Here is a 57,671-nt window from a genome sequence, read left to right on the forward strand (position 1 = left end):
GTCTTATTGTTCATTTTAATTGAAACTAAATCTATAAATACAAAAACAACGATTAAAATACCTTTTTTTAATTCTCTGTTTTATAAAACGAAAAGACGCCATGCCAACAACTTGGGAAAAATGCCTTGAAACTTTGAAAGATACCATTCCAGTAGGGCAATTTAGCGTCTGGATTCAGCCATTAAAAGCAACAGAAAAAGGCAATATCCTGACCATAGTAGCGCCTAACACCTCAACAGTAGATTACCTCAAAACAAATTTAAAACAAAAAATTAAAGATGCTGTTGCCCGACACAACAAAGATCTTAAAATCAACATTGGCACCGAAATCCAACAAGCCAAAAAGAACACAAAACACTCAACCCCGTTATTTCCAGAATACACTTTTGACAATTTGGTAATGGGGAATGCCAATCAAATCGCTTATGGTGCGATTCGACAAATTGCAGAAGACCTTAAAAAATCACCTTACAATCCTTGCATTATTTACGGCGATTCAGGGCTGGGGAAAACACATTTAATGCAAGCAGCGGGACATTTGGTAAAACAACAAAACCCAAAAACAAAAATTATTTACGCACCAGTAATGGATTTTGTCAGAAATATTACCACCAGTTTGCGCCACAAAACTATTGAAAACATTAAATCTTATTACCAATCTGCTGACTTATTATTGGTTGATGACATTCACTTGATTGCTGGTAAAGAAAAATCTCAAGAAGAGTTTTTTCATATTTTTAACTTTTTATTTACTACCAAAAAACAAATCATATTCACATGCGACCAACCTCCAACAAACATTAAATCTTTGGAAAATCGTCTAAAAACAAGATTTGCACAGGGATTAAATTTGTCTCTCACACCACCTGAATTAGAAATGCGCGCTGCCATTTTGCTCAAAAAATCAGAAAGTCCAGCCATAAACATTACCTTTAGTGCCGATATTGCATTGTATATTGCAAGCAACATTACCTCAAATGTACGAGATTTAGAAGGGGCTTTACTTAAATTAAAAGCCTTTGTCGATTTTTCCAAACTAGACGATCATATTATTACCAAAGAAATTATTGATATTGCCTTAGGTGATTTAATCAAACCAAAGGCTAAAAATATTGACATTAACGATATACAAAAAGAAAGCGCTAAACACTATGGGGTTACCATATCAGACCTTAGTTCAAAAAATCGCAAACAATCAATTGTTTTGGCGCGACAAATGGCTATTTTTATTGCACATGAAATGACCAGCCTGTCTTTATCCAAAATTGGAAAACATTTTGGAAATCGAGATCATTCCACAGTTTTACATGCCATTAAAAGAATCAAAGAAAGAACAGAAAAAGAGCCTGAAATCAAGGATGAATACGAATTACTCAAACTTAAATTGGCCAACTTATAAACACTATACACAAAATCTTTTCCAATGAATTGTGGATAACTTTAATAACTTAGCAAATAATAAAAATTTATGAACATTTACCCTCATTTTTTACATAAAATAAGAGATAATTATCAACAATTTAATTCATTGTTTTTTAAAGAAAATAATAAGTTTTCAACAAAAAAAACCATGGCTAATAATAACAATAAATTTTAATTAAAAGAATTTTTTATGAACATACAACTTACCGTTAAAGAATTACTAGAACCTTTACAAACTGTAATTGGTGTTGTTGAAAAAAAAGCAACACTACCTATTCTGTCACATGTACTTATTCAGCTCAAAAATGGGGAATTAACATTAACCACAACAGATATGGAAATTGAACTGCGTACCTTAAAAAAAATTCAAGCACAAGAAGAGGTAAGTTTTACAATATACGCAAAAGATTTAATTGATATTATTAACAAACTTAAAGAAGATACTGTTATTGAATTTATTATTGAAGATGCAAAAATCTATATTAAAGCCAACAAAAACTCATTTGAACTTAATGCTTTTAATGCTCAAGATTTCCCTTCTTTACCAAAAATTAAAGACAGCGAAATTATTCACATTAAACGACTTGCTTTAAAAGAACTGATTGAAAAAACTTCTTTTTCAATGGGTAATCAAGATATTCGTGCTTATTTAAATGGTTTGTATTTTGAAGTAGACAAGGACAATATTGTTGTGGTTGCAACTGATGGCCATCGTTTAGCCATTGGCGAAATTCAACAACCCAATGATTTATCTAGTAAAAAAACAGTTATTTTGCCCAAAAAAGCAATATTGGAACTTATTAAAATTCTAAATAAAGATGTAAATGCAGAAGTAGATATTCATCTTTCAGAAAACTATTTTCACTTAACCAGTGATACCACCACTATTATTAGTCGTCTTATTGATGGTAATTTCCCTAACTACACACAAGTTATTCCAACCGATTATGAAAATACAATTGAAATTAATCGTCAAAACTTTTTAGACAGTTTAAAACAAGCCTTAATTTTTGTTGAAGAACGCACCAAAGGTGTTAAATTGGCTTTTAAAGACAATCAAATTAATATTTTTTCACATTCAGAGCGTGGTCAAGCAAAAACTAAAATCGATATTGATAATTTTGATAAAGAAATAGAAGTTACTTTTAATGTTCATTATCTTATCGATATTTTAGAAAAACTGACCACTGACAATATCAATATGACCATACCTAATGGTGAAAACCAATCTTGCTTATTAAGCGGCATTGGTGATGATATTTTTCAATATGTTGTTATGCCAATGCGGGTTTAATGCGTTAGCATTTAAGACTGTTTTCTAAATATGAATTATCAAAAATCTATTTTTTACCCGTTTGTTACTTTTTTAAACTTGGTCTTAACCCTGTTAAAGCCAAGTTTGAAGAAATTTCTAATAAAACAACAATTGAATTTTGTTCATCATTCGTATATATACAAAAACCTTACTTAAGTCTCTATGGCTATTATTAGTAAGTTATCTATTCATCAATTTCGAAACTTAATCTCTCAATATATTACACCTGATAAAAATATCAATTTGTTTATTAGTGATAATGCTCAAGGTAAAACCAATTTAATTGAGGCAATTTATTATCTTGGTCATAACCGCTCATTTAAAACAAAAACCCTTAAAGAAATTATTAATTCCGACGCTGATACTTTTCAATTAAGTGTTGAAGTTGATGCAAACAAAATAAAACTAGAAAAAACAAAAAACAAAACCAAAGTTACAATTAATCAATCAAAAATAGACAACGCTTCCCAACTAAGTTGCTTGTTACCCATTCAAATTATCACACCAGACAAAGGATTTATCGTTAATGGCACCCCTAAAAATAAACGCTCTTATTTAGATTGGGGAGTGTTTCACGTGAAACCAGAAACCATTAAAGCCTTTAAAAATTATCATAAAATATTAAAAAATATTAATACTTTACTTGGTAATAACCAAACCAACGAATTGGATTTTTGGTTTTTAGAGTTAGCAAAACACAGTGCCATTATTAATAAAAATCGATTGGATTATTTGCAACAACTTAGAGAAACTTTGTTATCTGATAAAACTGAAACCTTAGGTAAACTGATTGATTCGTTAGACAAATTTAATTATGAATTTTCATCTGGTTGGCCTAAAGAAGTAGATCAAATTAATGAACAAAGTATTTATCAATATCTAAAGAAAAACACCACTTCCTTATTAAGGATTAAATATTTAAATTACGGCTCTCATAAGGCAAATATTAATTTCACCTTTGATAATAGAAGCGAATGTTTTTTTTCAAGAGGTGAGCAAAAAACTTTGTCTATTATTTTTTGGTTAACACAAGTTGTATTGTTAATTAATCTTGGGGTTAAGCCTATTGTTTTAATTGATGATTTATCCTCTGAATTAGACCATGCTAAAGTTAATATTATCTTACAATATTTAAAAACCCTTGATGTGCAAACCTTTATGACTGATATTAACCATAACCTATCAACGATTCAACAAATAAACCCCACTATTTTTCAAATTAACAAGGGTGTGATTACACAGCAAAAATAAACTTCTATCGTGGTATAATAAATCCATTCAATTTATAAGTAAATTTAGGTATTTATGTCTGAACAACAATCGCAAGCATACGAAGCATCAAGCATTAAAGTTTTAAAAGGTCTTGACGCTGTTAGAAAACGCCCAGGAATGTATATTGGTGATACCGATGATGGTACAGGTTTACACCACATGGTATTTGAAGTTGTTGATAATGCAATTGACGAAGCATTAGCTGGACATTGCTCTAAAATCAACATCACTATCCATGAAGACCAATCCGTTTCTGTTACTGATGATGGCCGAGGTATTCCAACCGATATTCATCCTGAAGAAGGTATTAGTGCAGCAGAAGTTATTATGACTATTTTGCATGCTGGTGGTAAATTTGATGATAATTCATATAAGGTTTCTGGTGGTTTACACGGTGTAGGTGTTTCCGTGGTAAATGCGCTTTCTGAAACTGTGCATTTAACTGTGTATCGGAATGGTGAAATTCATCAACAAAGTTATACATTAGGGGTGCCAGATGCGCCAATGAAAGTTACTGGAAAAACCGATCAAACTGGGACAAAAATTCACTTTAAACCAAGCCCCGAAATTTTTGCAATTACTGAATTTAAATACGATACTTTAGCCAATCGTGTGCGTGAATTGTCTTTCTTAAACTCAGGTGTTCATATTGAAATTATGGAACTGGCAACAGATCGTAAGGATGTGTTTGAGTACGAGGGCGGTATTGAAGCTTTTGTTGAGCATTTAAATAAAGCAAAAACCCCTATTCACAATAATATTATTTCAATCTCAGCAGAGCGTGATGATATTGTTATTGATGTTGCCTTACAATGGAGTGATTCTTACCAAGAAAGCATTTATTGTTTTACTAATAACATTCCTCAACGAGATGGTGGTGCGCATTTGGCAGGTTTTAGAGGTGCATTAACACGAACATTGAATAATTATATTGATAATTCAGGTTTGGCAAAAAAAGAAAAATCCTCCATTACTGGTGAAGACACACGAGAAGGTTTAACCGCCATTATTTCAGTTAAAGTGCCAGACCCTAAATTTTCATCACAAACCAAAGACAAATTAGTATCATCCGAAGTTCGTGCACCAGTTGAATCAGCACTTAATGAAAAACTGGGTGATTATTTACTAGAAAACCCAACAGAAGCCAAAATTATCGTGGGTAAGATTTTAGACGCTTCGAGAGCTCGCGATGCGGCACGAAAAGCCAGAGAGATGACCCGTCGTAAGGGTGCACTTGATATCGCTGGCTTACCGGGAAAATTGAGCGATTGTCAAACCAAAGACCCTGCCGAATCAGAAATATTCTTAGTTGAGGGTGATTCTGCCGGTGGTTCTGCCAAACAAGGTCGTGATCGACGCACACAAGCAATTCTACCTCTTAAAGGTAAAATCTTAAATGTGGAAAAAGCCCGTTTTGAAAAAATGCTGGGTTCTGTCGAAGTTGGTACTTTAATTACAGCTTTAGGTTGTGGTATTGGTAAAGAAGAATATAACATTGAAAAATTACGCTATCACAAAATTGTTATTATGACGGATGCTGATGTCGATGGTGCACACATTCGCACCTTGTTATTAACCTTCTTCTATCGCTATTTGCCTGAATTGGTTGAAAAAGGCTATCTTTATATCGCCCAACCGCCTTTGTATAAAATCAAAAAAGGTAAGCAAGAACGCTACCTTAAAGACGACCAAGAATTAAGCGATTACTTATTGCAAGAAGCCGTAAATGAAGCACGATTATTCACCAATACACAAGCACCAGCAATTTCAGGCATAGCTTTAGAAACCGCCATGAAAGATTATTATCAAATTGATACTATTATTGAACGACTATCAAAGAAAATTAATCCAATTTTGTTGCGTGCAATCGCCAAATTAAATCCATTAAAAGATTTAAAAGATATAACAAAAGTATCTGCTTGGGTGAAACAATTAGAAGAAATTTTAGCGCAAAATTTATCACCTGCACAAAAACACACTGTTATTTTTAATGCCAATGAAATTGAACACACCTTGTCAATGTATGGTGTGGAAACAGATGTTGATCATCTTGGTGAATCATTTTTTAATTCAGCAGATTATATGGCCATTAGAAAATTTTCTGAAGAAATTGAAAGTGTTATAACCGAAGATTCTTATATTGAGAAAAAAGACAAAAGCATTAAAGTCAAAAACTTTGCTGAAGTGGTTGATTTTTTAATGAATGACGCTAAAAAAGGTCAAAGTTTCCAACGCTATAAAGGTTTGGGTGAAATGAATCCAGACCAACTGTGGGAAACAACCATGGATCCAGAAAATAGAATTTTATTAAAGGTAAAAGTTGAAGATGCCATTGTTGCAGATGAAGTTTTTTCTACTTTAATGGGTGATGAAGTGGAGCCGCGTAGAAACTTTATTGAAGACAATGCATTGTCTGTCGATAACTTAGATTTTTAAACTTATTTAAATACGGAGAAAATTATGTCAAAAGAACATCCTGTTATTGTAGTAACTGGCTCGTCGGGTGCGGGCACTACTTTTGTAAAGCGTGCATTTGAGCACATTTTTGATAAAGAAAACATTAAGCCACTTATTGTTGAAGGTGATAGCTTTCATAAATACGATCGTGTTGCTATGAAACAAGCAGTACAAGAGCAAAAAGAACAGGGTAATAACTTCTTTTCACACTTTGGCCCTGACACCAATTTATTCAAAAAAATTGAACAAGCTTTTAAAGATTATGGCACCACAGGTGAATGTGATCGCCGTTACTATATCCATTCTGATAGTGAAGCACTTGAACATAATACCAACTTAGGTACAAACCTGAACCCCGGTGAATTCACCCCATGGGAAAAAGTCGGCAAAGGCACAGACTTGTTATTTTATGAAGGTTTACACGGTGCTGTTGTTGCTGATGATGTAGATATGGCACAATATGGCGATTTAAAAGTCGGCGTTGTTCCTAGTATTAACCTTGAATGGATTCAGAAAATTCATCGTGATAATGCCGAACGCGGCTACTCTGCAGAAGAGACAGTAGATACAATTTTAAGCAGAATGCCTGATTATATTAACTATATCACCCCGCAATTCTCACAAACGGATATCAACTTTCAGCGTATTGCCACTGTAGATACCTCCAATCCATTTATTGCTCGTGACATTCCTACACCTGACGAATCATTGGTTGTTATTCATTTTAACGATTTGGAAAAAACACCTGTTGACTTTACTCAAGTGAAGACCATTATTGAAGGCTCATTTATGTCCAGACGCAATACTATTGTTGTTCCTGGTAATAAAATGGGATTAGCGATGGAAGTGATTTTATATCCAATCATTCATAGTTTGATTGCCAATAAATAAGCAATCAATCTCTTAAAACCCCAGTCTTTGACTGGGGTTTTTTGTATTAAGCGAACCTAAAAAAAATGAACTTAACTCACCCCCCTACAAAACCCAGTTTTTTCCAATTCTTTATTTACTGGTTAAAACTAGGTTTCATTAGTTTCGGCGGCCCAGCAGGTCAAATATCAATGATGCACCAAGCACTGGTTGAAGACAAACGCTGGATTTCAGAACATCGTTTCTTGCACGCCCTAAATTTCACTATGGTACTCCCTGGCCCAGAAGCCCAACAACTCGCCACCTACATCGGTTGGCTTATGTTCGGCATACGAGGTGGACTGGTTGCTGGTGTGTTATTCGTCTTACCTTCCCTGTTTATTTTAAGCACACTCACTTGGATTTATTTAACTTACGGCACACTTAATGAAGTCGCTGGCATCCTATACGGCATCAAACCCGCCGTTACTGCCATTGTCCTATTTGCCGCTTATCGCATTGGCTCCAAAGCCTTGTCAAACCCCGTGTTAAAAGTATTGGCAGTATTAGCATTTATCGCCATTTACCAATTTCATATCCCCTTCCCTTATATCGTAGTAATCGCCGCATCTATTGGCTTTTTAGGCGCAAAATTATCCCCCAACACCTTCACCGTAGGCGCACATCATGGCGGCAGTAAAAACAGTTATGGCGTAGCATTAATTGATGACCACACCCCCATTCCCGACCATGCGAAATTTAAATGGTCTAATTTCTTCAGTTTCTTAATCATTGGCGTCGTACTTGGCAGCGTTGTTTTAAGTTTATTAGACAATAAAGTGTTACACGATATGGGCGAATTTTTTACCAAAGCCGCCCTTGTTACTTTTGGCGGCGCTTACGCAGTATTACCTTACATCTATCAAGGTGGCGTTGAACAATACCACTGGCTAAGTGCCACACAAATGATGGATGGCCTAGCACTCGGTGAAACCACCCCCGGCCCACTCATTATGGTAGTAGCATTTGTCGGTTTTGTCGGCGCAACCGTCAAAGAAATTTTCGGCGCAGAATCAATGCTACTAGCAGGTTTTGCTGGCGCATCAGTTGCCACTTTTTTCACCTTCCTACCCTCCTTTCTATTCATCTTCTTAGGCGCCCCAGGCATCGAAGCCACACGAGGCGACCTAAAATTCAGCGCACCCCTCTCAGCAGTAACAGCCGCCGTAGTAGGCGTAATTGTTAACCTAGCAGTATTCTTCGCACTTGCCACACTATATCACAATCAACAAATAGACTGGATAGCCACCGCCATCACCATAGTTGCATTTATTGCGCTATTTCGCTTTAAAATTGGCATTATGAGCGTGATTGCTGTGAGTGGGTTAATAGGCTTAGGTGTTTCTATTTTACAAACTATTTAATGGATTGCTTACACACAAGTCTTATTAATATTTTTGACTTGCAGACGCAAAAGTTCGTTTATTCTCAAATCACAACCATACAAAGGCTTTAACTTTATTTTTGGTTAAATCTACAGAAACATGAACTTTTTCTTTGATGCGAATGGCAGATATTTTTTTAATTGAAATTTCCAGTATTTTTTCATACAAAAACAACAAGGTATTAAACGCTTGATTTTGGGTGTCAAATGACACATTGAGATTAACAACTAAATTAGTTAAAAATACTTCAACCTTGCTTAACTTTTGAGGGGTGAAAGAATGTAGTTTTTATTTAACCAATATAAGTTTCTTTGGTTTTAAAACTATAATGTTCAAGGCGAATTTTATCTCGCACAATTTTTAATAATTTTCTATCTGTAAAGTTTTTTACATCATAATAAATGGTATTGTTTAAAATTTTACATAAAATACTTTTTTTAATAAAATGATTATTGTGTATATAATAATCTTAATGAGTAGTTATATTTTTCAAAGGGGGTAGAGTTGTTAAAAGTTGTTTTAAAGGGTTATATTCTTGCCTCCGATTCCGATCTTGCAATTGTAAAGAAAGAACTTGAGAACCATATTCAATTAACTCGACAGGAGGAAGGTTGCTTAGTTTTCGAAGTATCTCAAGACAATAAGAATATAAACCAATTCAATGTATATGAAGAATTTGTATCTAAAGATGCATTTAAGTTACATCAGCAACGCCTTAGTGGCACTGAATGGGGCAGGGTTTCATCAAGGTTAGAGAAACATTATAAGACTAATGGTGATAACTAACATAGGTGTGTTGATACATAATAAAACGCTCAAGCAAACATTAAGGTTATTAATTTAACGTGCAAACTTATACTGCTTTTATGTCTTGCCCTCAAGTTGTGTTTAGGTGTATATTTAAACCACTTTCGCTATAATAGCGTTACGCAACATAAATAGCTCTATGTTGCATTTTAATAATGGACTATTTCAAGGAGAAAAAATGGCTTACACTTCAATTATATTTGAAAATCCTAATACAGGTGCAATTAAAGAGGTGCCAGTGGGGTTTTCATGGACAGTTTTTTTGTTTAGTTTCTTTCCAGCATTGTTTAGGGGCGATTGGAAATGGGCGATAATAATATTGGTGCTTGCTTTGATGACTTTTGGATTAAGTAGTTTTGTATTTGCATTTATTTACAATAAACTTTATATTAAAGATTTGATTGGTTTTGGATTTAAGGCAAAATCAATTGCAAGTGGAGATATGGATTCTGCAGCTAGTAAATTAGGTATACAAATTCCAAAATTAGATTCTTGATGATTATTCATATTTATGGCAAAGGCCTCATTCTGTATAATGAATCGTTCTAGTTGATTGTTGATGCGTTGACTAAATTCAAGCATTATGCTTAATAAATAAAGGGGTTTTTAATGGTTAATTTTGGATACACAATCAATTATGTTGATGAAGTAGATAAAGCGCTGTCTTTTTTTGAAAAGGCATTTGATATAAAGCGTCGTTTTTTAACGGATGAGAAGGATTACGGGGAATTGGATACTGGTGCAACAGTATTGGCTTTTGCGTCACATAAATTAGGGCAATCAAATTTTTCTGGTGGATATGTCAGTGCCACGGATTCTAAAAAACCGCTTGGCACTGAAATAGTGCTTGTTACAAATGAAGTGCAATTAATTCATGAAAATGCTATTAAAAATGGTGCTGTTGAGTTAAAGGCACCTGAAGTAAAACCTTGGGGGCAAACAGTTTCTTATATTCGTTGTCCTTCAGGAATTTTGATAGAATTATGTACGCCAATTACACAATAAATCACTTCAATTGCATTGGTTGAATTTCAAGTGTTGGGCGTAATACCATTTTCAAAAAATAAACCAAACGAACCTAGTGCGCATTCTTATCCTAAGTGTTAGCGGCATATTATTCATATTTATGCAAAGGTCTCTTAAGGTATGGGCTTAAATAGTTCAGTGACGCTCTCTAGATATCAGCAAGCAAAGCGTTATTTTTTTACTTAACAACGACATTAACCAATTTATTTGGCACAACAATGACTTTAACGATGGTTTTTCCGTCGGTAAATTTGACAACATTTTCATCTGCTAGCGCTTGTGCTTCAACTTGCGCTTTGTCGGCATTGGCGTTGATCATTAGTTTGGCACGAAGTTTGCCGTTGACTTGAACGATGATTTGTACCTCTTCTTGGCTGAGCGCTGCTTCATCAATGCTTGGCCATGGCTCGTTGATAATTGCCTCTGTATTGCCTAATTCTTGCCATAGGTGGTGGCAGAGGTGTGGGGCGATTGGGCTTAGGGTTTTGAGTAGGATGTTGATGGATTCTTGGCGGATAGCCATGGCGGTGTCGCTGGTGTCGTTAAATTTGGTAAGGGTGTTACTCAGTTCCATGAGTGCGGCAATGACTGTATTAAATAGGTGTCTGCGTTGCATGTCATCGGTGATTTTGTTGAGTGTTTGATGCGTTTTAAAGCGAATGTCTTTTTGTTGCTTATTAAGGTTGTCTAAGGCGCCAATGGTGTTGTTTGCTTTGTCTTTTATAAAACTTCCAACTAGGCGATAGACCTTGTTAACAAAACGGTGTGCACCCTCTAATCCAGAGTCGCTCCATTCTAGATCTTGCGTTGGTGGGGCGGCAAATAAGATAAATAGGCGCACTGTGTCTGCGCCATATTTGGCTATCATTTCTTGTGGGTCAACGGTATTGCCTTTGGATTTGCTCATTTTGGCGCCATCTTTTAAGACCATGCCTTGGGTAAGTAGGTTTTTAAAGGGCTCGTCGTTTTTAATTAAGCCTTCGTCACGCAGGAGTTTGTTAAAAAAGCGGGCGTAAAGTAGATGTAAAATTGCATGTTCAATGCCACCAACATATTGATCCACGCCACCGTTTGCAAGCCAATAGTTGCTTCGTTCATCTAACATTTTGTCGCTATTGTCTTTGCAAGTGTAACGGGCAAAATACCAAGAGGATTCAAAAAAGGTATCAAAAGTATCGGTTTCTCGTTGCGCTGCTTCGCCACATTTGGGGCAAGTGGTTTGATAAAACTCAGGCATTTTTTTAATCGGCGAGCCAACGCCATCAAAACTTACTTCTTCAGGCAAAATAATGGGCAAGTCAGACTCAGGTACAGCCACTGAGCCGCAACTTGGGCAGTTGACAATGGGGATGGGGCAACCCCAATAGCGTTGGCGTGACACGCCCCAATCTCGTAAGCGGTAGTTGGTTTTTTTACTACCTAAGTTATTGTCCTCAAGGGTTTTGGCAATTGCTTCAAAGGCTTGGTCGAAATCCAAGCCATCAAACTTGCCAGAATTAAATAACAATCCTTTGTGGGTAATGGCGCCTTCATTGGTATCTTCGTCTTTATTGATAACCTGTTTAATATCGATGTGGTATTTTTTGGCAAATTCATAATCTCGTTCATCGTGTGCGGGCACACTCATCACAGCACCTGTGCCGTAACCCATTAGGACAAAGTTGGCAATCCAAATCGGCACTTCAGCGCCTGTGATTGGATGTGTGCATTTGAGTCCTGAATCAACGCCCTTTTTTTCCATGGTTTCCATAGCGGCTTCAGAGGTCTCCATGGCTTTGCATTCATCAATAAAGGCTTGCACAGTGGCGTTGTCTTTGCCTGCGTTGAGTGCCAAAGGATGTTCAGCGGCAATGGCTAAATAGGTAACGCCCATTAGTGTGTCTGGGCGGGTGGTATAAACGCTTAGTGCGTCAAAGCCTTTTCTGTTGAAGTCTATTTCTAAGCCGATGGATTTGCCAATCCAGTTTCTTTGCATGGTTTTAACAGCATCAGGCCAGCCATCTAATTTGTCTAAATCGTTTAACAACTCATCAGCATAATCTGTGATACGCATAAACCATTGTGAAATTTCTTTTTTCTCAATCAGTGCATCAGAGCGCCAACCTCGTCCATCAATCACTTGCTCGTTGGCCAGCACAGTTTGATCCACGGGATCCCAATTGACAATGGCATTTTTCTTATAAACCAAGCCTTTTTTAAATAATTTCACAAACAGCCATTGCTCCCAGCGATAATAATCCGGGTGGCAAGTGGCAATTTCACGCGACCAGTCATAGCCAAAACCTAACTGGGTTAACTGGGTTTTCATGTAATCAATATTTTCGTAAGTCCATTTAGCAGGTGCTACTTTGTTTTTTAATGCGGCATTTTCAGCGGGCAAGCCAAATCCATCCCAGCCAATTGGTTGCATCACATTTTTGCCCTGCATTTTTTGATAGCGAGAGATGACATCGCCAATACTGTAATTGCGCACATGTCCCATATGCAAACGCCCAGAGGGATAGGGAAACATACTTAGGCAGTAATATTTTTCCTTTGTATCGTCTTCAACAACCTCAAACGATTTGTTTTCTTGCCAATAGTTCTGTACTTGTGCTTCAATGTCTTGAGCGTTATATTCTGTATTCATATTTTTTATTTTGGGTTACAAGGTGAATTGAAAGTGTTAACTTCCAAGGTGCCGATTAATTTATCGATATTATCCAGTTTGTTGTCTATTAAGTATTGGGCAATGCCTTCGTTGATTTTATGGCAGATTAATGGGTTGTAAAACAGTGCTGTGCCAATGCCAACAGTGGATGCACCAGCAATGATAAACTCTATTGCATCATTGGCTGTCATAATGCCACCTTGTCCAATAATTGGCACATTGTGGTGTTTGCTCACTTGGTAAACTTGGTGGACTTTTAACAGTGCAATGGGCTTAATGGCAGGGCCTGATAACCCCCCTTGGTTGTTGCCAATAATTGGCTTTTTGGTTTTGGTGTCAATTGCCATGCCCATCAGTGTGTTAATGACTGCCAAGCCATCGGTGCCTGCATCAATACAGCGTTGAGCGCTGAAAGCAATATCAGTTTGATTGGGTGATAATTTGGTGATAATCGGCTTTGTGGTATTTTTTCTGCAAATATCAACCACACGATAAGACATATCAGGGTCGTTGCCAAAGGCGACACCACCTTCTTTGACATTGGGACAGGAGATATTGATTTCTATTGCGTCAATATCGGTGTCGTCAAATCGTTTGGTAATTTCGCCATATTCTTCTACTGATGAGCCTGAAATATTGATAATAAACCGAGTTTCAGTTTTATCTAAATTTGGCATAATATCGTTAATGACGACATCTGTGCCAGGATTTTGTAAACCGATGGCGTTAATCATACCACTGGGTGTTTCGGTTACTCGATGAGGGGCATTGCCAAGGCGTGGTTCCAAGGTTGTTCCTTTTAGACAAATTGCACCCACATCAGCGTTAGAAAACCCATCAATGCGTGTGTATTCTTCGCCAAAACCAACGCAGCCTGACAAAAGAACAATGGGCGAATTTAACGAAAGTCCGCAGAATTTCGTTTTTAAAATATCGCTAATATGTGCTTTCGAGGCTTGCTCTTCATTCATTTTATAGTTACCTAATTGCTTTTACTGTATTTGTAGTTATTTGCTTACTAAATTTGTATGGGTGTTATTATACCTTTTAATCCAAATATGGAGGTGTTGACCTTGTGGCTGCTATCTTTGGATTATAGGAGAAGGGTTTTACTGTTAAAATCACAGACTATGAAAGGATTGTTTATTAGCGGTAGCGGCACCAATGTGGGAAAAACCTTGATTGCCAGTTATATCATTAAAGCACTGAGTGTGAAATACACGGTTGTGGCAAGAAAACCCATTGAAAGCGATTGCATAAAAACCGCTGATGGTTTAATGCCCAAAGATGCGGTATTACTGAACAATTTGTGTGCAAATCCAGAGCCGATCAGTGCTGTGTGCAAATTTCGATTTGAAGCCTGTGTGAGTGGTGAGAAAGCCAGTGCAGAGCAAGGTATTATTGTTAAATTACAAGATTTAGTTGATGCGGTGCAACCCATAAATGATGATGATTTTGTTGTGGTTGAGGGTGCAGGTGGCATTTATTCCCCCATTGCACAACAAGCATTAAACAGTGACTTAGCATTGGCACTAAAACTACCAGTGGTAATCGTGGTCAAAGATGAACTGGGTGCCATCAATCAAGCATTATTGAGCATCAATGCTGCCAAAAAACACAAATTGAATATTGTTATGTTGGTGCTTAACCAAATTACACCTAATGACTTAGGTAACGAAGAAGCGTTGAAGGCTTATACAGATATTGAAGTGGTAACTTTCAATCAAAACAAAATAGGCAACTTTAACACCAAGGTGATGGCGTTAATCTAATATAGTTAAAGTTGGCTTTTTTTGCTCTTTTTTTGGCGGCACTTGATCTTTTTCAAAAAACATACCTTCACCATTTTCACCCGCATAAATAGTTAAAACCGCATTGATGGGTGCGAAAATATCATGGGATTTCCCCTCAAAGCGTGCTTTGAAGGATATCGATTCATTATCTATAACCAAGGCATTGGTTGCATGATTGGCGATATTGAGTACAATTTTCCCTTGCTGAATAAAAGGTTTTGGTACCACAACATTTGATTCTGAACAATCAACCAAAATGTGTGGCGTTAGCCCAGAATCTTCCATCCATTGATGATAAGCTCTAACAAGATAAGGCGCTACAGAAGTCATAAGTTACCTGCCATTAGTTAAATGATGTTTAGTTGTATTCTTTTTCGCAATCGGTCAAACTTTCTTTAAAACTGCTTCTTGTAAATAGATGATTTGCATACTCAGTAACAGCCTTTCCGGGCGCACCTAAGTCAATATCAAGTTTTTTCAAACGCCATAATAATGTCGCTAAACAAGCATCAACAATTGTCATGTCATCGCTCTTAAAGAAAGTTTTGTATTCAAATAAAGGCACCAATTCAATCAAGCTATTTTTAAGCAGTTTTCTGGCTGCATTGGCTTCTTTTTCATTGCCAGTTTCAATAATTTTAACCTGCTTAAACCAACTGTCAGAAGCCCTTGTAAATCTAAAAATAAGTAAGCGTTTTTCTGATTTTTCAATCGGGTCAACTGGCAACAATGGTGGGAAAGGAAAGCGTTCATCTAGGTATTCCATAATTACCGAAAGATCGTATAAAACGATACCACGGTCAAATAAAGTAGGTAGTGTTTGACCGGGGCTACGCTCTAAAATTTCTTCAGGCATTTTTTCGACTTCTAAAACCACCACTTCTCTTTCGATGTTTTTTTCTGCCATAATAAAACGCACTGTATGTGATTCTATTTCATCGTTAGAAGAATAAAGAATGGTTGAAGATGGATTTGGTTTGCTTATCATAATATTTGTCCTTGGAAATAAAAAAAAACAGTATTTCTTATTGAAACACTGTTTTGTATTAAAAAATGAGATTAATTAGTCCTTGGCCTTCCATTTACCGTATTTAACATCTCTCCAATATTCTTTTTTCAATAAATAAGAAAGAATAAAGAGGATGAATAAAAAGCCTAATACTTTATAACCTAAGTCAACGCGTATCAATTTTGCAGGTTCGCCAACATAGTCTAAAAAGTTAGTAATGTCACGCACATCTTGGTTAAATTCTGGTGTTGATTTGCTCTGCTTAAGATACCATAAGACATCTGGCATAGAGACATTGGCCAAAACTTTATTGTTCACGCCAAAGGGACGAGTGTCGTCTTTGTAAAAACTACGCAAATAGGTGTAAATCCAATCGGTACCTTTAGAGCGAGCAACCAGAGACAAGTCGGGCGGCGTTGAACCGAACCAAATTTTCGCCCCCTTTTCCGATATTGCCGCAACTACTGGAGAGCCAACTTTTTCTGTGTTAAATATAAGGTCTTTTTCAACTATTTTGTCGGTTGCCTTACTTAAGTTCTCTTCAATTTGACTAGCGGAAAGCTTGTCAAGTAATGTTTTTGCTTGTTTAGCATCTTTCACAGGGTTGTCAACTGCATTTGCAAGTGCTTGTAAATCAGCAACACTTAATGGTTTTTTGTCTAACAAATTTGCTTTTGCTTGCTCATAAGCCTTGACTGTGTCGCTTAAAAATAAATCTTTACCAATGCGGTTGTAACGCATAAAAGAAATTGAGTGGCAACCTGAGCAATAATTCATAAACAATTTCGCACCATTTTGCAGTGATTTTTGATCGCTGATATCTGTATCAGCGTGGTCAAGATGTATTTCACTATTTGCTAAAAGATTGAAAGAGATGGTTAAGCCCGCTAAGACAGACGCTGTCGTTGTTAATAATTTTTTCATTTTATTTCCCCGTTACTCTTTTAGGCACTTCTTTGGTTTTTCCAATAGAAGTAAACCATGGCATTAAGATAAAGAAGCCAAAGTAGGTTGCAGTGAAAACTTGCGCTAACAAGGCATTCATTGGCGTTACTGACTGCATACCTAAATAACCTAAGCAAACAAAACTAATTACAAAGATACCTAAGGCATACTTATATGGTGCTGAGCGATATCTAATTGATTTCACTTTAGAGCGATCCAGCCACGGTAGAGCCAATAAAATTAATAACGCTGCAAACATACCAACAACACCTGGGAATTGCGATCCAAACATGGGTGGAATGGCTCTTAATACGGAATAGAAAGGTGTTAAATACCAAAGTGGCGCAATGTGGCTAGGGGTTTGCAATGGATTGGCTTCAATAAAGTTGGCATGCTCTAAGAAGTAACCGTTCATTGCGGGTGCAAAAAATACCACAGCAGAGAAAATCATCAAAAATCCTACCACACCAACAATGTCTTTAACGCTGTAGTATGGGTGGAATGGAATGCCGTCTTTTGGAATGCCGTTTTTGTCTTTATTCTTTTTAATTTCAACACCATCTGGGTTGTTTGAGCCAACTGCATGTAATGCTACAATGTGCAAAAATACCAATACAACTAAGATAAGCGGCAAGGCAATCACATGTAATGAAAAGAAGCGATTTAGCGCTGGGTCACCAACAGCATAGTCGCCTAAAATCCACACCAACAAGTCGGGGCCAATAAAGGGAACGGAGCCAAATAGTGAGATAATTACTTGTGCACCCCAATAGGACATTTGACCCCATGGCAGAACATAGCCCATAAATGCTTCAGCCATTAGTGCAATGTATAAAATCATACCTAAAATCCAAATCAACTCTCGTGGCGATTTGTATGAGCCGTAAAGCAACCCACGATACATGTGCAGATAAATGACAACAAAGAACGCTGATGCACCTGTTGAGTGTAGATAACGAATTAACCAACCCCAGTTTACATCACGCATAATGTATTCAACCGAAGCAAAAGCATGTAGTTCATCAGGCTTGAAGTGCATGGTTAAAAAGATACCAGTAACAATTTGCATTACCAGTACCAACATGGCTAACGAGCCAAAGAAGTACCAAAAATTAAAATTTCTTGGCGTGTAATATTCTGCCAAATGTTCATTCCAAACTTTAGTTAACGGAAATCTTTGATCAATCCAGTTTTTATTATTGTCCATTATTTGCTCCTATGCTTTTGGGTCAACACCAATTTGAATTAACGAATCAGATACAAAATGATAAGGTGGAATCACCAAATTAGTCGGTGCCGGAACGCCTGCATAAACACGACCTGCCAAGTCAAACTTAGAGCCATGACATGGGCAGTAAAACCCACCCTTCCAAGCATCACCACCAAGGTCGGCTGCACCAAGTTCTGGACGGTAAGTTGGTGAACAACCAAGGTGAGTGCAAACACCAACAATCACGGCAACCTCAGGGTTTATTGAACGATGAATATTTTTAGCGTATTCTGGCTGTTGAGAGGTTTCTGAACTGCTTGGGTCGGTTAATATACCGTCTAAAGTGCTTAAATTTGAAAGTGTGGTTTTGTCGCGTCTAAAAATCCAAACAGGTTTTTTGCGCCATAATACGCGAACCAATTGCCCTTCTTTAAGTTTTTTGATGTTAACCTCAACGGGTGCGCCAGCAGCTTTGGCTCTAGCAGAAGGATTCCAAGTGGATAAAAACGGCCATGCCACAAAGCCAACACCAACTGCACCAACTACACTTGTAGCTTGGGTTAGAAAGCGTCTTTTCTTAAGGTCTATTGTTTGTTCTGACATAAGATTACTATTTCCTGTATGAATAAGTGTTATTTTATTTTTGAAATAAAAACCCAATAATTATAATGTATATTAACTTTAAATAATATAAATATTTTAATATTCATGCAAATCAATTTTAACAATCACTTTTTCTATTTTTGTATGTAGTGCCACCTGTTTGAGTGCATTTAGCAAAACATCAGGTTGTTTTTGCACACGAAAAGCCAGCGCTTGATTGTGGGTAACAAAGGTGGCGGTATTGTTGTCAATAGTACATAAAGACAGCGATTTAAAGGCTTCTGGCAGGTACGCTGAGAGTTGCTGATTAAGTTCGTTCAGCGCTCTAGCTCGTGCAAACATTTGTCCCAACGCACCTTGTGGGGTAAAACCTGCTAAATTTGTTATTTTTTTAGACATTTATACCTTAAAAATCAAAAAAGAATGCTAATGCATTAAAGAATGGTGTATATCATAACATCTGCGAGTAAAATGGAGCCACTTTTAAAATCATATTTCAATAAATTTAATGAATATTATAAATAAATTGGCAGCCAAGGTTGTTGGCTCTCGCAATGACCGATTGGTAAAAAAACTGACTAAAACAGTTGCAAGCGTTAATGCATTTGAGCCCGCATTGCAAGCACTAGATGACAAAATGCTCAGTGCCAAAACACAAGAATTCAAACAAAAAGTTGAAAACCAAGAAACATTAGATTCTTTATTGCCAGAAGCCTTTGCAGTTGTGCGTGAGGCCAGCGTTAGAGTTTTAGAACTTAGGCATCATGATGTGCAAATGATTGGTGGCATGGTATTACACAACGGCAACATTGCAGAAATGGGTACAGGTGAAGGTAAAACTTTGGTGGCAACACTTCCGGCTTATCTCAATGCATTAACCGGTAAAGGTGTTCATATTGTTACTGTGAATGATTATTTAGCAGTGCGTGATGCTCAGTGGATGGGCAAAGTATTTGAGTTTTTAGGGTTGAGCGTTGGTATTGTTACTTCAAATATGCCACCAGAAGACAAAAAAGATGCTTACAACTGCGACATTGTTTATGCCACTAATAACGAGTTAGGTTTTGATTATTTAAGAGACAATATGGCGTTTACCACTGAGCAAAAAGTGCAACGCAGCCCTAACTTTGCTATTATTGACGAAGTTGACTCTATTTTGATTGATGAGGCGAGAACGCCGCTCATTATTTCTGGGCCAGCAGATGATTATGCTGAGATTTATCAAGCAACCAACCAAATGATTCCAAGTTTTACTGAGCAAATCGAAACTGGCGAAGGCAAAGAAGTGGTGGTTGAAAAGGCTGGCGATTACACAATTGACGAGAAAAACAAGCAAGTGTTTTTAACCGACGATGGACACAATAAGGCAGAAGAACTGCTAATCAATGCGGGCGTTTTGCCAGAAGGTGCGAGTTTGTATGATGCCAGCAATATTTTATTGATGCAACATATTAATTCGGCGTTGCGTGCCCATATGTTGTTTCATAAAGACGATCATTATATTGTGAATGACGATGAAGTTGTTATTGTTGATGAATTTACAGGGAGAACCATGCCGGGGCGTCGCTGGTCTGAAGGTTTGCATCAGGCGATTGAAGCCAAAGAAGGTGTGAGCATTAAAAAAGAAAACCAAACACTGGCATCCATTACTTTCCAAAATTATTTTAGATTGTATGGCAAACTCTCAGGTATGACCGGTACAGCAGATACTGAGGCGGTTGAATTTCAAGCAATTTATAATTTAGAAACCACAGTTGTCCCGTCAAATAAGCCCTCTGCACGAAACGATATGTCCGACCAAATTTATTTAACTTTGGGTGAAAAATTAGAAGCAATCGCCAAAGATGTAGAAAATTGTCAAAAGATAGGACAACCCGTTTTAGTCGGCACCAGTAGCATTGAAAACTCTGAGGCAATCTCAGAATTACTCACCAGTAAAAAAATTAAACACGAAGTTTTGAACGCTAAACAGCATGAGCGTGAAGCGCAAATTATTGCCAATGCAGGTAGTATTGGCGCAGTGACTATTGCCACCAATATGGCAGGACGAGGCACAGATATTGTACTGGGCGGTAAGTTAGAAGGAGAAACAACAGATAAGCAAAAAGCCGATTGGCAAGTGCAACATGATGAAGTTATTAAAGCAGGCGGATTGCATATTGTCGGCACCGAACGCAATGAATCACGCCGTGTAGATAATCAATTACGCGGTCGCTCAGGCCGTCAAGGTGATGTCGGCTCAACCCGTTTTTACCTGTCGTTAGAAGATGATTTAATGCGTATTTTTGCCAGTGAAAAAATGGCAACAATGATGCAACGACTGGGCATGGAAAAAGGCGAAGCAATTGAACATAAAATGGTCAATCGTGCCATTGAAAACGCACAGAAAAAAGTCGAAGGTATGCATTATGATTCCCGCAAACATCTCTTAGAATATGATGATGTATCCAATGACCAGCGTAAAGTTGTGTATGGATTGCGTGATGAACTGATGAGCGTTGACAATGTGCAAGATAGATTTATTGCCATGCGCAAAACCGTTATCAGCAACTTGTTCAGCAATTATATTTCGACTGCACAAACCGAAGAAGACTGGGATATTGAAGGCTTACACCACGCCCTACAATCAGATTATGCCGCAGATTTCCCTATACAAGAATGGTTGGATGAAGGCGTAGATGTAGATGAATTAGAATCCAGAGTTGAGCAAGGCTTGACACAGATTTTTACTTACAAGGAAGGAATTATTGGCAGCAAACAGATGCGTGATTTTGAAAAAGCAGTCATGCTACAAACTTTAGATCACTTCTGGAAGGAGCATTTAGCCGCCATGGATTACTTACGCCAAAGCATCAATTTGCGTGGCTACGCACAAAAAAATCCAACTCAAGAATACAAGCGCGAATCCTTCATCATGTTCACAGCACTCCTAGACACCATTGACCTTGAAATTGTTAAAGCACTTTCAAGCGTTACCCTGAATGCAGAAAGTAGCGCCGACGACATCGAGCAACAAAATAACGAAGAAGCCTCAGCAACCCACGACACCCTCCTAGAAGAGCCCATCCAGCCCCAAGAAGTCATCACTACAAACAACGAAACCGACGACAACCACCCACAAACCTATCAACGCATTGGCGCAAAAGTAGGCCGCAACGACCCATGTCCTTGTGGCTCTGGCAAAAAATACAAAAATTGCCATGGCTAACCCCCCCAATTATTATATTGGACTTATGTCAGGCACCAGCATGGACGGTGTTGATGGCGTTATTGTTGATGAATTGGGTAAAAAAATATTGACCCAATCGCATTTGCCCTATCCCGATAAGTTAAAACAAAACCTGTTAAAACTTACCCAAAATTCAACTACTTCATTGGCAAATCTTGCCCAGATTGATATTGAAGTGGCACACTGTTTTGCCAATGTGGCAAATACTTTGTTACAACAATTAAAACTTAGCGCTACAAGCGTTCAAGCAATTGGCTCACATGGGCAAACTATTTTCCACCAAGGCGGCGTTTACTCAATGCAAATTGGACACGGCGCTTTGATTGCTGAGCAAACAGGTATTACCACAGTGGCTGATTTTCGCATGCAAGATGTGGCTGCCGGCGGGCAAGGTGCGCCACTTACGCCGTTTTATCATCAACATTTGTTAGATGAAAAAGACGGCGTTGTCATTAATTTAGGTGGTATCGCCAATACCACCATTGTCAAAAACAATCAAGTTATCGGATTTGACACAGGTCCTGCCAACACCCTGCTAGACAACTGGATAAAACAGCATAAAAATCTAGATTACGACCGTGATGGACTTTGGTCACGCACTGGCTCGGTGGACAAAACTTTATTAACTGCAATGCTTGCTGATGATTATTTTCAACAATCACACCCAAAAAGCACAGGTCCAGAATATTTTAATTTAAACTGGTTATCACGCTACCTAGATGGCGACGAAGCCCCCGAAGATGTGCAAAGAACACTCATGGAGCTAACCGTAATAAGCATTTCCGCAAGCATCCCCATAGGCGCTAATGTGTATTTATGTGGTGGCGGTGTGCATAATTTGTTTTTATTTGAACGCCTAGTGGAACAAAACCCCAACAACAAAGTAACATCAACCAATGATTTAGGCGTATCCGCAGACTATGTAGAAGCCGCCGCATTCGGTTTTTTTGCCCAAAAAACCTTAGCAGGCTCACCCTCAAACCTACCCTCAGTAACAGGCGCTCGCAACACACGCATTTTAGGCGGTATTTATCAACACAAAGGTGAAGTATGCTAAATACATTAAAAACGCTACTTCGCACTAATGCAGAAACTGAAATACTGGAGTTTAAGACTGCTGGGCAAAATTTTGATAAAAACAAATTGGGTAAATATTTTTCCGCATTAAGTAATGAAGCAAATCTTGCTAATAAAGAGTGTGCATGGTTGATTCTTGGCATTGATGATGAACACCATATTTCTGGCACAAAAATTACGGATAGCACTTTAAATGAATATAAGCAGGAGATTGCAAATAACACCTCTCCAACATCCAATTTTATAAACACCCGTCGTGTTAATATCGAGGGAAAACAGGTGTTAATGTTGCAAATTCCTCCTGCACCAAAAGGTATGCCAGTTGATTGGAAGGGGCATTGTTATGGTAGAGATGGCTCAAGTTTAAGTGCATTAAACAACCAAGAAAGGGAGCGCATTAGGCTGCAAAATTATGTGCCTGATTGGGGTGAAGAAGTTGTTGAGCGCGCTACAATTGACGACCTTTCTGTTGAGGCAATCAGCGAAGCAAGAAAACAATTTAAGGTTAAAAACCCAACGCTGGAAATAGAAAAATGGGACGACATAAAGTTTTTAAACAAAGCCAAAATCACCTCCCAAGGAAAAATCACCAACACGGCTATATTGTTACTTGGAAAGCCAGAATCTGAACACCTTATTAGCCCTGCCGTAGGAAAAATCACTTGGATACTAAAAGATAGAGACAACATTGAAAAAGATTATGGGCATTTTGGCTGTCCGTTATTACTAAGCGTTAATCAAGTTTATGCCAAAATCAGAAATCTAAAATACCGCTATTTACCCGAAGGTACCTTATTTCCTGATGAAGTAGATCAGTTTGATCCCTTTATCATTCGTGAGGCACTAAATAATTGTATTGCACACCAAGACTACACACTAGGTGGGAAAATCAATTTGGTGGAGCGTGAGGACGGTATTTTGACTTTTGTTAATTCGGGCGCTTTTATTCCCGGATATGTGGAAAAGGTAGTGGCAGCAGATGCACCAGAAACATATTATCGCAATCCATTTTTAACAAGCGCTATGGTTGGTTTAGGTATGATTGACACCATTGGCAGTGGTATTAAAAAAATGTTTGTTTTGCAAAAAAACAAGTTTTTCCCTTTGCCAAGTTATGATTTAGACAACAATCAAGTTAAGGTTAAAATTATTGGCAAAGTAGTTGATGTTGGCTATGCACGCAGACTTGCACAATCGAAAAATGAGCTAACTTTGCAAGACATTATTTTGTTGGATAAAGTGGCAAAAGGCACACCTTTGCTGAATGCTGAAATTAAAATGCTAAGGAGTAAGAAACTGATTGAAGGGCGCAAACCCAATTTCCATATTTCATCTTTTATTGCAGAATCAATAGGAGAAAAACCTTCTTATATTAAGCACAAGGGCATTGATAATGAATATTGTCAAAAAATGATACTTGATTTTTTAAGGAAATTTGGAAGCGGAAATCGGAAAGATTTTGAAGAGATGCTTTTGGATAAGTTGCCTGATGTATTAAATCCGCAGCAGAAAAGGAACAAGGTCCGAAACAACTTACAAAGTTTGAAAAAGCAAAAGAAGATAAGTCCTTTTGGCAAACTATGGAAGATGTCTAACTCTAAAAATTAGACATTTTTTAGACATTTTTTAGACATTTTTTAGACATTATTTTATTAAAAACATAACTAAAACAATAACTTAAGAAAATATCTAAAGAATAAAAATAAATTTAATCACACAGGTTTTAAGTAAAAAATGCAAAAACACATAACTCAAATTACCCTCATTAAACCAGACGACTGGCACCTGCATGTACGCTCAGGCGCAGCATTAAAATCAATCGTCGGTATGACGGCAGCTCAAATGGGCAGAGCCATCATCATGCCCAATCTAAACCCACCCGTATCCAATGCCACCCAAGCACACGCTTATCGACAGGAAATCTTATCCGCCTTGCCAAAAGACAGCGAATTTAACCCGCTAATGGTTCTATATTTAACCGACAACACCACACCTAAAGACATTCAAGAGGCACTCGATAATAATGTTGTAGCCGCCAAGTTATACCCCGCAGGCGCAACGACTAATTCGGACAATGGCGTAACCAATATCACCAAACTTTACCCAACACTGGTATACATGCAAAAACTTGGTATGCCCCTTTTGCTACATGGTGAAGTAACCCGAAGCGATGTAGATATTTTTGACCGTGAAGCCGTATTTATTGATGAAATATTAAGCCAAGTGGTACACGATTTTCCTGAATTAAAAATCGTTTTCGAGCACATTACCACCAAAGAAGCCGTTGATTTTGTCCTAGCCAGTCATGACAAAATCGCCGCAACCATCACCCCCCATCATTTATTAGCCAATAGAAACGATATGCTAGTAGGCGGTATTAAGCCCCATTATTTTTGCCTGCCCATTCTAAAGCGCAAAAATCCACACCAATCCGCACTATTAGCCGCTGCCACCAGCGGCAATGCTAAATTTTTCCTTGGCACTGATTCCGCACCACACGCCACAACTGACAAAGAATCCGCTTGTGGTTGCGCTGGCATTTTTACCGCCCATTGCGCCATTGAGTTATATGCCACAGTTTTTGAACGCCAAAATGCCCTACATAAATTAGAAAACTTCGCCTCTAAATTCGGCGCAGACTTCTATAACCTGCCTCATAACACACAAACCATCACACTCCACAAGCAAGACTGGGTCATACCCGCCAATTACCCCTTCGCCAACAGCACTATCGTACCATTTATGGCAACCAAAACACTCAGTTGGAAGCAACTAGATTAGAGGCGTAACCCCAGTAAAAACAATCCTAAGGCACCAATATACCACACATCGAAATTTAACAAATTCAAACCACCCCTTCCATTTCTTTGCCCTAATTGTGAGACCCTGCTTTAAGCACGGGTGTTGAATAAAAGTTGGCCTTTGGTTAATATTTATGTCTAAATGTAGGGCTTTAATTATCACCATGTTTTTATTGCTCAATTTATCCGTCCCACGCACAGCGTAGAGATGACAGGCAGAAACTGTGTTAAGAAAATTAAATAACAAAAGAAAGGCACGGTCATTAATTTTTATGACATAATTGCTCACTTAAGTTGAAATACGGTTACAAGTTAAGACTTTTGCATAAATATGGATTCTTGATGATTATTTATGTTTATGCAAGGGTCTCAAATTATAAAATATTCATGAACACAATTATACTTTACACCACATCATGCCGCAATTTAGAAACATCTGGATTTAATTCAAACCGAACAAACCCTCATTTCTTTGTCTTAACTATCAGTCTCGTTAACCGAGGTTTTTTTGCTTTTTTTACAATTGTTGAAAAAAATATTTTCACATTTATTTTCACCTCTTCACTATATATCGAAAACTTTTCCCATGCATTGCAAAAATTCTTCTATGCATCAAATTTTTTTATACATACCAAAAAAAATTCCAAACATTTGTCTCTTGCTATCAATTCATCCTCGACCAAACAGGCTAATTCTGCCACATTACCACTCGCTACGACGCCACTTTTATTCGCCATTATTTAGCAACAAAAATAACAAAAAATAACCACAAATCATCAAATTAGGAATTTATTATGAACACACTTAATCGCTTTATTATTGCCACTTTATTGGTTTTATTTGCCTCACAAGCCTTTGCCGATCGACCCAAGGTTCTCAATATTGAGAGAACAGCTTTAAAGACGCTTACCATTATGCATGACCAGCCCGTTAAGGATTTTACTTCGATGTCTCAGTATTACTTACACATGGAAGCCAATGAAAAAGTTTATGTAGGCTATGTGCCAGGCAAAGGCCCCGTTCCATATCGAACGGTAACCGCTGTCAATCCAGATGAGAACGGTTTTTCCGCTATTTGGAATATGGATGTAGAGGAATTTGTTGATATGGATAATGCCGATATATTGACTGCCGATATAATGACTGTATATAGTTCGTACTGGGGTAATAGTGCGAGAGAGTATATAAGCGATCTTTTTGTAGATTATGGTCGTTATCATTTTCCTGATTTTTCTCTTTGTCATCAAAATTGCATTAGAATGCTATCCTATGGTGAGTTTAATGTCGACGAAGGCGCCGACCTTGTTCACACCCTTGTCGCCAATAATATCAACGCTACTTTTAGTATTGTCGAAAATACCAATAACAGCAGTTTATTCACCCTCAACAACAACACCCTAACCTTCGATGGCTCTGGCATAGATTATGAAACTGACGCAAAATCCTACTCCGTTCAAATCAAAGCCACCATAGGCAATGCAAGCAACAAAAATGTCAAGCAAACCATTACCGTTACCATTGACAATGTTTTTGAAAACACCATTGTTATTGCTGACCAAACCCGATTTATTAGCGAAAACATGCCTATAGGCGACACAATCGGTAACCCCCTAATCGTTGGAGGTGAAATAACATCTTTTGTCGTTGGCGCTTTCAGAGAAAAGAACAGTTCTAAGAAAATAGACCGGGTAAAAAACTTAGACATCTCTAAATTTGCAATTAGCAACGGAGGGCAACTTCGAGTAGCAAAAGCAATAGACTATGATAATATGCAACCTTTTATAGTAGTTACAGAAAATTCTGACAAAAAGTATGTTATTCCAGTCAGTGTTAGAGGCCCTGATGCAGAAGACAAGACCGCTCAAATTACTATTTTCGTCAAGAATATTTTTGAAAACACTATTGGCATCAACAACCAAACCCGATCTGTTGACGAAAACTCAGTCGTAGACACCAAAATCGGCAACACCCTGCAAACCACAGGAGAAGTAACATTCTTCAGTATTGTCGCTGGTAACACAGGCGATGTATTTAAAATCGACAACAGTGGACAAATTCGAGTAGCAAAAGCAGAACTAGACTACGAAACTCTATCAAGTTACAGTCTCACAATCGAAATTACTGGCAATGATGCAGCAAGCAAAACCGCCAAAATTACCATTAATATTGGCGATGTTGACGATATCAGCATCTATAACCAAGCCCGAATCGTCGACGAAAACGCAATTGTTGGCACCCCAATCGGCGACCCCCTAGTTGCCTCGGGCGCAATAACAAACTTCAACATCGTTGGAGGCGACAGCAACTTCTTTAAAATTGACAACACAGGGCAAATCCGAGTCAAAAACCTAGGCCTAGACTACGAAACTGCACAAGATTACACCCTCATTGTCGAAATTAGAGGTACTAATACAGACAATAAAACCGCTCAAATAGCCATCACCATTGTTGATCTTGATGATACTGCCCCTACCAACATCTCCCTAAGCAATAAATCTATTGTACTCGGTGCGCCCATTGGTACCGTTATAGGCACTTTGTCCGCAACCGACATAGACTCAGATAATGACAGCCTAGTCTTTAGTGTTGTTGATAGTGATTTTGAAATTACTGGTAATAAACTAAAAATCAACAAAGTTACCAGTGAGGCGCATGAACTCTCAGTTGACATCACTGCCACAGACAGCGCTAAAAACGCCGATACAAAAACATTCGTTATTGCTACAACTACCAACACCACTAGTGTCAGCATCACTAGTGCCGACATCACTAATACCAACATCAGTGTTGATGAAAATATGACTGGCACAGTCCTTGCCATTACCACCAATGTTACTGACCAAACGCAAAGCCTAACTTACGAAATCTCAGGTAATGACCAAGACAAGTTCAACCTTAATGGCAACATCCTTACCTTTAAAAGTCCACCCAATTACGAAGATAGAGCTTCTTACAGCCTAATTTTGAAAGTCAGTAACACCAATTTTTCCACCGAAAAAAACATCACTATCGCCATCAATAACATCAACGAAAACAACCTCATTATCAACGATCAAAACATTGGCATCAATAAAGATATATCTGTAGATGCCGACATTATCAATGTAGGTGCCACTGCCACAAGACAAATAACCTATTCTATTGCTGAAGGTAATGACGACGGCTTCTTTAAAATCAATAACGAAGGGGCGATCCAACTAGCAAAAAGCTTGGCACAGGGGCTCACCTCAATCTACACCCTCGTAGTCACAGCCACAATCACTGGTGACGACGCAGAAGAAAAAACTGCCACAATTACTATTGCTATCAACAATGATAATGCCTCAATCGCTATTTCTTTAACCAACAGTAGCATTGCAATCGGTGTGGCTATTGGCGATGTTGTTGGCACCTTGTCTGCAACCAATATAGATGGCAATTTAACCTACAGCATCGAAAAAAATGACTATTTTAAAATTTCTGGCAACAAGTTAAAAATCAACTTTAATAGCGACACTGTAAGCGAATACCCCATTAATATCACCGTCAATAATGGCACTATAAGCCAAGTCAAAAGTTTTAGAATTATGGTTATCAGCGCACCAATTATTAGTCAATTCACCGTAACCCAAGGTGGTAACAAAGGTCAGTTAATTAGTAAAAATGGCGGTAATGTTACCGTCAGCGCTATAATAAGCGTAGGGACTTATGCTTGGAGCAGTTCCAGTTTTTTTAATATAAATACTAACGATAGCGCGACTTTTGTTTTTAACCCCAGTTTTCTGGATGTTGGTACCAAAACCATTAAATTAAAGATTACAGATGGTAATTTGTCATCAACAAGAGTTTTGAAACTTAAACTAGTTGAAAGTCATCCTGTCGATTGGGCTGATGAAAATAGCAACGGTGTTTCTGATAACAAAGAATCAGAAAGCAGCAACAACCAACTGCCCGCAGGAACAAATAAAAAAATCACCAGCCTAGCAGGCACCAGACTATTATTAGGCATCATGGGTAAAGATTCTGGGCACTTAACCTTTGCTCAAATGGAACAGTATAGAGCAGATAATGGCATGAGCGATATCACCAAAGATACACCAGCCACTGGCGATATTTACGACTATGTCGTCGAAGGCTTAAACGCCACTGGTAGCTCCGCTAAAGTGATTATCGAACTTGCTAATCCTCTCCCCGCAGGTGCAGAGTTGCGCAAATATTCGTTAACAACCAATAGTTGGTCTAGTTTTGTGGTTAACGCCAGCAATGTAATTGCATCCAAAAAAAGCACAACTTGCACTGATAATGTCGTTTGGCAAACCAAGTTAACCCGAGGTGCAACCTGCCTTAAACTCACCATCAAAGACGGCGGTGAAAACGACACCGACGGCGATCAATTCAACAACACCGGCCAAGCCAACGGCGTCATTGAAAGCACCATTGCAATAGCAACCTCTGTTGTCAATAATGTCGATGACAGTAGTGCCGATAATAACAGTGGCGGCGGTTGTGTTTACAACCCCAATGCACCCGCTAGATTTGATATAGGCTTTATTTTATTGATGATATTAGGTACTTATTATCTGATCAGAAGAAAACGCCGTTTTATTCGTTAAGTTTTTAACGGGTAAATAAAAAAAAGTCGTTATCTTAGTGGCCTTTTTGTTTGGGCTCTGGTTTATTTTTTTTTGCTAAATTTACAGGTGCTATTGCTCATATCGCCAGCAAAATCTTAATAACTATTTGATTTGTATTGTTATGTTTGGTTTGTCGCTAATCTTCGGTTGTTTTAAAGATAGACTCTACGATAGCCCTGCATGTATTTTATAGTTTCGACTTTTTTTAAACAAACATTCCTATGGTATAGAAATAAGGGGTATCGTGGGGATAATTTGGATATGTTGCCCAATGTGGACTATCTAAACAATTTGGGAATGAAGAAAGGCGAACTTAAATTTTTCCTTTTAAACCTGTAACCTCTTCTAAAAAATCTAGTAAATTTTTAGTTGGCGGACTCCCATGTGCAAATTTATTTCTTAGTTTCCTTACATCGTTAAGTTTTTTATCTAAGTTGCCACCAAACGCTAATTTATATGATTGAATTTTCTTTTGAAAAGTAGAATTTTCTATGTCTTTTAACGACTTGTTGTTTAATTTTGAAGCAATGCTTGCAAAATTTTTTTGTATTTTTTCATAAATTAAGTTTTCAACTTCAATGGCTTCACGGATAATGACATTTCTTAATATTTCTTGATGGGCTTGTTTCGTTATCTCTACTGCATTTTCATGTAAAAGCGAAGTTTTGTCTTTATCTTTTGCCTCCTTTTTAATTGTCGGGTTATTTTTAAAATCAAGATATCTAAAAAAAGTATTTTCGTCAAATTCATCTGGAAAGCTGGTGTTGGCAATAATAGTAATATCTTTGCCGTCATCAATGAAACTTTCAATGATAGATGCTAGCGTTGATAATGCAGTTTTATTATTTTTTATTGTGATTATCCCCAAGTTCTCTAAATGCAAATCCAAAGAGATGTATTTAAGGTTTTTGAATGGCAGTTTTTCTTTAGCATCACCTCTAGTAGGTAAAAAATTTTCACCATCAGAATAAAAACAACGAACATGCTGATTTTGGAAATCTGAGTAAGTCTCTTTTATTTCCTCAAATTTATCATCTATAAATAAAATATCATACATTGTACTATTTCCTAAATATCAATTTAACAATTGCACCATCTTTAAATTCTTTTGGCAAATCTCCTGCTTCAAGGTTGCCTTCAGTCAGTAGCCCCTCATGTGCTTCCATTATTTTATCTGCCAAATGCAAACCGATACCCATAGAGCTATCGTCATTCCTTCCAGTTATAAAAGCAGTGATTGCAATGTCAAAATCAATAGTAAAGCCCTTTCCGTTATCTGCCACCAGCAAATGAATTTGCTTGTCTTTTTCATAACTCTTGATTAATATTTTTTTATTTTGGATGCGCTGGTAGTCTAGCCAATAAATTGCATTATCAAATAGGTTATTCAGCACGCCAATGATCAAATTTCTCTTAACTGGAACGCTTAGGTCTTCTGTTAAATCGGTGATTACTTCTATTTTATGAAACGCAAATCTAGCGCTAACATTAAAAATTGACTTATTTACAATTTCATCAATACCAACAATTGAGGTTTTTTTATCCACCCTCAAAGTATCTTTATAAGCGTCAAGTGTTGTTTGTAAGTACTTTGCAATTTCTGGAACTTTAGCCCAGTTTTTATCTTTGATGTTTGAATTTAGATTACTAATTACTTTGTCTAATTCGTGAACAACAATTGACAAACTAACACCTGCATTTGCAGCATTCATAAAAATATTTTTTGCCTCGGAAAAGTCTTTTGAAAACTTTTGAAGTTTATTTGTAATTTTTTCTTTTGCCTCTTCGCTTAAATTTGAATTGACAATAGTTTGCCTCATGTCTTCTACCTTCCCTTCGATACTCACCCTATCTTCAGGTTTAGACAAATATGTTTTTATAATTTTTTGCTTATCATTTTCACGAAAAATATTAACAACCCTTAATATTTCATTTAACGCATTGTTCAGTCCGTCAAGGGCTGCATTGTTAACAAACCCCTCTCTGTTTGTTTTTTCAATAAGTCCAGTACTCTCTTTCCTGCTTAGTCTAATTGAAGCTAATATTTGATTAGAACTAATTTGTCCACTTGTTCTTTGAACTCTTCTCGCATCTAGATTTAAAATATCATGCCCAGGTTCGCCATAATTAAAAACTCTGAAATTATCTCTATACACTCTAATTCCGCCATTAAATTTAATATAATTTTTTGTACTTATCTTTTCTTTGGTATTTAATTGCTCTTGCACTCCCCATAAAATGTTATCAAAATCATAAATTAATCCTGAAAAATTTATCTCCCCAATGTTTAGGCCTTCGTAAATCTCTAATTCGTTATCAAAATCAAGTACTTTTTGTTTTTTACCTAAGGTGTTTTTTAAGAGATTAATATCATCGGGCAAACTTATCTTTCTTGCGTCAACTTTATCCAACCCTAGCCAAGGTTTGAATTGATAATTAAATTTAGAAATAAAGCCATTGTTAATTGTTATGTTGAAATTAAAAAGAGCATTTTGTTTAATTTTTTCTGCTTGTTCTTTTAAATCATTGTGAAACAACTCATTGTCTTTTTTTAAGATAATATTAAAGTTATTTTGACTGGAGAAAGGTGCGATTAAGTTGGTTAAGTCGCAAGATAACTGTTCTATGTCTTTATCTGCCCACTTCTCCTTTAATTGCTCAATGATAATCTTTGTACCTGATTTACCTTGAATTTCATTTGTTTTGTTTTCCAAAACATCTATTGGTGGCATATCAGATAAAGAAGCAGATTTCTCCAATTCATTCCAATCAATATGCAAATATATCTCCTGATTGTCTGATTTTGTATACAGTGTGATTAAACTTCCTAGCTTATGCGATCCTAGGCGCCCAACGCCTTTTTCACCAATCGGCATCCTATTATATTTCGGCGTCAAAACACCTGTTTGAATATTTTTTTTTGAACTAATGCCCGGTTTAAGCCATACATTTTTAATAGTATTTATGTCCATACCGGAGCCATCGTCTTCAATAGTTATTTGGTCATTTATCACTTCAATTTCTACTTTACTGGCATCGGCATCATAAGCATTTTTAACAAGCTCTGAAACAGCTATTTTTTTATCATGAATAAGCTGCTCCCCCAATAAGGCAATGAGATTGGGAGAAAATTCAAAGTTAAATGCTTTTGGCTTCATAATATTATTGTAATTGTTGCTTAATTTTTAATGCGATTTCTTTTGCCATTAAAGGAGGGACGGCATTTCCAATTTGTTTAAAGGCGGCGGTTCTACCACCTTCAAAATAATAATCATCTGGGAACGATTGTATTCTTGCTGCTTCTCTAACCGAAAGGGAGCGAATTTGTTTTAAATCTGGATAAATATAATGATGTCCGTCTTTTGAAATATGTGCAACCATTGTATGCGACAAACCATTTAAGTCAACAACTTTAAATCTATCTAAAAACGACTTCTCATTTTTGTGTGTTTTGAGGTATTTGGGTAAATCTGGATATTTCAATCTTTCATTTTTATTTAGCCATTTTTTGATTGCAATTTTATAAATCTCTAAATCCCTTTTATTGTGATTTCTAGCAACATGTTGAGAAACAAAATCAATGCCATTTCTAATTTTAAATTGATCTAAGTAGTTATTACCATTGTTAATATAATTAGTGATATTATTTTGCTCACCTGGCTTTAGTCTTTTTAAATCTGACAATATATCTTTAAGTGTATGGTTATGTCGACTAACCTCAAATTCAGGATATTTAAAATTTAGACCTTTTCTCCAGCCAATTAATATAATTCTTTTTCTTGTTTGAAGAACGCCAAAATCCTCAGAATTTTGAATTGTGTAATTCAGTTCATAGCCAATTCTTTTAAAATACGCTTGCATGTTTTTAAAATAACCCCCTTTTCCAGCAGTTACAAGTCCCATAACATTTTCAAAAACAAATACCTTTGGCTGATAATGTTTTAAAAATTTTGCATATTCTTTGTATAAAAAGTTTCTCGGGTCATTGGACATATTGTTTTTATCTCTAGACCTGCCAACTAACGAGTAGGCTTGGCACGGAGGCCCGCCAATAATTAGATCCACTTCTTGGGACTTTAACAATCCATCAATTTTTTTAAAAATTTCTAAATTATTAATAATGTCTGCATTAATAACTGTTTGAGAATGATTTTTATTGTCATGTTTTTTAATAAAACTATTTCGATCTATTTTTCCTAAAATATAATCATTATAGAATTTCATACCGCTGTTTTTTTTGAGCTGATGGTACACAAGTCTTGTCTCTATCGTTTTGCAGGCGTGTGCGTCAATTTCAACATGTGCAATTGGATTGAAGCCAGAGCCAATAAAGCCTTCGGACAGACCTCCAGCCCCCGAGAATAAATCAATAAAATTCATAACGCTTGATTTTACCTTAGTCGCAATATGGTGAAAGGACAATTGAAAACAACATTTTTTACTAGTCTAAAATCTCTTAAATTTTTTGATTTAATTTTATGTTTTCTTGGTGCGCAACCATTGGTCTTGATAATCTAGTATTTCATAGAATTTTCAATTTCGCTTTTGGCAATCCCTGCGTTGATTAGGAGGCTTTCAGTTTTGTAAGAATCTTGCATGAATAATTAACAAAATTTATATTTTTGAATAGCAATTAAAGCTTCACACCACTATTTTTGTCGCTAAAAACGATACGACAAACCCAATGAAACAATAGGATACAATTTAATTTTGCCTGCTTCTTCCTCTAAATCTGCCTTTGCTTTTGCCAAACTGGGGTCAAATAAATGGCAAGCAAGTTCTTTGGTGGGGTTTGCTTCACAAGTTCCTGTTAATTGCACTTTAATAGGGCTTTGCATAACGCCGATGTCAATATCAAGAGACAAAGTATTGTCGCCAATTGGTTCGGAGCCATAGCCGATACCAATATAAGGCGAAAATTTCTTAAAACTTAATTCACCGTTGATGGCAATATCTGCATTGGTAAACTCTGTGCTAGCAATAGTGAGGGTTCCAGTGGATGAATCGGCACTTAAGTTGATTTTATTATCGTTGTAATAAGTGCCAGCACGCAGGCGGAAACCATTGCTAAAGGGGTGGTAGTTGGTAATAATGGAGGCGCTTTTAAAATCAACATCGGCATTGTAATGAACATTATGCTTGGTTAGGGTTTTGTTCGCACTAAATTTATTAACACCAATGCCAATGCTTAGGACTGAGGTAACGGGATAATTGTATTCAATGCCAAAGCCCATTGTTGATGCTTTGGCTGTAATGTGTCCATCGCCTGTTTTTTCTTCTGCCGCCGCAGTGTTAAGTGACAATACTATGGTGACAATGTAGAGGCATGTTTGAATTATTTTTTTCATTTTTATTCCCCAATAAATAGTGCGATGTGAAAGATTATTGTTTAATTGAGGTGTTATTTTTACTTAAGCGCTTAGTGTAATTTATCATGCGCTAATTTTCATTTTGAAACTGTTTAAATGAAAAATGGCAAAACACCTTTTTTTACTTTGAATTGGATATTAAATTAATATTCTACTCGTTTTTTTACCTTGACAGACTTTTTTAAATAGGGGTATTACTTGACACATCAACATAATTTGATTTATAAGGGTGAATGCAGGGTGGTTGCGCTATTTTCTTTGTGTTTTTCCTAGGTTGGCAACGGTCTTTTGGTAAGATTTAAATATCAAAAAAACGCAAAATAAGTGTTATTTTGCCAAACTGTCTAGTTTTCTCTCAATGCGTTTTAGGCGTTCATGCACGCCCTCTTCGTCGCTTTCGTGCTCTTGTTGCATTTTGTCAATGACAATGCCAATCATCATATTTAAAAACACAAAAGCATTAAAGAAAATAAACGACAAATAATACACCCATGACCACGGATGCACAATCATGGTTTCATACATCACATCGGTCCAGTCTTCAAAAGTAACGACTCTGAATAGGGTGAGCATAGAGATGGAAATATCACCCCATAGGACAGGGTTAATGGATTCGAAGATAAAACTGCCGACAGCGGCATACATATAGAATAGGATAAACATCAAGAGTAGTACATAGCCCATTGACGGCAGGGCTTTGAGCAATGCGTTGACCAGTAGGCGTAGTTCGGGAATGGCACTGACTAGGCGCAGGACACGGAAAATGCGGATTAGGCGGGCTAATAGTGCGTATTCGCTTTGATCAATGGGGATTAGGCTAATGGTAACGATGAGGGTGTCGAATATATTCCAAGCGTTGTGAAAAAAGCGTTTTTTGTTGGGGGTGGTGATGAATCTAAGCAAAATTTCGATTAAGAAGAAGACGGTTACGCCCATGTCTAGCACTTCTAATACGAACAAATAATTTGGGTTAAGGTCGTAAGTTTTAACGCCAATGAGTAGGGATGAAAAAATGATAACGCCAATTACGCTAAATTCAAATAATTTGTTATTGTGTAGTTTTAAGAGTGTTTTTTGTAGAGTGTTGAGCATTAGAATCTAACCTTTTTTCGAGTTTGTTTAATTTTTGAGCGTTGTATTTTTTGTTTAATTTGTTTGGCAAGGGCTGCTTTAGAAATTTTGGTTGGTTTTCTGATTTTTGGCACTTTGAATGTTTTGGTTAATAGTAAATTTAAACGCTTTAGTGCTTCTAAGCGGTTTTTTTCTTGCGTGCGAAAATTGTCGGCTTTAATGACGATTATGCCTTCTTTAGACAGGCGTATATCGTTTAATTTAAGTAATTTTTCTTTGTTTTCACTGGTCAAGCTTGAGGCTTTTATGTCAAAGCGCAGATGAATGCCAGTGTTGACTTTGTTGACATTTTGCCCGCCTTTGCCGCGGGAGCGAATGGCGTGTATGGCGACATCATTAGGCTTAAATAAAGTATTTTTTGGCATGACTAACATCAATTTTAATTTGTTTTTTTAAGGTGGCAAAGTCGTCGAAATCTTCCTCTTCTCTGATTTTGTGCTGAAAGGTGGTTTTGACTTTAAGTCCGTAAACTTCACGATTAAAATCAAATAAGAAGACTTCTAGCAGTGTTTTTTTACCGCCGATGATGGGGCGATTGCCAATGCTACATACGCCTTGATAAGAAGTGCCGTCAAGTTCTACTGTTACAGCAAAGATGCCATGGACGGGGCTGATTTTGCGTTTAATAGGGATATTGATGGTTGGGAAGCCAATGGTGCGTCCATTTTTTAACCCATGTGCAACGGTGCCAGTAATGGAGAATGCACGACCGAGCATTGTGGCGGCGGATTGGAGATTGCCTTGTGCTAATAGTGAGCGGATTTCTGAGCTGCTGATACGGGTATTGTTGTGGCAGATGCTGGGTGTGTTTGCCAGGGTAAATCCTTTGGTTTTGGACAGGGTTTGTAAGAGTGCAAAATCGCCTTGCCTGTCTTTGCCAAAATGAAAGTCATCGCCAATTAGGCAATGTTGCATATTGAGTTTATCAAGTAGAATTTTTTGCACAAAATCTAATGCGGTCAATTGAGAAAATGTTTGATTAAAATGCACGATTAGGTGGACATCTAGGCCTAATTCGGATAACAAATGTTGTTTTTCTTTAAAGCTACTGAGTGTTGCTTTTTCGTGACCAAAGAATCGTTGTGGTGTGGGTGAAAATGAAATAAGCACGGCGGGTAAATTCAATTGTTTGGATTTCTTAATCAATTGTGCGAGGATGTTTTGATGGCCAAGATGCACGCCATCGAAGTTGCCGATGGTAACGACAGAGCCTTGGTATTGAGTTAAGTTTTGTAAGCCACGAATAATCTTCATGCGTTTATTTTAACCGATTTATGAGGGTTTTAACGGGCGCAGGGAGCCCGAGTGTCAGTTGTTCAAGGGGGTGGAATGTTTGCTTATTATCAGGGCAATGAATCAATATTGGGTAAATTAATAAGTGATAGTGGGTAAAACTGTGTTTGATGACGGCTAAGTTTGCTTTTATGTGTGCGTTGGGGTCAAATTCTTTGAGGGTTTGGAGGATGGTTTTTTCCTTGTTTTCACACTCTACTAGGCTCCACAGTCCGCCCCAAATACCTTTTTTTGGTCGTTTTTCTAGGTAAATTTCTCCTGCGGTGTTTTGATAAATTAGCATGGCAGTGGTGCGGGTGGGCTTGTTTTTTTTCGGCTTTGGGCTGGGGTATTGGTCTTGCGTATTGGTTTGTTGTGCCAAGCACTGAGATTGGATGGGGCAGCGTGTGCAATTCGGCTTGCTGCGGGTGCATAAGGTGGCGCCTAAATCCATAATGGCTTGCGTGTATTCGGCGTTACGCTGATTGGGTGTGTGGTATTTTGCTAAATGCCATAATTGCTTAAGTGTTGCACTTTGTCCATAATGTCCTTGAACTTGGTGGTATCTTGCAAGAACTCGTTTTACATTGCCATCAAGTATGGCGTGGTTTTGGTGAAAACTGATGGATAAAATAGCGCCTGCTGTGGATTCACCCACACCGGGTAAATCTAGCACTTGTTTAAATTCAGTGGGAAAATTGCCTTGGTATTGGCGCATGATAAGGTGGGCGGTGGTGTGCAGATTTCTTGCTCTGGCGTAATAGCCTAAGCCTGCCCATTGTGCCAAAACAGCATCTTCGCTGGCATCAGCAAGCGCTTCTATGGTGGGAAAATGCTGAATAAAATTATTAAAATAGCCGATGACTGTGGTTACCTGAGTTTGTTGTAACATAATTTCACTGAGCCAAACATGGTAAGGGTTAGCAGGTTTACTCTGCCAAGGCAGTGTTTTGCGGCCAAATTGGTCAAACCACTTGAGCAGTGGCTTTGAGATTGGGTTCACTGTTTTAAATTCAGTGGGTCATTCGGATTAATGCCGTCCATAAAGGGCTTATTGATGTCCTTATGGGTTACTTGGTACACGCAACCAATCCAGTTGTTGATAATCACATTGGTGGCGTTGCCCCAAGTGTTGTTTAGGGTTTTGCTAATGAGTTGTTCGGGGAAATCTGCTAGGGTGAATGTTTGCGCCAATAATTTGGTTTTATACTCGTTGAGAATGGCTTGGTTTTGCTGGGTTAAGTAGTGTTCAGGGAAAGGGGGGTAATCGTCCCGTGTGTTTTGCAGATAGGCGATAATATCGCGTTTGTATTCTTTGAGTAGGCTGATGGTGTCGTATTCTGGGTGTCCTTGGAAAAAGACAATTCTGAGTAAATCTGCGCTTACACCTAGATGGGCACCGATTTTGCTATCAACTAAAATTTTAACGCCAGCGGCATCAAATTGTGCTTTTGAAATTTCATTAAAACGAGAATGTGGCACATCAAAACGGGTATTTACGCCGTTCATTAACGGGTGTTGTCGATCCAGCACTTGGTGTGGGAATACGCCCCAACATTTTTTGCCAATTGGTTGGCGTTTTTGTCCATATAAAAATTCAAGCACAGCGTGCGTTGCCAAGCATGAGCAGAGTGTTGAGGTAACATGCGCATACGACCATTCAATCACTTCCTTAAGTTGTTCATAAAAGGGTGCTTTTTCTAAATCGGCATCTTCGATATGTGCGCCCGTGATAATTAACGCATCCAGTCCTTGGGTTTTAATATCGTCAAAACTTTGGTAGTGTTGATCAACATGGGCTTGTGCTTTTTCACTGCGTTTAATAGAGGATAGGGTAAAGGGGTGTAGGTAGAATTGTGCAATTTGGTTAGAGTGTCCGATTAGGCGGAAAAATTGACGCTCTGTTGCTTCAAGCGCTAGGTCGGGCATCATATTTAACAGCCCGATGTGCAGTTCACGAATTTCTTGGGTGTTGGCACGCTCTTTTGATAGAATATTTTCTCCCTCTTGTTGGAGGCGTTGAAAAGAAGGTAGGTTTGAATGGGCAATAAGTGGCATTAGTGAAGCGCCTCAGAAATAAATTTAATGATATCGTCAGCATTTTGACATTGATATAAGTCTTGACTGTCAATGGTGCAACCATATTGGTTAGCAATGGCGGCATATTTTGGCTTTCGATGTTTAAGTAAGCGTGGAAAAATCCAGCGTACGAATGCGTTTGGATCGATTTGTGCGATATAAATTAGGTGATTTTCTTGTAAGTAGATGTCCAGTTGTTGCTTAAGGAAATCGGCTTGATAATATAAAGGTTTTGGGTGTGTTTGTGCGCGTTCAATGAGCGTGGATTCGTTGGCTTCATTTGCCTTAATGTAGATAATAAGTGTGTGTTTAAATAGTGTTTTATGCACTTCGTCGTCAAGTTCACACAAAGACCCGCCTGCATCATTAATAAAATGGCTATATCCTTGCGCTTGAGATTTTTCAATAAACTTAGGCACATCCTGCATGGCTTTGATTTCGGCTTCTCGGTGTAACAATTGTCGCCTGCAAAATTCATCAATCGGTAGCCCCCCTTGTTCGGGATTGCCAACTTTGCCTAAAAAATCTGATGCTGAAGAGAGATTGTCAAGAGTAACATGATTTTTAATGCTGAAAGCGTTGTTGTCTAATAATTTGGCTAAATCGTCATTTTGAGAAATTTTTTGTTTAATATTGTCAACAATAGCATCATTAAGATATTTGGTGCCAATGCGATAATCGCCAGAATAATGATAACATTTGCCTTGTGTGCCGAGCAACTTAGCAAGGTGCGTTTTGCCCACGCCTGACATACCGAGTAGCGTCCAGTGTCCCCGCAGGAGAAGTTTATAAGCCTTAGCGTAATTCATCTTGTTTAAACATTTCTTTAATACCACGAATGGCTTGCCGGGTGCGGTGTTCATTTTCAATCAACCCGAAGCGCACATATTTATCGCCATAATCACCAAAACCGATACCGGGCGATACGCCAACTTTTGCCACTTTAAGCAGTTTTTTGGTAAATTCTAACGAGCCCAATGCTTGGTAAAATTCAGGGATTTTTGCCCAAACAAACATTGTAGCTTTGGGTGGGGTAACTGTCCAGCCAATAGAGTTTAGCCCTTCGCATAACACATCTCGCCTGTCTTGATACATATTTGAGATTTCTCGCACACAACTTTGATCCCCCTCTAATGCCTCAATGGCGGCGACTTGAATAGGGGTAAACATACCATAATCTAGGTAAGATTTAATTTTAGCAAGCGCACCCACTAAAGTTGGGTTGCCGACCATAAAGCCAACACGCCAACCGGGCATATTGTAACTTTTTGACAGTGAGAAAAACTCAACAGCAATTTCTTTGGCACCCTCCACTTGTAAAATACTTGGTGCCACATAGCCGTCAAAGACAATATCTGCATAAGCCAAGTCTTGAATGACCCAGATTTTATGGGCTTTGGCAATTTTAATGACTTTTTCAAAAAACTCTAACTCTACGCACTCAGTGGTTGGGTTAGAGGGGTAATTTAGCACCAACATTTTTGGCTTTGGAAAAGTGTTTTTAATTGAGCGTTCTAATTCTGCAAAAAAATCATCCTCAGGCCCACAAGGCACATGCTGAATATCCGCCCCTGCAATCACAAATCCATACGGATGAATAGGATAAGCAGGATTTGGCACCAACACCGTATCGCCATTGCCAACCACTGCTTGCGCCAAATTTGCCAACCCTTCTTTAGAGCCAATAGTAACGATTGCCTCGGTTTCTGGGTCAATATCAACCTCAAAGCGCCTTTGATACCAATCGGCAATCGCTTTGCGCAATCGTGGAATGCCACGAGAAGCAGAATAACGATGCGTATCCTTGCGCCGTGCCGCTTCCACCAATTTTTCAACAATATGGTCAGGCGTTGGCTGGTCAGGATTGCCCATCCCAAAATCAATAATATCCTCGCCACGAGCGCGAGCCTTGGCTTTTAACTCATTGGTTACTGCAAAAACATAAGCAGGCAATCTTTTTATTCGTGGGAAATCGTCATTCATAAGAGTAACTTTTTGATTGTATTAAACTGGGTTTTATTTTAACCTGCTCGTTAGTGGTAAAAGTATTTTTTGATGTGTAAACTTCTTAGCCATTTAATGTAAGTTTTTATGTAAAAATAATCCTATAGAAACGCAATAGGAGGGTAATGAATAATAGAGAAAACAGAATAGCGCCTATCGTTGAAAAATTCAATGTATACCAACAAAATAGCAAATTATATGTCGTTATGGAATTTAATACCCAATTACTGGCATTCAATAGTTGGGATGTGGGGGTGATTGTAGAGGCTGCAACAAATACAGGAGATTACCTATCAGGTACTGGGTTTGTTTGGAATAAAGGTGCTTTAGGTGCCAACAGTGTCGTTCTTGAATTAGACACTTCAGGTATAGATGATGGCACTTATATGCATGTAGATAAGTACGAATTAACTCAATTTTTACTGGGTAGTGTAATATCAGCAGATAGTAAGAGTGTTATGAGGGAAACCTGGTCAGATACTGCCAAAAGCCAATTCGAAGACCGCTCAAGAAATATCCCAGTGGATAGTAAACTGGATAATTTACCAGCTAGATACATAGATACCCAAATGGCTACCAAAGTAGATGCTCAAGACTATATTTCCAGTGCTGATGAATATGACATGCTTAGAATTATTGACTTTAGCCTACATCAGAATAGCACAGCAATTAAACTTACTTTTACTGCAAATCAGAAAATTGACCCAATTGACCCTTGGGACTGCGGAGAATCATTGGCAGATTCCGAAGGCAATGTAATCCCTGGGGTTATATACACAGAAGGCAATCAATCTACTGATACAATCATAATGGTCTTTGATACTACTAATTACACAGGACTGGTATTTTTAAATACCTGGGAAATAGCTGGAACTTTGTACGATGAAGTCCAAAATGATATGGGACAGTTTATTTCAGTTATGCTTCCTGATACTGTTACCAGTAAGATGGATGACTATTATGAGGGTTTAGTGATACCTCAAGGTAGTTTAGTTGTTGATATGAGCGCTCCAGACACTGATGGGGATAACGGAGGACTTTACCCAATTATTACAGACACTAAGTCAGAGCAAGTAGATAAAACAAGTGTTGATTCTGAAAACCCAAAAGCAACTAATTTTGAATTTCAACAAACTGAAAATACTATCCAAGAAGAGCGGTCAGATACCGTCAAAAAACACTTTAAAGAAGCCGAATGGCGTATAACAACTGCCCCTGAGGATAAAAATTTTATTCCTGCTACAACTTTACCTGATAATGTTACTTCAAATACTGAAACAAATGAAAGTTTAAATATATTGGATTTGTTCCCTTTAGGTAAACCATTCAACGGCACTGCAATTCGTCATCAAAGTATTGACGAAGTTGCAGTAAAAGCCATTGAAATAGTGCCTGTAGTTGTGGCAACAACTGCAACTATAGATACTCTCGGAGATATTTTTGATGGGAGCACTCTATGAGAATAATAACAATGCGTAGAGATAACTTACAAATGTTATGTAATCCGTGTGGCATTTAATTTTTATGGAAATACATTGCCATTTGTGTCAATCAGGCTTAATTTATCAGGGATAAATGAGGCTCAGGTATTTTGCGTATTTAAATCCAGCAAAAATAAAGGCTTAACCAAGGTTTTAAAGCAAGATGAAACTATGGGCACAGGAAATATGTGTTCAACCACATATTATATTAAAGGCGAATGGGTAGAAGGCATTCAGAGAGAGCATAGGTGTGAATAATTCTGGTTATTTGCTTGACACTCTTTGCGGATAAAGCGACAATACAGTAACTTATTACTTAATAGCCAATAATGTAATTTCAAAAATTGTGGTAGCACTTGGTGGGATGGCACCTGAGCCAAATTCGCCGTAAGCCAGTTTTGAGGGGATGGTGAGTTTGCGTTTTTCATTGACTTTCATGCCTTCAATGCCCTGATCCCAGCCGGGAATAACTACGCCTGTGCCGAGTGTAAAGTCAAATGGGCTGCCACAATCTAGGCTTGAGTCGAATTTTTTACCATTTGTGAGCCAACCTGTATAGTGCACAGAAATTTTATCTCGTGCTTTGCACATTTTGCCTTTACCTGTTTCTAGTGTTTCAATTTGCAATGCTGCCATTTGTCTTTCTCTAGTAAGTTAATGTAAGGTTATATGAACTAAATTTTCTGATGTTAAGAACGCCCGTGTCTAATAATAAATATTGCCCCTTAATGCCTTGTAAAACGCCAGAAATTTCAGGCGTTTTGTCAAAATTTAATGAATTAATTTTGTTTGGGTATTCTATGACAGGGTAATTGATCTTTATGACTTCGTTGTTTAAGGTTATTGCGCCTAAGTTTGTTGTTAAGTCGGATACTTCTGCAAGTAGTTGCTGTTTTTTTGCGATAAGATCGGTGGCATCTACTTCATTTTTAAGCATTTTTCGCCAGTTGGTTTTGTCGTTGACAAATGCTTTTAAGGCGATTTCAATTTGTCCAGATTTTAGTCGTGTATCAACCTCAAGTATGGGTAAGGCTTGCACTGCACCTTGGTCAATCCAGCGGCTGGGCATATTGCTTTTGCGAGTAATGCCGACTTTAACACCTGATGAGTTTGCTAGGTAAATAATATGTGGGGCAAAGCAATTATCTAGCCCCCATAGCGGTTCACGACAAGTGCCAAGATGGTGGTGGCAAGTTTCAGGCTTCATAATGCACAAATCACACCGTGCTAAATCTCGACAACAAGGAAAACAATAGCCTTGAGAGTAACTTTTTCGAGTCGTTGTGCCACAGTTTGAGCAGGTGATTTCGCCGTTGAATGTGAGGGATATTTCTTGCCCGATTAATTCGTTCATTGGCACCAAATTATTGCCAATTGGCATTTGGTAGATTGCATTATCACCTGTAAGTGAGGTGTGCATTTTTTGTATGCCGCCTGTTGTTATCATTGTATTGGTAATTGTTGTACGGTTTTTTTGTCACTCATCATTGTTTTTTGTTGGTAAATTTTATTAAGTCATATTGAGGCCTTTGCATAAATATAAATAATCATCAAGAATCCACTTTTCACCCACTTGGTAATTTTTTAAACCCAGCCTTAACTCTGCTAGGACAAGATTTAAGAAAATTACCAATTGGGCAAAAATTGAATTTTGCTAATCACCCATATTATATGCAAAGGTCTCAAGTTGATAAGTTTTGTGTTTGGATTATTATAGTTGATAAATAAAACTTTTTACGAATATATGGTGTTTTATTGGGTTGTTTTTTAGACCTTTGCTCTCAACAATCCCATTTTTAAGTGCAAATCTTTATAAGATTAACCAATGTATAAATGTATAATTACATAAAAATAATTATGTATGCAGGAAAGAAACATGAAAAAATCCCAAATCACAACACAACAAAATAAAGCCCAAAAAATCACCAACCAACTTAACAAAGAAGTGCTTACCCTCACCAAAGGCACCCACCACATCCAACCACAAACTGGCATCGCCTACCAACTAAACCCCAAAGATTTTAATACTAAAAAAACCAGCCTAGTCGCCAAAAGAGTAAACGATGATTTAGAAGTCACATTTGCAGAAAGCGTCCTCATCTTTGACAACTATTTCACCCTGTGCAAAACCGACTTATCTTGCCTAGTTTCCCTCCCCACCGAAGACGGTGGTCTTTACCATGTGGTTGCCGACACTTTCTTTACTTTAGAAGACGGCACTCAAGTCGTTTATTTTTATGGCGAACAATCCATTGTTGCTACAGAATCTAGTGCAACAAGCACAGGCGGCAATCAAAGTTTCTCTGATGTTATTGCCTCAAACATAGGCATCGTGGCTGCCGTTGTGGTTGCAGCCGTTGTGGTAGCCAGTAGCGGCAGTGGTAGTGATGGCGATGGCGATGTCAATGGCGATGATGACGATACAACACAGCCTATCGTAATCGCTTTAACGAATGACGCAGGTTCATCAAATAGCGATGGGATTAGCAAAAATGGCGAAATTACGATTAAGCATTTAAAAAGTGGTGACACTTGGGAGTATTCCACTAACGGCGGTAATAGTTTTATCAGTGGCACAGGCAATAGTTTTGTGCTGGCTAGTGGCACTTATGGGGCAAACGATATTCAGATTAAAGTGAGTGGCAGCGCCACAATTATCAAGTACACCTCCTCTATTACTATAGACACCTTAGCCCCTTCCTTCACCAGTGCAGCAACTGCCGAGGTTGAAGCAAATACCGAAGCATCGACAACAATATATACAGCAGCAACAGACGACAACACGGTAACTTATACTTTAAAAGCGGGAGAGCAACAAGACAAATTTACCATTAGTAATACTGGCGAATTAAAATACAAACAAGCGCAAACGCAAGCAGGCACCCACACAGTGACTATCATTGCCACCGATATTGCAGGCAATACAGCGGAAAAAACTGTTAGCGTATCGGTCGTAGATATCGGTTTGTCAACCTCAATTACTTGGAGCAATATCGGCACTGACAATATCATCAATACTGCTGAGATGGCAACGGCTACTTTGAGTGGCACAGTGAGCGTTATTGGCACAGTGAGTTCAATAAGTGTTAGTAGCATTGTTTTTAAACAAGGTGATACTACTGTTCATGTGATTACTACCAATCTTCCAGCTATTGTTAACAATACTTGGACTTTAGCCAATAACAGCGCTTGGACTTCAAAACTTACTCAGGGCGATTACACAGTTACTATTAACCTTGCTGGCAAAAACAGTGACAACCAAGATGTTACGGGTGTAGATTCAACAACAATAAAGGTTGACATGGCTCTACCAGTCCAACCCACATTTATTTTAGCAGATGACACAGGGGCATTAGATGACGATAAGGTTACTAAGATTGGCACAATAACAGTTGCTAGTTTGGAAGAAGGTGCAACTTGGCAATATTCCACAAATGGTGGCACTAACTGGACTAACGGCACAGGCACCAGTTTTACGCTGGCTGAAGGCACCCATGCTATTGATGCCATTCAGGTTAAGCAAACCAATGTAGCGGGTAATGTCTCAAGCGTTGTTAAGAATGCTGGCGCTATTGTTGTGGACACCTCAGATCCTTTGTTTGCTGGTGCGTCCACTGCTAATGTAGGGATAAATGCTGCTATCACTACAATTGTTTATGATGCTCAAGCCAGTAATCTTAATGGTGGCAATGCAGATGATGGTGTTACTTATAGCATAAAAAATGCAAGCACCAGTAAGTTTGCAATTACTACTGATACTGGCATCGTTACTTATAAAGCAATACAAACGACAGTGCATAGTGACACAGTAACTATTGTTGCCACTGATGTTGCAGGTAATGCAACAGAGCAGACGGTTACTGTGTCGGTGAGAATCACTGATATTGCACAAGGTTTTGTTATGAATGGTGAGAGCGCTGGGGACGAGAGTGGTTATTCAGTCTCCTCCGCAGGCGATGTCAACGGCGATGGCTTGGATGATTTGATTGTTGGTGCTCCTCAAGCAGACCCTGCTAGTAAAGACAGCGCAGGTAAATCTTATATTGTGTTTGGTAAAACTGATGGAGCTACTGTTGATTTATCAGCCATAGCCTCAGGTATAGGTGGTTTTGTTATCAATGGTGAGGATGCTAATGACGAGAGTGGCTATTCAGTCTCCTCAGCAGGCGATGTCAATGGCGATGGCTTGGATGATTTGATTGTTGGTGCTTATTATGCAACCCCCGCTAGTAAAAACAGCGCAGGTAAATCTTATGTCGTGCTTGGCAAGGTTGATGGGACCGCTGTTAATTTATCAGTCGTAGTCTCGGGCACGGGTGGCTTTGTTATCAATGGTGAGAGTGCTGGGGACGAGAGTGGCTATTCAGTCTCCTCAGCAGGCGATGTCAATGGCGATGGCTTGGATGATTTGATTGTTGGTGCTTTTTGGGCAGACCCTAGTGGTAAAAGCAGAGCAGGTAAAACCTATGTCGTACTTGGAACAAAAGACAAAACCGCTGTTGATTTATCAGTCATAGCCTCAGGCTCAAGCATGGGTGGCTTTGTTATTAATGGTGAGAATGGTAATGATTGGAGTGGCATCTCAGTCTCCTCAGCAGGCGATGTCAATGGCGATGGCTTGGATGATTTGATTGTTGGTGCTTTTTATGCAGACCCTAATAATAAAAGCGATGCAGGTAAATCTTATGTTGTATTTGGCAAAACTGATAAAGACGCTGTTGATTTATCAGTTATAGCCGCTGGCACGGGTGGCTTTGTTATTAATGGTGAGAGTGCTGAAGGTAGAAGTGGCTTCTCAGTCTCCTCAGCAGGCGATGTCAATGGTGATGGCTTGGATGATTTGATTGTTGGTGCTCATAATATAGGCAAATCCTATATTGTATTCGGTAAAATCAATAAAAGTGCTGTTGATTTATCAGTTATAGTCGCTGGCAAGGGTGGCTTTGTTATTAATGGTGAGAATACCGGGGACAAGAGTAGTTTCTCAGTCTCCTCAGCAGGCGATGTCAATGGTGATGGCTTAGATGATTTGATTGTTGGTGCCCCTCATGCAGGCTTCAATAGTAAAGACAAAGCAGGCAAATCCTATATTGTATTTGGTAAAACCAATGGCAGCGCTATTAATTTATCAGCCATAGCCTCTGGCGCAGGTGGCTTTGTTATTAATGGTGAGGATACTAATGATCAGAATGGCCACTCAGTCTCCTCAGCAGGCGATGTCAATGGTGATGGCTTGGATGATTTGATTGTTGGTGCTTTTAATGCAGGCCCTAATAATAAAAGCGATGCAGGTAAATCTTATGTTGTATTTGGTAAAACCGATACAAAAGCCGTTGATTTAGCAGATGTTAGTGCTGGTAATGGTGTTGTTACTCATGCTATTGATTTTCAAGGTAATGGCGAGAGCAACGCACTTACAGGCACCTCTGCCGATGAGTTGTTTGTCGCTGGTTTAGGCGATGATACTTTAATAGGTAACGGAGGCACCGATGTCTTTAATGCAGGAGCTGGTAACGATACTATTGTTATTAATGCGGACAACCTTGCTAAACTCTCCAGCAAGGTGTTGAGTAATCATTTACTCGCTCGTGTTGACGGGGGTGGTAATACCGATACGCTGAAATTAGCAGGTGCGGATCTAAATCTAGATCTCACACAAATAGACAATGGTCGCATTCAAGACATTGAAATCATTGATTTAACAGGGTCAGGTAACAATACTTTGAAACTCAATCTGAATGATTTGCTGGATATTTCTACTTCAACCAATGTTCTTAAAGTTATAGGTGATACGGGTGATAAAGTTGATATAGAACTTAGTAACAATGCTTTTGCTAAAGATTTTACAAAAACAGAGGACGGCATTACTTATGATATTTATAACAATGTTAACGCTGCTGACACTGTAGAATTATGGGTAGAACAAGATTTAGCGGTGTTTTAGATAATTTTTTTAAAGTTTTTTATTATTTAACCTTGGTGCAATGAAACAATATTTCGACTAAATCTTTGTTGTTTGCATTAGCAATTGTTGCACTTGGCGGTATTGTTGTGCAGTTTTTTGGGTGATATTATCTGGCAGGCTTGGTGCAGGTGGGGTTTTGTCCCAGTCTAGTGTTTCTAAATAATCACGCACAATTTGCTTGTCAAAACTTTTTGGACTGGTGCCGATGTGGTAGTCAGATTTTGACCAAAAGCGTGATGAATCGGGGGTTAGAACTTCGTCCATTAGGGTTAAGCAATTGTTTTCATCCAGTCCAAATTCAAATTTGGTGTCAGCGATAATAATGTCTTTTTTCAGGGCGTAGTCGCTGGCGAAATTGTAGCGTGTATTGACACCAAATTATTGCCAATTGGTAGATTGCATTATCACCTATAAGAGACCTTTGCATAAATATGGGTGATTAGCAAAATTCAATTTTTGCCCAATTGGTAATTTTCTTAAATCTTGTCCTAGCAGGGCTAAGGCTGGGTTTAAAAAATTACCAAGTGGGTGAAAAGTGGATTTTTGATGATAATTCATATTTATGCAAAGGTCTCTATAAGTAAGGCGTGCATTTTTGTATGTTGCCTGTTGTTATCATTGTACGGTTTTTTTGTAATTCATCATTGTTTTTTATTGGGTTGTTTTTTAGACTTCTGTTCCCAACAATTTCATCTTTAAGCGCAAATTTTTTAAGATTAACCAATGTATAATTATATAAAATAATTATTATGTAGGAAAGAAACATGAAAAAATCCCAAATCACAACACAACAAAATAAAGCCCAAAAAATCACCAACCAACTTAACAAAGAAGTGCTTTCCCTCACCAAAGGCACCCACCACATCCAACCACAAACTGGCATCGCCTACCAACTAAACCCCAAAGATTTTAACGCTAAAAAAACCAGCCTAATCGCCAAAAGAGTAAACGATGATTTAGAAGTCACATTTGCAGAAAGCGTCCTCATCTTTGACAACTATTTCACCCTTTGTAAAGCCGACTTATCTTGCCTAGTTTCCCTCCCCACCGAAGACGGTGGTCTTTACCATGTGGTTGCCGATACCTTCTTTACTTTAGAAGACGGCACTCAAGTCGTTTATTTTTATGGCGAACAATCCATTGTTGCCACAGAATCTAGTGCAACAAGCACAGACGGCAACCAAAGTTTCTCTGATGTTATTGCCTCAAACATAGGCATCGTGGCTGCCGTTGTGGTTGCAGCCGTTGTGGTAGCCAGTAGTGGCAGTGATGGCGATGGTGACGATACAACACAGCCACTCGCAATCGCTTTAACGAATGACGCAGGTTCGTTAAATAGCGATGGGATTAGCAAAAATGGCGAAATTACGATTAAGCATTTAAAAAGTGGTGACACTTGGGAGTATTCCACTGACGGCGGTAATAGTTTTATCAGCGGCACAGGCAATAGTTTTGTGCTGGCTAGTGGCACTTACGGGGCAAACGATATTCAGATTAAAGTGAGTGGTAGCGCCACAATTATCAAGTACGCCTCCTCTATTACTATAGACACCTTAGCCCCTTCCTTCACCAGTGCAGCAACTGCCGAGGTTGAAGCAAATACCGAAGCATCGACAACAATATATACAGCAGCAACAGACGACAACACGGTAACTTATACTTTAAAAGCGGGAGAGCAACAAGACAAATTTACCATTAGTAATACTGGCGAATTAAAATACAAACAAGCGCAAACGCAAGCAGGCACTCACACAGTGACTATCATTGCCACCGATATTGCAGGCAATACAGCGGAAAAAACTGTTAGCGTATCGGTCGTAGATATCGGTTTGTCAACCTCAATTACTTGGAACAATATCGGCACTGACAATATCATCAATACTACTGAGATGGCAACGGCTACTTTGAGTGGCACAGTGAGCGTTATTGGCACAGTGAGTTCAATAAGTGTTAGTAGTATTGTTTTTAAACAAGGTGATGCTACTGTTCATGTGATTGCTACCAATCTTCCAGCTATTGTTAACAATACTTGGACTTTAGCCAATAACAGCGCTTGGACTTCAAAACTTACCCAGGGCGATTACACAGTTACTATTAACCTTGCTGGCAAAAACAGTGACAACCAAGATGTTACGGGTGTAGATTCAACAACAATAAAGGTTGACATGGCTCCACCAGTCCAACCCACATTTATTTTAGCAGATGACACAGGGGCATTAGATGACGATAAGGTTACTAAGATTGGCACAATAACAGTTGCTAGTTTGGAAGAAGGTGCAACTTGGCAATATTCCACAAATGGTGGTACTAACTGGACTAACGGCACAGGCACCAGTTTTACGCTGGCTGAAGGCACTTATGCTATTAATGCCATTCAGGTTAGACAAACCGATGTAGCGGGTAATATCTCAAGCGTTGTTAAGAATGCTGGCACTATTGTTGTAGATACCTCAAATCCTTCGTTTACCAGTGCAACAAATGTTAATTTTGAAATAAATGCTGCTATCACTACAACTGTTTATGACGCTCAAGCAAGTAATCTTAATGGTGGCAATGCAGATGATGGTGTTACTTATAGCATAAAAAATGCAAGCACCAGTAAGTTTGCAATTACTACTGATACTGGCATCGTTACTTATAAGGCAATACAAACGGCAGCGCATAGTGATACAGTGACCATTATTGCTACTGATGTTGCAGGTAATGCAACAGAACGGGTTGTTGCTGTGTCTGTGAGAGGTGCTGTTGCACAAGGTTTTGTTATGAATGGAGAAAGTGCTGGGGACGAGAGCGGCTTCTCAGTCTCCTCAGCAGGCGATGTCAATGGCGATGGCTTGGATGATTTGATTATTGGTGCTGAACAAGCAGACCCTGATAATAAAAGCAATGCAGGAAAATCTTATGTTGTATTTGGTAAAGTTGACGAAACTGCTATTAATTTATCAGCCATAGCCTTAGGTACAGGTGGCTTTGTTATGAATGGTGAGAGTATTGGTTGGAGTGGCTACTCAGCCTCCTCAGCAGGTGATGTCAATGGCGATGGCTTGGATGATTTGATTGTTGGTGCTCGTCTTAGTGAAAATTTTACAGGTAAATCTTATGTTGTATTTGGCAAAACTGATGGAAGTGCTGTTAATTTATCAGTCATAGCTACTGGTACGGGTGGTTTTGTTATTAACGGTGAGAGTGCTAATGACAACAGTGGCATCTCAGTCTCCTCAGCAGGCGATGTCAACGGCGATGGCTTGGATGACTTAATTGTTGGTGCTTTTCAAGCGGCCCCTAATAGTAAAAGTAATGCAGGAAAATCTTATGTTGTCTTTGGTAAAACCAATGAAAGCGCTGTTAATTTATCAGTCATAGCTGCTGGCACGGGTGGCTTTGTTATTAACGGTGAGAATGTTGATGATTGGAGTGGCTACTCAGTCTCCTCAGCAGGCGATGTCAACGGCGATGGCTTGGATGACTTAATTGTTGGTGCTTTTAATGCAGACCTTAATAGTAAAAATAATGCAGGCAAATCTTATGTTGTATTTGGCAAAAAAGAAAAAGATGTTGTTAATTTATCAGTTATAGCCGCTGGCACGGGTGGCTTTGTTATTAATGGTGAGAATACTGAGGATTATAGTGGCGTCTCAGTCTCCTCAGCAGGCGATGTCAACGGTGATGGCTTGGATGATTTGATTGTTGGTGCTTATTTTGCAGATCCTGCTAGTAAAAGCAAGGCAGGCAAATCCTATGTTATATTTGGGAAAACTGATGAAACCTCTGTTGACTTATCAAAGATAGCCCTAGCTACAGGTGGTTTTGTTATTAATGGTGAGAATGCTGATGATTATAGTGGTCGCTCAGTCTCCTCAGCAGGCGATGTCAATGGCGATGGCTTGGATGATTTGATTATTTGTGCTTATCTGGCAGATTCTAGTGGTAAAAATAATGTAGGTAAATCTTATGTTGTATTTGGTAAAACCAATGGCAGTGCTGTTGATTTATCAGTCATAGCCTCTGGCACGGGTGGCTTTGTTATTAATGGTGAGAGTGCTGGGGATCTGAGCGGTGGCTCAGTCTCCTCAGCAGGCGATGTCAATGGTGATGGCTTGGATGATTTGATTGTTGGTGCTTATTTGGCAGACCCTAATAGCAAAGACGATGCAGGTAAATCTTATGTTTTATTTGGTAAAACCGATACAAAAGCCGTTGATTTAGCAGATATTAGTGCTGGCAATGGTGTTGTTGCTCATACTATTGATTTTCAAGGTAATGGCGAGAGCAACACACTTACAGGTACCTCTGCTGATGAGTTGTTTGTCGCTGGTTTAGGCGATGATACTTTAATAGGTAACGGAGGCACCGATGTCTTTAATGCAGGAGCTGGTAACGATATTATTGTTATTAATGCGGACAACCTTGCCAAACTCTCCAGCAAAGTGTTGAGTAGCGATTTACTCGCTCGTGTTGACGGGGGTGGTAATACCGATACGCTGAAATTAGCAGGTGCGGATCTAAATCTAGATCTCACTCAAATAGACAATGGTCGTATTCAAGACATTGAAATCATTGATTTAACAGGTTCAGGTAACAATACTTTGAAACTTAATCTTAATGACTTATTGGATATTTCCAGTTCAACCAATTTTCTTAAAGTTATGGGTGATACGGGTGATAAAGTTGATATAGAACTTAGTGACAATGCTTTTGCTAAAGATTCTACAAAAACAGAGGACGGCATTACTTATGATATTTATAACAATGTTAATGCTGCTGACACTGTAGAATTATGGGTAGAACAAGATTTAGCGGTGTTTTAGATAATTTTTTTAAAGTTTTTTATTATTTAACCTTGGTGCAATGAAACAATATTTCGACTAAATCTTTGTTGTTTGCATTAGCAATTGTTGCACTTGGCGGTATTGTTGTGCAGTTTTTTGGGTGATATTATCTGGCAGGCTTGGTGCAGGTGGGGTTTTGTCCCAGTCTAGTGTTTCTAAACAATCACGCACAATTTGCTTGTCAAAACTTTTTGGACTGGTGCCGATGTGGTCAGATTTTGACCAAAAGCGTGATGAATCGGGGGTTAGAACTTCGTCCATTAGGGTTAAGCAATTGTTTTCATCCAGTCCAAATTCAAATTTGGTGTCAGCGATAATAATGTCTTTTTTCAGGGCGTAGTCGCTGGCGAAATTGTAGCGTGCATTGATACCAAATTATTGCCAATTGCCAATTGGCATTTGGCATTTGGTAGATTGCATTATCACCTGTAAGTGAGGCGTGCATTTTTGTATGTTGCCTGTTGTTATCATTGTACGGTTTTTTTGTAATTCATCATTATTTTTTATTGGGTTGTTTTTTAGACTTCTGTTTCCAACAATTTCATTTTTAAGCGTAAATTTTTTAAGATTAACCAATGTATAATTACATAAATAATAATTAATGGAGAGAAACATGAAAAAATCCCAAATTACAACACAACAGAATAAAGCTCAAAAAATTACTAACCAACTTAACAAAGAAGTGCTTGCCCTCACCAAAGGCACCCACCACATCCAGCCACAAACCGGCATCGCCTACCAACTAAACCCCAAAGATTTTAATACTAAAAAAACCAGCCTAATCGCCAAAAGAGTAAACGATGATTTAGAAGTCACATTTGCAGAAAGCGTCCTCATCTTTGACAACTATTTCACCCTTTGCAAAGCCGACTTATCTTGCCTAGTTTCCCTCCCCACCGAAGACGGTGGTCTTTACCATGTGGTTGCCGATACCTTCTTTACTTTAGAAGACGGCACTCAAGTCGTTTATTTTTATGGCGAACAATCCATTGTTGCCACAGAATCTAGTGCAACAAGCACAGACGGCAACCAAAGTTTCTCTGATGTTATTGCCTCAAACATAGGCATCGTGGCCGCCGTTGTGGTTGCAGCCGTTGTGGTAGCCAGTAGTGGCAGTGATGGCGATGGTGACGATACAACACAGCCACTCGCAATCGCTTTAACGAATGACGCAGGTTCGTTAAATAGCGATGGGATTAGCAAAAATGGCGAAATTACGATTAAGCATTTAAAAAGTGGTGACACTTGGGAGTATTCCACTGACGGCGGTAATAGTTTTATCAGCGGCACAGGCAATAGTTTTGTGCTGGCTAGTGGCACTTATGGGGCAAACGATATTCAGGTTAAAGTGAGTGGCAGCGCCACAATTATCAAGTACGCCTCCTCTATTACTATAGACACCTTAGCCCCTTCCTTCACCAGTGCAGCAACTGCCGAGGTTGAAGCAAATACCGAAGCATCGACAACAATATATACAGCAGCAACAGACGACAACACGGTAACTTATACTTTAAAAGCGGGAGAGCAACAAGACAAATTTACCATTAGTAATACTGGCGAATTAAAATACAAACAAGCGCAAACGCAAGCAGGCACCCACACAGTGACTATCATTGCCACCGATATTGCAGGCAATACAGCGGAAAAAACTGTTAGCGTATCGGTCGTAGATATCAGTTTGTCAACCTCAATTACTTGGAACAATATCGGCACTGACAATATCATCAATACTGCTGAGATGGCAACGGCTACTTTGAGTGGCACAGTGAGCGTTATTGGCACAGTGAGTTCAATAAGTGTTAGTAGCATTGTTTTTAAACAAGGTGATACTACTGTCCATGTGATTACTACCAATCTTCCAGCTATTGTTAACAATACTTGGGCTTTAGCCAATAACAGCGCTTGGACTTCAAAACTTACTCAGGGCGATTACACAGTTACTATTAACCTTGCTGGCAAAAACAGTGACAACCAAGATGTTACGGGTGTAGATTCAACAACAATAAAGGTTGACATGGCTCCACCAGTCCAACCCACATTTATTTTAGCAGATGACACAGGGGCATTAGATGACGATAAGGTTACCAAGATTGGCACAATAACAGTTGCTAGTTTGGAAGAAGGTGCAACTTGGCAATATTCCACAAATGGTGGCACTAACTGGACTAACGGCACAGGCACCAGTTTTACGCTGGCTGAAGGCACCCATGCTATTGATGCCATTCAGGTTAAGCAAACCAATATAGCGGGTAATGTCTCAAGCGTTGTTAAGAATGCTGGCGCTATTGTTGTAGACACCTCAAATCCTTTGTTTACCAGTGCAACGAATGTTAATTTTGAAATAAATGCTGCTATCACTACAACTGTTTATGACGCTCAAGCAAGTAATCTTAATGGTGGCAATGCAGATGATGGTATTACTTATAGCATAAAAAATGCAAGCACCAGTAAGTTTGCAATTACTACTGATACTGGCATCGTTACTTATAAAGCAATACAAACGACAGTGCACACTGACGCAGTAACTATTATTGCCACTGATGTTGCAGGTAATGCAACAGAACGGGTTGTTGCTGTGTCGGTGAGAGGTTCTATTGCACAAGGTTTTGTTATGAATGGTGAGAATGTTGAGGATCATAGTGGTAAATCAGTCTCCTCAGCAGGCGATGTCAATGGTGACGGCTTGGATGACTTAATTGTTGGTGCTTATCATGCTGAAAGTTATGTAGGTAAATCTTATGTTGTATTTGGTAAAACTAATGCAAGTGCTATTAATTTATCAGCCATAGCCTTAGGCACAGGTGGCTTTGTTATTAACGGTGAGAATGCTGATGATTGGAGTGGCTACTCAGTCTCCTCAGCAGGCGATGTCAATGGTGACGGCTTGGATGACTTAATTGTTGGTGCTTATTGGGCAGTCCCTGATAATAAAAGCAGAGCAGGCAAATCTTATGTTGTATTTGGCAAAACTGATGGGAGTGCTATTAATTTATCAGTCATAGCTGCTGGCACGGGTGG

The 57,671-nt window shown here is 38.4% G+C and carries 44 protein-coding genes and 3 pseudogenes (1 of these 47 running past the window's edge); 19 read left to right on the forward strand and 28 right to left on the reverse strand.

The genetic code is table 11. The features are described 5' to 3' along the window. Window positions 1–100: 100 nt before the first annotated feature. The 6 genes from dnaA to chrA all read left to right on the forward strand — a co-directional run bounded on the left by dnaA (window position 101) and on the right by chrA (window position 8,739). On the forward strand, window positions 101–1,399 hold the full coding sequence (dnaA, locus tag MS2017_RS00005; RefSeq protein WP_071563469.1) for a chromosomal replication initiator protein DnaA: 1,299 nt from the start codon (window positions 101–103) through the stop codon (window positions 1,397–1,399). 213 nt (window positions 1,400–1,612) lie between these two features. Then, window positions 1,613–2,716 carry a DNA polymerase III subunit beta gene (gene dnaN / locus MS2017_RS00010; RefSeq protein ID WP_122950850.1) on the forward strand — a complete coding sequence of 368 codons (1,104 nt, stop codon included), beginning with the start codon at window positions 1,613–1,615 and terminating at the stop codon, window positions 2,714–2,716. Between the two features lie 183 nt (window positions 2,717–2,899). Beyond that, entirely contained in the window at window positions 2,900–3,988 is a 1,089-nt protein-coding gene (recF, locus tag MS2017_RS00015) for a DNA replication/repair protein RecF (protein WP_122950851.1), read from the forward strand. A gap of 54 nt (window positions 3,989–4,042) precedes the next feature. Further along, window positions 4,043–6,445 carry a DNA topoisomerase (ATP-hydrolyzing) subunit B gene (gene gyrB, locus MS2017_RS00020; RefSeq protein ID WP_122950852.1) on the forward strand — a complete coding sequence of 801 codons (2,403 nt, stop codon included), beginning with the start codon at window positions 4,043–4,045 and terminating at the stop codon, window positions 6,443–6,445. A 24-nt stretch (window positions 6,446–6,469) separates the two neighbouring features. Then, a complete protein-coding gene (locus MS2017_RS00025; protein WP_122950853.1) occupies window positions 6,470–7,357 on the forward strand; it encodes a phosphoribulokinase in 888 nt (295 codons plus the stop codon). Between the two features lie 65 nt (window positions 7,358–7,422). Then, window positions 7,423–8,739, forward strand: coding sequence for a chromate efflux transporter (gene chrA, locus MS2017_RS00030; RefSeq protein ID WP_122950854.1), 1,317 nt, complete (start codon window positions 7,423–7,425; stop codon window positions 8,737–8,739). A gap of 69 nt (window positions 8,740–8,808) precedes the next feature. On the opposite strand, the pseudogene MS2017_RS10890 reads toward chrA, so the two are convergent. Next, a pseudogene (locus MS2017_RS10890) lies at window positions 8,809–9,000 on the reverse strand (integron integrase); the annotation flags it as partial. 264 nt (window positions 9,001–9,264) lie between these two features. On the opposite strand from MS2017_RS10890, the gene MS2017_RS00035 reads away from it, so the two are divergent. From MS2017_RS00035 to MS2017_RS00045, 3 genes are all read left to right on the forward strand, one after another. Then, the gene (locus MS2017_RS00035; RefSeq protein WP_122950855.1) at window positions 9,265–9,546 is read left to right on the forward strand and encodes a putative quinol monooxygenase; all 282 of its coding nucleotides are present in this window, start codon (window positions 9,265–9,267) and stop codon (window positions 9,544–9,546) included. Window positions 9,547–9,745: 199 nt separating this feature from the next. After that, window positions 9,746–10,063 (forward strand): hypothetical protein, encoded by a 318-nt coding sequence (locus MS2017_RS00040; protein ID WP_122950856.1) that lies wholly within the window; start codon window positions 9,746–9,748, stop codon window positions 10,061–10,063. Between the two features lie 113 nt (window positions 10,064–10,176). Continuing rightward, the gene (locus MS2017_RS00045; RefSeq protein WP_122950857.1) at window positions 10,177–10,572 is read left to right on the forward strand and encodes a VOC family protein; all 396 of its coding nucleotides are present in this window, start codon (window positions 10,177–10,179) and stop codon (window positions 10,570–10,572) included. 199 nt (window positions 10,573–10,771) lie between these two features. On the opposite strand, the gene leuS is transcribed toward MS2017_RS00045, so the two are convergent. Next, the gene (leuS, locus tag MS2017_RS00050; protein WP_122950858.1) at window positions 10,772–13,222 is read right to left on the reverse strand and encodes a leucine--tRNA ligase; all 2,451 of its coding nucleotides are present in this window, start codon (window positions 13,220–13,222) and stop codon (window positions 10,772–10,774) included. Between the two features lie 5 nt (window positions 13,223–13,227). Further along, on the reverse strand, window positions 13,228–14,214 hold the full coding sequence (locus MS2017_RS00055) for a dihydroorotate dehydrogenase (RefSeq protein WP_122950859.1): 987 nt from the start codon (window positions 14,212–14,214) through the stop codon (window positions 13,228–13,230). Window positions 14,215–14,373: 159 nt separating this feature from the next. Between MS2017_RS00055 and bioD the strand changes: the two genes are divergently transcribed. Further along, window positions 14,374–15,015 carry a dethiobiotin synthase gene (bioD, locus tag MS2017_RS00060; RefSeq protein ID WP_122950860.1) on the forward strand — a complete coding sequence of 214 codons (642 nt, stop codon included), beginning with the start codon at window positions 14,374–14,376 and terminating at the stop codon, window positions 15,013–15,015. Here the strand turns inward: bioD and MS2017_RS00065 are convergent. The 6 genes from MS2017_RS00065 to MS2017_RS00090 form a co-directional block, all read right to left on the reverse strand. Continuing rightward, window positions 15,007–15,366 carry a ClpXP protease specificity-enhancing factor gene (locus MS2017_RS00065; RefSeq protein WP_071564704.1) on the reverse strand — a complete coding sequence of 120 codons (360 nt, stop codon included), beginning with the start codon at window positions 15,364–15,366 and terminating at the stop codon, window positions 15,007–15,009. The two genes, bioD and MS2017_RS00065, sit on opposite strands and share 9 nt — an antisense overlap. Before the next feature lie 28 nt (window positions 15,367–15,394). Beyond that, window positions 15,395–16,024 (reverse strand): glutathione S-transferase N-terminal domain-containing protein, encoded by a 630-nt coding sequence (locus MS2017_RS00070; protein WP_122950861.1) that lies wholly within the window; start codon window positions 16,022–16,024, stop codon window positions 15,395–15,397. Between the two features lie 75 nt (window positions 16,025–16,099). Further along, a complete protein-coding gene (locus MS2017_RS00075) occupies window positions 16,100–16,969 on the reverse strand; it encodes a cytochrome c1 (RefSeq protein WP_122950862.1) in 870 nt (289 codons plus the stop codon). A gap of 1 nt (window position 16,970) precedes the next feature. Continuing rightward, entirely contained in the window at window positions 16,971–18,197 is a 1,227-nt protein-coding gene (locus MS2017_RS00080) for a cytochrome b (protein ID WP_122950863.1), read from the reverse strand. A gap of 9 nt (window positions 18,198–18,206) precedes the next feature. Continuing rightward, the gene (petA, locus tag MS2017_RS00085) at window positions 18,207–18,803 is read right to left on the reverse strand and encodes a ubiquinol-cytochrome c reductase iron-sulfur subunit (RefSeq protein ID WP_122950864.1); all 597 of its coding nucleotides are present in this window, start codon (window positions 18,801–18,803) and stop codon (window positions 18,207–18,209) included. A gap of 96 nt (window positions 18,804–18,899) precedes the next feature. Further along, window positions 18,900–19,202, reverse strand: coding sequence for a hypothetical protein (locus MS2017_RS00090; protein ID WP_122950865.1), 303 nt, complete (start codon window positions 19,200–19,202; stop codon window positions 18,900–18,902). 109 nt (window positions 19,203–19,311) lie between these two features. On the opposite strand from MS2017_RS00090, the gene secA reads away from it, so the two are divergent. The 4 genes from secA to pyrC all read left to right on the forward strand — a co-directional run bounded on the left by secA (window position 19,312) and on the right by pyrC (window position 25,890). Further along, window positions 19,312–22,011, forward strand: a complete 2,700-nt coding sequence (secA, locus tag MS2017_RS00095; RefSeq protein WP_164707539.1) for a preprotein translocase subunit SecA — start codon at window positions 19,312–19,314, stop codon at window positions 22,009–22,011. After that, window positions 22,004–23,089: an anhydro-N-acetylmuramic acid kinase gene (locus MS2017_RS00100; RefSeq protein WP_122950867.1), complete on the forward strand. Its 1,086-nt coding sequence runs from the start codon at window positions 22,004–22,006 to the stop codon at window positions 23,087–23,089. Before secA ends, MS2017_RS00100 begins: the two co-directional genes overlap by 8 nt. Then, window positions 23,083–24,717, forward strand: coding sequence for an RNA-binding domain-containing protein (locus tag MS2017_RS00105; RefSeq protein ID WP_122950868.1), 1,635 nt, complete (start codon window positions 23,083–23,085; stop codon window positions 24,715–24,717). Before MS2017_RS00100 ends, MS2017_RS00105 begins: the two co-directional genes overlap by 7 nt. A gap of 126 nt (window positions 24,718–24,843) precedes the next feature. Further along, window positions 24,844–25,890, forward strand: a complete 1,047-nt coding sequence (pyrC, locus tag MS2017_RS00110; protein ID WP_122950869.1) for a dihydroorotase — start codon at window positions 24,844–24,846, stop codon at window positions 25,888–25,890. 625 nt (window positions 25,891–26,515) lie between these two features. On the opposite strand, the gene MS2017_RS11750 is transcribed toward pyrC, so the two are convergent. Further along, the gene (locus MS2017_RS11750) at window positions 26,516–26,647 is read right to left on the reverse strand and encodes a hypothetical protein (RefSeq protein ID WP_277424489.1); all 132 of its coding nucleotides are present in this window, start codon (window positions 26,645–26,647) and stop codon (window positions 26,516–26,518) included. 57 nt (window positions 26,648–26,704) lie between these two features. Between MS2017_RS11750 and MS2017_RS00125 the strand changes: the two genes are divergently transcribed. Then, on the forward strand, window positions 26,705–30,502 hold the full coding sequence (locus MS2017_RS00125) for a cadherin repeat domain-containing protein (RefSeq protein ID WP_122950872.1): 3,798 nt from the start codon (window positions 26,705–26,707) through the stop codon (window positions 30,500–30,502). Between the two features lie 334 nt (window positions 30,503–30,836). Here the strand turns inward: MS2017_RS00125 and MS2017_RS00130 are convergent, their stop codons facing one another. From MS2017_RS00130 to alaC, 11 genes are all read right to left on the reverse strand, one after another. After that, window positions 30,837–31,580, reverse strand: a complete 744-nt coding sequence (locus tag MS2017_RS00130) for a hypothetical protein (protein ID WP_122950873.1) — start codon at window positions 31,578–31,580, stop codon at window positions 30,837–30,839. A gap of 4 nt (window positions 31,581–31,584) precedes the next feature. Further along, window positions 31,585–33,681 (reverse strand): ATP-binding protein, encoded by a 2,097-nt coding sequence (locus MS2017_RS00135; protein WP_122950874.1) that lies wholly within the window; start codon window positions 33,679–33,681, stop codon window positions 31,585–31,587. A 4-nt stretch (window positions 33,682–33,685) separates the two neighbouring features. Next, window positions 33,686–34,903 carry a DNA cytosine methyltransferase gene (locus tag MS2017_RS00140; protein WP_122950875.1) on the reverse strand — a complete coding sequence of 406 codons (1,218 nt, stop codon included), beginning with the start codon at window positions 34,901–34,903 and terminating at the stop codon, window positions 33,686–33,688. A gap of 281 nt (window positions 34,904–35,184) precedes the next feature. Continuing rightward, window positions 35,185–35,871, reverse strand: coding sequence for a hypothetical protein (locus MS2017_RS00145; protein ID WP_122950876.1), 687 nt, complete (start codon window positions 35,869–35,871; stop codon window positions 35,185–35,187). Window positions 35,872–36,219: 348 nt separating this feature from the next. Continuing rightward, entirely contained in the window at window positions 36,220–36,984 is a 765-nt protein-coding gene (locus MS2017_RS00150; protein ID WP_122950877.1) for an ion transporter, read from the reverse strand. After that, a complete protein-coding gene (gene arfB / locus MS2017_RS00155) occupies window positions 36,984–37,388 on the reverse strand; it encodes an alternative ribosome rescue aminoacyl-tRNA hydrolase ArfB (protein ID WP_241156941.1) in 405 nt (134 codons plus the stop codon). Before arfB ends, MS2017_RS00150 begins: the two co-directional genes overlap by 1 nt. Further along, complete coding sequence (gene ribF, locus MS2017_RS00160; RefSeq protein WP_122950878.1) at window positions 37,366–38,277, reverse strand: bifunctional riboflavin kinase/FAD synthetase; 912 nt, start codon at window positions 38,275–38,277, stop codon at window positions 37,366–37,368. The genes arfB and ribF overlap by 23 nt, the downstream gene beginning before the upstream one ends. A gap of 4 nt (window positions 38,278–38,281) precedes the next feature. Next, window positions 38,282–39,298, reverse strand: a complete 1,017-nt coding sequence (mutY, locus tag MS2017_RS00165) for an A/G-specific adenine glycosylase (RefSeq protein ID WP_122950879.1) — start codon at window positions 39,296–39,298, stop codon at window positions 38,282–38,284. Further along, entirely contained in the window at window positions 39,295–40,353 is a 1,059-nt protein-coding gene (metA, locus tag MS2017_RS00170; RefSeq protein WP_071565273.1) for a homoserine O-succinyltransferase MetA, read from the reverse strand. The genes mutY and metA overlap by 4 nt, the downstream gene beginning before the upstream one ends. Further along, window positions 40,353–41,183 carry an ATPase gene (locus MS2017_RS00175; protein WP_071565272.1) on the reverse strand — a complete coding sequence of 277 codons (831 nt, stop codon included), beginning with the start codon at window positions 41,181–41,183 and terminating at the stop codon, window positions 40,353–40,355. Before MS2017_RS00175 ends, metA begins: the two co-directional genes overlap by 1 nt. Beyond that, window positions 41,170–42,357, reverse strand: coding sequence for an alanine transaminase (gene alaC / locus MS2017_RS00180; RefSeq protein WP_071565271.1), 1,188 nt, complete (start codon window positions 42,355–42,357; stop codon window positions 41,170–41,172). Before alaC ends, MS2017_RS00175 begins: the two co-directional genes overlap by 14 nt. A gap of 146 nt (window positions 42,358–42,503) precedes the next feature. Here alaC and MS2017_RS00185 point away from each other — a divergent pair, with 146 nt between their 5' ends. Further along, window positions 42,504–43,838, forward strand: a complete 1,335-nt coding sequence (locus MS2017_RS00185) for a hypothetical protein (protein WP_122950880.1) — start codon at window positions 42,504–42,506, stop codon at window positions 43,836–43,838. Window positions 43,839–44,171: 333 nt separating this feature from the next. Here MS2017_RS00185 and MS2017_RS00195 read toward each other — a convergent pair whose 3' ends face one another. Both MS2017_RS00195 and MS2017_RS00200 read right to left on the reverse strand, forming a co-directional pair. Beyond that, window positions 44,172–44,495 (reverse strand): FKBP-type peptidyl-prolyl cis-trans isomerase, encoded by a 324-nt coding sequence (locus MS2017_RS00195; RefSeq protein WP_122950882.1) that lies wholly within the window; start codon window positions 44,493–44,495, stop codon window positions 44,172–44,174. A 10-nt stretch (window positions 44,496–44,505) separates the two neighbouring features. Continuing rightward, window positions 44,506–45,306, reverse strand: coding sequence for a DUF2797 domain-containing protein (locus MS2017_RS00200; protein WP_071565267.1), 801 nt, complete (start codon window positions 45,304–45,306; stop codon window positions 44,506–44,508). Window positions 45,307–45,735: 429 nt separating this feature from the next. On the opposite strand from MS2017_RS00200, the gene MS2017_RS00205 reads away from it, so the two are divergent. Then, a complete protein-coding gene (locus MS2017_RS00205; RefSeq protein WP_164707540.1) occupies window positions 45,736–49,803 on the forward strand; it encodes a beta strand repeat-containing protein in 4,068 nt (1,355 codons plus the stop codon). Window positions 49,804–49,860: 57 nt separating this feature from the next. Here MS2017_RS00205 and MS2017_RS00210 read toward each other — a convergent pair. From MS2017_RS00210 to MS2017_RS00215, 3 genes and pseudogenes are all read right to left on the reverse strand, one after another. Beyond that, window positions 49,861–50,184 (reverse strand): annotated as a pseudogene (locus MS2017_RS00210) (phosphoribosylaminoimidazolesuccinocarboxamide synthase); the annotation flags it as partial. 48 nt (window positions 50,185–50,232) lie between these two features. Beyond that, on the reverse strand, window positions 50,233–50,382 hold the full coding sequence (locus tag MS2017_RS10895) for a hypothetical protein (protein ID WP_164707541.1): 150 nt from the start codon (window positions 50,380–50,382) through the stop codon (window positions 50,233–50,235). Window positions 50,383–50,398: 16 nt separating this feature from the next. Then, window positions 50,399–50,548, reverse strand: coding sequence for a hypothetical protein (locus MS2017_RS00215; protein WP_164707542.1), 150 nt, complete (start codon window positions 50,546–50,548; stop codon window positions 50,399–50,401). A gap of 40 nt (window positions 50,549–50,588) precedes the next feature. Between MS2017_RS00215 and MS2017_RS10900 the strand changes: the two genes are divergently transcribed. Beyond that, entirely contained in the window at window positions 50,589–54,632 is a 4,044-nt protein-coding gene (locus tag MS2017_RS10900) for a beta strand repeat-containing protein (protein ID WP_164707543.1), read from the forward strand. Between the two features lie 57 nt (window positions 54,633–54,689). Here MS2017_RS10900 and MS2017_RS00225 read toward each other — a convergent pair. Both MS2017_RS00225 and MS2017_RS00230 read right to left on the reverse strand, forming a co-directional pair. Further along, a pseudogene (locus tag MS2017_RS00225) lies at window positions 54,690–55,010 on the reverse strand (phosphoribosylaminoimidazolesuccinocarboxamide synthase); the annotation flags it as partial. An 18-nt stretch (window positions 55,011–55,028) separates the two neighbouring features. Then, the gene (locus tag MS2017_RS00230) at window positions 55,029–55,229 is read right to left on the reverse strand and encodes a hypothetical protein (protein ID WP_164707544.1); all 201 of its coding nucleotides are present in this window, start codon (window positions 55,227–55,229) and stop codon (window positions 55,029–55,031) included. Window positions 55,230–55,266: 37 nt separating this feature from the next. On the opposite strand from MS2017_RS00230, the gene MS2017_RS10905 reads away from it, so the two are divergent. Continuing rightward, window positions 55,267–57,671, forward strand: partial view of a beta strand repeat-containing protein gene (locus MS2017_RS10905; protein WP_164707545.1) — the 5' portion only. Its footprint extends 1,639 nt past the window's final position; only the first 2,405 of its 4,044 coding nucleotides appear in the window; the start codon lies at window positions 55,267–55,269; its stop codon lies off the right edge, out of view.

The organism is Bathymodiolus thermophilus thioautotrophic gill symbiont, assembly GCF_003711265.1.
Classification (GTDB): domain Bacteria; phylum Pseudomonadota; class Gammaproteobacteria; order PS1; family Pseudothioglobaceae; genus Thiodubiliella.

Bases quoted from the DNA above. Each gene is read 5' to 3' on its own strand.
- MS2017_RS00090 (WP_122950865.1), bottom strand. From the start codon at position 19,202: ATGTCTAAAAAAATAACAAATTTAGCAGGTTTTACCCCACAAGGTGCG.
- petA (WP_122950864.1), bottom strand. From the start codon at position 18,803: ATGTCAGAACAAACAATAGACCTTAAGAAAAGACGCTTTCTAACCCAA.
- chrA (WP_122950854.1), top strand. From the start codon at position 7,423: ATGAACTTAACTCACCCCCCTACAAAACCCAGTTTTTTCCAATTCTTT.
- MS2017_RS00195 (WP_122950882.1), bottom strand. From the start codon at position 44,495: ATGGCAGCATTGCAAATTGAAACACTAGAAACAGGTAAAGGCAAAATG.
- MS2017_RS00055 (WP_122950859.1), bottom strand. From the start codon at position 14,214: ATGAATGAAGAGCAAGCCTCGAAAGCACATATTAGCGATATTTTAAAA.
- bioD (WP_122950860.1), top strand. From the start codon at position 14,374: ATGAAAGGATTGTTTATTAGCGGTAGCGGCACCAATGTGGGAAAAACC.
- dnaA (WP_071563469.1), top strand. From the start codon at position 101: ATGCCAACAACTTGGGAAAAATGCCTTGAAACTTTGAAAGATACCATT.
- alaC (WP_071565271.1), bottom strand. From the start codon at position 42,357: ATGAATGACGATTTCCCACGAATAAAAAGATTGCCTGCTTATGTTTTT.
- MS2017_RS11750 (WP_277424489.1), bottom strand. From the start codon at position 26,647: ATGGCGAATAAAAGTGGCGTCGTAGCGAGTGGTAATGTGGCAGAATTA.
- MS2017_RS00100 (WP_122950867.1), top strand. From the start codon at position 22,004: ATGGCTAACCCCCCCAATTATTATATTGGACTTATGTCAGGCACCAGC.
- MS2017_RS10900 (WP_164707543.1), top strand. From the start codon at position 50,589: ATGAAAAAATCCCAAATCACAACACAACAAAATAAAGCCCAAAAAATC.
- MS2017_RS00135 (WP_122950874.1), bottom strand. From the start codon at position 33,681: ATGAAGCCAAAAGCATTTAACTTTGAATTTTCTCCCAATCTCATTGCC.
- MS2017_RS00045 (WP_122950857.1), top strand. From the start codon at position 10,177: ATGGTTAATTTTGGATACACAATCAATTATGTTGATGAAGTAGATAAA.
- MS2017_RS00070 (WP_122950861.1), bottom strand. From the start codon at position 16,024: ATGATAAGCAAACCAAATCCATCTTCAACCATTCTTTATTCTTCTAAC.
- gyrB (WP_122950852.1), top strand. From the start codon at position 4,043: ATGTCTGAACAACAATCGCAAGCATACGAAGCATCAAGCATTAAAGTT.
- leuS (WP_122950858.1), bottom strand. From the start codon at position 13,222: ATGAATACAGAATATAACGCTCAAGACATTGAAGCACAAGTACAGAAC.
- ribF (WP_122950878.1), bottom strand. From the start codon at position 38,277: ATGAAGATTATTCGTGGCTTACAAAACTTAACTCAATACCAAGGCTCT.
- MS2017_RS00125 (WP_122950872.1), top strand. From the start codon at position 26,705: ATGAACACACTTAATCGCTTTATTATTGCCACTTTATTGGTTTTATTT.
- MS2017_RS00145 (WP_122950876.1), bottom strand. From the start codon at position 35,871: ATGAAAAAAATAATTCAAACATGCCTCTACATTGTCACCATAGTATTG.
- metA (WP_071565273.1), bottom strand. From the start codon at position 40,353: ATGCCACTTATTGCCCATTCAAACCTACCTTCTTTTCAACGCCTCCAA.
- secA (WP_164707539.1), top strand. From the start codon at position 19,312: ATGAATATTATAAATAAATTGGCAGCCAAGGTTGTTGGCTCTCGCAAT.
- MS2017_RS00175 (WP_071565272.1), bottom strand. From the start codon at position 41,183: ATGAATTACGCTAAGGCTTATAAACTTCTCCTGCGGGGACACTGGACG.
- MS2017_RS00185 (WP_122950880.1), top strand. From the start codon at position 42,504: ATGAATAATAGAGAAAACAGAATAGCGCCTATCGTTGAAAAATTCAAT.
- MS2017_RS00025 (WP_122950853.1), top strand. From the start codon at position 6,470: ATGTCAAAAGAACATCCTGTTATTGTAGTAACTGGCTCGTCGGGTGCG.
- MS2017_RS00200 (WP_071565267.1), bottom strand. From the start codon at position 45,306: ATGATAACAACAGGCGGCATACAAAAAATGCACACCTCACTTACAGGT.
- MS2017_RS00130 (WP_122950873.1), bottom strand. From the start codon at position 31,580: ATGTATGATATTTTATTTATAGATGATAAATTTGAGGAAATAAAAGAG.
- MS2017_RS00150 (WP_122950877.1), bottom strand. From the start codon at position 36,984: ATGCTCAACACTCTACAAAAAACACTCTTAAAACTACACAATAACAAA.
- MS2017_RS00065 (WP_071564704.1), bottom strand. From the start codon at position 15,366: ATGACTTCTGTAGCGCCTTATCTTGTTAGAGCTTATCATCAATGGATG.
- dnaN (WP_122950850.1), top strand. From the start codon at position 1,613: ATGAACATACAACTTACCGTTAAAGAATTACTAGAACCTTTACAAACT.
- MS2017_RS00040 (WP_122950856.1), top strand. From the start codon at position 9,746: ATGGCTTACACTTCAATTATATTTGAAAATCCTAATACAGGTGCAATT.
- pyrC (WP_122950869.1), top strand. From the start codon at position 24,844: ATGCAAAAACACATAACTCAAATTACCCTCATTAAACCAGACGACTGG.
- MS2017_RS00105 (WP_122950868.1), top strand. From the start codon at position 23,083: ATGCTAAATACATTAAAAACGCTACTTCGCACTAATGCAGAAACTGAA.
- arfB (WP_241156941.1), bottom strand. From the start codon at position 37,388: ATGCCAAAAAATACTTTATTTAAGCCTAATGATGTCGCCATACACGCC.
- MS2017_RS00205 (WP_164707540.1), top strand. From the start codon at position 45,736: ATGAAAAAATCCCAAATCACAACACAACAAAATAAAGCCCAAAAAATC.
- MS2017_RS00140 (WP_122950875.1), bottom strand. From the start codon at position 34,903: ATGAATTTTATTGATTTATTCTCGGGGGCTGGAGGTCTGTCCGAAGGC.
- recF (WP_122950851.1), top strand. From the start codon at position 2,900: ATGGCTATTATTAGTAAGTTATCTATTCATCAATTTCGAAACTTAATC.
- MS2017_RS10895 (WP_164707541.1), bottom strand. From the start codon at position 50,382: ATGAATTATCATCAAAAATCCACTTTTCACCCACTTGGTAATTTTTTA.
- MS2017_RS00080 (WP_122950863.1), bottom strand. From the start codon at position 18,197: ATGGACAATAATAAAAACTGGATTGATCAAAGATTTCCGTTAACTAAA.
- MS2017_RS00075 (WP_122950862.1), bottom strand. From the start codon at position 16,969: ATGAAAAAATTATTAACAACGACAGCGTCTGTCTTAGCGGGCTTAACC.